This window comes from Pontibacter oryzae (assembly GCF_003576375.1).
Lineage (GTDB): Bacteria > Bacteroidota > Bacteroidia > Cytophagales > Hymenobacteraceae > Pontibacter > Pontibacter oryzae.
On sequence record NZ_QWGE01000002.1, the window covers coordinates 230,687 to 288,357 of the forward strand.

General features: G+C 46.5%; 46 protein-coding genes and 2 tRNA genes (2 of these 48 running past the window's edge). 21 read left to right on the forward strand and 27 right to left on the reverse strand.

Annotation, left to right across the window (positions count from 1 at the left end):
- The 3 genes from hisA to hisIE form a co-directional block, all read left to right on the forward strand.
- Positions 1–296 carry the final stretch of a 1-(5-phosphoribosyl)-5-[(5-phosphoribosylamino)methylideneamino]imidazole-4-carboxamide isomerase gene (gene hisA / locus D1627_RS05855; RefSeq protein WP_119431307.1) on the forward strand. 427 nt of this gene lie to the left of the window's left edge, so only the last 296 of its 723 coding nucleotides appear in the window; the start codon falls outside the window, past its left edge; the stop codon is at positions 294–296.
- Positions 290–1,048, forward strand: a complete 759-nt coding sequence (hisF, locus tag D1627_RS05860; RefSeq protein ID WP_119431308.1) for an imidazole glycerol phosphate synthase subunit HisF — start codon at positions 290–292, stop codon at positions 1,046–1,048. The genes hisA and hisF overlap by 7 nt, the downstream gene beginning before the upstream one ends.
- A gap of 75 nt (positions 1,049–1,123) precedes the next feature.
- Positions 1,124–1,735, forward strand: coding sequence for a bifunctional phosphoribosyl-AMP cyclohydrolase/phosphoribosyl-ATP diphosphatase HisIE (gene hisIE / locus D1627_RS05865; protein ID WP_119431309.1), 612 nt, complete (start codon positions 1,124–1,126; stop codon positions 1,733–1,735).
- 56 nt (positions 1,736–1,791) lie between these two features.
- Here the strand turns inward: hisIE and D1627_RS05870 are convergent, their stop codons facing one another.
- On the reverse strand, positions 1,792–2,664 hold the full coding sequence (locus tag D1627_RS05870) for an alpha/beta fold hydrolase (RefSeq protein WP_119431823.1): 873 nt from the start codon (positions 2,662–2,664) through the stop codon (positions 1,792–1,794).
- A gap of 304 nt (positions 2,665–2,968) precedes the next feature.
- Here D1627_RS05870 and D1627_RS05875 point away from each other — a divergent pair, with 304 nt between their 5' ends.
- Positions 2,969–4,642, forward strand: a complete 1,674-nt coding sequence (locus D1627_RS05875) for an AsmA family protein (protein WP_119431310.1) — start codon at positions 2,969–2,971, stop codon at positions 4,640–4,642.
- A 29-nt stretch (positions 4,643–4,671) separates the two neighbouring features.
- On the opposite strand, the gene alr is transcribed toward D1627_RS05875, so the two are convergent.
- The 6 genes from alr to D1627_RS05905 all read right to left on the reverse strand — a co-directional run bounded on the left by alr (position 4,672) and on the right by D1627_RS05905 (position 16,145).
- The gene (gene alr / locus D1627_RS05880; protein WP_119431311.1) at positions 4,672–5,823 is read right to left on the reverse strand and encodes an alanine racemase; all 1,152 of its coding nucleotides are present in this window, start codon (positions 5,821–5,823) and stop codon (positions 4,672–4,674) included.
- Positions 5,824–5,832: 9 nt separating this feature from the next.
- Complete coding sequence (locus D1627_RS05885) at positions 5,833–6,996, reverse strand: amidohydrolase (protein ID WP_119431312.1); 1,164 nt, start codon at positions 6,994–6,996, stop codon at positions 5,833–5,835.
- Between the two features lie 144 nt (positions 6,997–7,140).
- Positions 7,141–8,439 carry a hypothetical protein gene (locus tag D1627_RS05890; RefSeq protein WP_119431313.1) on the reverse strand — a complete coding sequence of 433 codons (1,299 nt, stop codon included), beginning with the start codon at positions 8,437–8,439 and terminating at the stop codon, positions 7,141–7,143.
- Positions 8,440–8,644: 205 nt separating this feature from the next.
- Positions 8,645–13,312, reverse strand: a complete 4,668-nt coding sequence (locus tag D1627_RS05895; protein WP_119431314.1) for a PAS domain-containing hybrid sensor histidine kinase/response regulator — start codon at positions 13,310–13,312, stop codon at positions 8,645–8,647.
- 217 nt (positions 13,313–13,529) lie between these two features.
- Complete coding sequence (locus D1627_RS05900; protein WP_119431315.1) at positions 13,530–14,885, reverse strand: sigma-54-dependent transcriptional regulator; 1,356 nt, start codon at positions 14,883–14,885, stop codon at positions 13,530–13,532.
- A gap of 426 nt (positions 14,886–15,311) precedes the next feature.
- Complete coding sequence (locus tag D1627_RS05905) at positions 15,312–16,145, reverse strand: DUF1206 domain-containing protein (protein WP_119431316.1); 834 nt, start codon at positions 16,143–16,145, stop codon at positions 15,312–15,314.
- A 292-nt stretch (positions 16,146–16,437) separates the two neighbouring features.
- Between D1627_RS05905 and D1627_RS05910 the strand changes: the two genes are divergently transcribed.
- On the forward strand, positions 16,438–17,028 hold the full coding sequence (locus tag D1627_RS05910; protein ID WP_158607149.1) for a DUF4136 domain-containing protein: 591 nt from the start codon (positions 16,438–16,440) through the stop codon (positions 17,026–17,028).
- A gap of 10 nt (positions 17,029–17,038) precedes the next feature.
- On the opposite strand, the gene D1627_RS05915 is transcribed toward D1627_RS05910, so the two are convergent.
- From D1627_RS05915 to D1627_RS05925, 3 genes are all read right to left on the reverse strand, one after another.
- The gene (locus D1627_RS05915) at positions 17,039–19,039 is read right to left on the reverse strand and encodes a cation:proton antiporter domain-containing protein (protein ID WP_119431318.1); all 2,001 of its coding nucleotides are present in this window, start codon (positions 19,037–19,039) and stop codon (positions 17,039–17,041) included.
- 71 nt (positions 19,040–19,110) lie between these two features.
- Complete coding sequence (locus D1627_RS05920) at positions 19,111–19,764, reverse strand: HD domain-containing protein (protein WP_119431319.1); 654 nt, start codon at positions 19,762–19,764, stop codon at positions 19,111–19,113.
- 69 nt (positions 19,765–19,833) lie between these two features.
- The gene (locus tag D1627_RS05925) at positions 19,834–20,310 is read right to left on the reverse strand and encodes a hypothetical protein (RefSeq protein ID WP_119431824.1); all 477 of its coding nucleotides are present in this window, start codon (positions 20,308–20,310) and stop codon (positions 19,834–19,836) included.
- A 175-nt stretch (positions 20,311–20,485) separates the two neighbouring features.
- Here D1627_RS05925 and D1627_RS05930 point away from each other — a divergent pair, with 175 nt between their 5' ends.
- The 5 genes from D1627_RS05930 (at position 20,486) to gmd (ending at position 26,763) form a co-directional block, all read left to right on the forward strand.
- Complete coding sequence (locus tag D1627_RS05930; protein ID WP_119431320.1) at positions 20,486–21,319, forward strand: DUF481 domain-containing protein; 834 nt, start codon at positions 20,486–20,488, stop codon at positions 21,317–21,319.
- A gap of 133 nt (positions 21,320–21,452) precedes the next feature.
- Positions 21,453–22,232, forward strand: a complete 780-nt coding sequence (locus D1627_RS05935) for a polysaccharide biosynthesis/export family protein (RefSeq protein WP_119431321.1) — start codon at positions 21,453–21,455, stop codon at positions 22,230–22,232.
- Positions 22,233–22,382: 150 nt separating this feature from the next.
- Positions 22,383–24,617 carry a GumC family protein gene (locus tag D1627_RS05940; protein WP_158607150.1) on the forward strand — a complete coding sequence of 745 codons (2,235 nt, stop codon included), beginning with the start codon at positions 22,383–22,385 and terminating at the stop codon, positions 24,615–24,617.
- A 45-nt stretch (positions 24,618–24,662) separates the two neighbouring features.
- Positions 24,663–25,598 carry a GDP-L-fucose synthase gene (gene fcl / locus D1627_RS05945; RefSeq protein ID WP_119431323.1) on the forward strand — a complete coding sequence of 312 codons (936 nt, stop codon included), beginning with the start codon at positions 24,663–24,665 and terminating at the stop codon, positions 25,596–25,598.
- A 52-nt stretch (positions 25,599–25,650) separates the two neighbouring features.
- Positions 25,651–26,763, forward strand: coding sequence for a GDP-mannose 4,6-dehydratase (gene gmd, locus D1627_RS05950; protein WP_119431324.1), 1,113 nt, complete (start codon positions 25,651–25,653; stop codon positions 26,761–26,763).
- Between the two features lie 127 nt (positions 26,764–26,890).
- On the opposite strand, the gene D1627_RS05955 is transcribed toward gmd, so the two are convergent.
- A tRNA-Asp gene (locus D1627_RS05955) sits at positions 26,891–26,964 on the reverse strand.
- Positions 26,965–27,022: 58 nt separating this feature from the next.
- Positions 27,023–27,096 (reverse strand) — tRNA-Asp (locus D1627_RS05960).
- Between the two features lie 226 nt (positions 27,097–27,322).
- Between D1627_RS05960 and D1627_RS05965 the strand changes: the two genes are divergently transcribed.
- The 5 genes from D1627_RS05965 to D1627_RS05985 all read left to right on the forward strand — a co-directional run bounded on the left by D1627_RS05965 (position 27,323) and on the right by D1627_RS05985 (position 31,389).
- Positions 27,323–28,273, forward strand: coding sequence for an acetyl-CoA carboxylase carboxyltransferase subunit alpha (locus tag D1627_RS05965; protein ID WP_119431325.1), 951 nt, complete (start codon positions 27,323–27,325; stop codon positions 28,271–28,273).
- Positions 28,274–28,405: 132 nt separating this feature from the next.
- Complete coding sequence (locus tag D1627_RS05970; RefSeq protein ID WP_119431326.1) at positions 28,406–29,248, forward strand: MBL fold metallo-hydrolase; 843 nt, start codon at positions 28,406–28,408, stop codon at positions 29,246–29,248.
- 1 nt (position 29,249) lies between these two features.
- Positions 29,250–30,020 carry a patatin-like phospholipase family protein gene (locus D1627_RS18640; RefSeq protein ID WP_119431327.1) on the forward strand — a complete coding sequence of 257 codons (771 nt, stop codon included), beginning with the start codon at positions 29,250–29,252 and terminating at the stop codon, positions 30,018–30,020.
- 179 nt (positions 30,021–30,199) lie between these two features.
- Positions 30,200–30,739: an autotransporter outer membrane beta-barrel domain-containing protein gene (locus D1627_RS05980; protein ID WP_158607151.1), complete on the forward strand. Its 540-nt coding sequence runs from the start codon at positions 30,200–30,202 to the stop codon at positions 30,737–30,739.
- A gap of 98 nt (positions 30,740–30,837) precedes the next feature.
- Positions 30,838–31,389 (forward strand): 1-acyl-sn-glycerol-3-phosphate acyltransferase, encoded by a 552-nt coding sequence (locus D1627_RS05985; RefSeq protein ID WP_119431825.1) that lies wholly within the window; start codon positions 30,838–30,840, stop codon positions 31,387–31,389.
- 77 nt (positions 31,390–31,466) lie between these two features.
- Here D1627_RS05985 and smc read toward each other — a convergent pair whose 3' ends face one another.
- A complete protein-coding gene (gene smc, locus D1627_RS05990) occupies positions 31,467–35,003 on the reverse strand; it encodes a chromosome segregation protein SMC (protein ID WP_119431329.1) in 3,537 nt (1,178 codons plus the stop codon).
- A gap of 141 nt (positions 35,004–35,144) precedes the next feature.
- Here smc and D1627_RS05995 point away from each other — a divergent pair, with 141 nt between their 5' ends.
- Positions 35,145–35,651 carry a hypothetical protein gene (locus tag D1627_RS05995; RefSeq protein WP_119431330.1) on the forward strand — a complete coding sequence of 169 codons (507 nt, stop codon included), beginning with the start codon at positions 35,145–35,147 and terminating at the stop codon, positions 35,649–35,651.
- A 7-nt stretch (positions 35,652–35,658) separates the two neighbouring features.
- Here the strand turns inward: D1627_RS05995 and D1627_RS06000 are convergent, their stop codons facing one another.
- From D1627_RS06000 to pckA, 3 genes are all read right to left on the reverse strand, one after another.
- Complete coding sequence (locus D1627_RS06000; RefSeq protein WP_119431331.1) at positions 35,659–36,321, reverse strand: DUF4159 domain-containing protein; 663 nt, start codon at positions 36,319–36,321, stop codon at positions 35,659–35,661.
- Positions 36,322–36,331: 10 nt separating this feature from the next.
- Positions 36,332–37,048, reverse strand: a complete 717-nt coding sequence (locus tag D1627_RS06005; protein ID WP_119431332.1) for a 16S rRNA (uracil(1498)-N(3))-methyltransferase — start codon at positions 37,046–37,048, stop codon at positions 36,332–36,334.
- Between the two features lie 143 nt (positions 37,049–37,191).
- Positions 37,192–38,808: a phosphoenolpyruvate carboxykinase (ATP) gene (pckA, locus tag D1627_RS06010; RefSeq protein WP_119431333.1), complete on the reverse strand. Its 1,617-nt coding sequence runs from the start codon at positions 38,806–38,808 to the stop codon at positions 37,192–37,194.
- 709 nt (positions 38,809–39,517) lie between these two features.
- Between pckA and D1627_RS06015 the strand changes: the two genes are divergently transcribed.
- Positions 39,518–40,963 (forward strand): peptide MFS transporter, encoded by a 1,446-nt coding sequence (locus D1627_RS06015; protein WP_119431334.1) that lies wholly within the window; start codon positions 39,518–39,520, stop codon positions 40,961–40,963.
- A 164-nt stretch (positions 40,964–41,127) separates the two neighbouring features.
- A complete protein-coding gene (locus tag D1627_RS06020; RefSeq protein WP_119431335.1) occupies positions 41,128–41,736 on the forward strand; it encodes a hypothetical protein in 609 nt (202 codons plus the stop codon).
- Between the two features lie 89 nt (positions 41,737–41,825).
- On the opposite strand, the gene groL is transcribed toward D1627_RS06020, so the two are convergent.
- From groL to D1627_RS06075, 11 genes are all read right to left on the reverse strand, one after another.
- Positions 41,826–43,463, reverse strand: coding sequence for a chaperonin GroEL (gene groL / locus D1627_RS06025; RefSeq protein ID WP_119431336.1), 1,638 nt, complete (start codon positions 43,461–43,463; stop codon positions 41,826–41,828).
- 39 nt (positions 43,464–43,502) lie between these two features.
- The gene (gene groES / locus D1627_RS06030; protein ID WP_199688389.1) at positions 43,503–43,793 is read right to left on the reverse strand and encodes a co-chaperone GroES; all 291 of its coding nucleotides are present in this window, start codon (positions 43,791–43,793) and stop codon (positions 43,503–43,505) included.
- Positions 43,794–44,045: 252 nt separating this feature from the next.
- Positions 44,046–44,429: a preprotein translocase subunit SecG gene (gene secG / locus D1627_RS06035; RefSeq protein ID WP_119431337.1), complete on the reverse strand. Its 384-nt coding sequence runs from the start codon at positions 44,427–44,429 to the stop codon at positions 44,046–44,048.
- Between the two features lies 1 nt (position 44,430).
- A complete protein-coding gene (locus D1627_RS06040; RefSeq protein WP_119431338.1) occupies positions 44,431–45,939 on the reverse strand; it encodes a tetratricopeptide repeat protein in 1,509 nt (502 codons plus the stop codon).
- A 30-nt stretch (positions 45,940–45,969) separates the two neighbouring features.
- Positions 45,970–46,500, reverse strand: a complete 531-nt coding sequence (lptE, locus tag D1627_RS06045) for an LPS assembly lipoprotein LptE (RefSeq protein ID WP_119431339.1) — start codon at positions 46,498–46,500, stop codon at positions 45,970–45,972.
- Entirely contained in the window at positions 46,484–47,764 is a 1,281-nt protein-coding gene (locus D1627_RS06050; protein WP_119431340.1) for a sigma-54 interaction domain-containing protein, read from the reverse strand. The genes lptE and D1627_RS06050 overlap by 17 nt, the downstream gene beginning before the upstream one ends.
- Before the next feature lie 74 nt (positions 47,765–47,838).
- The gene (gene miaB, locus D1627_RS06055) at positions 47,839–49,269 is read right to left on the reverse strand and encodes a tRNA (N6-isopentenyl adenosine(37)-C2)-methylthiotransferase MiaB (protein ID WP_119431341.1); all 1,431 of its coding nucleotides are present in this window, start codon (positions 49,267–49,269) and stop codon (positions 47,839–47,841) included.
- Positions 49,270–49,465: 196 nt separating this feature from the next.
- Positions 49,466–50,758: an anthranilate synthase component I family protein gene (locus D1627_RS06060; RefSeq protein ID WP_199688390.1), complete on the reverse strand. Its 1,293-nt coding sequence runs from the start codon at positions 50,756–50,758 to the stop codon at positions 49,466–49,468.
- Positions 50,759–50,765: 7 nt separating this feature from the next.
- Positions 50,766–52,235 carry a tetratricopeptide repeat protein gene (locus D1627_RS06065; RefSeq protein WP_119431342.1) on the reverse strand — a complete coding sequence of 490 codons (1,470 nt, stop codon included), beginning with the start codon at positions 52,233–52,235 and terminating at the stop codon, positions 50,766–50,768.
- A gap of 52 nt (positions 52,236–52,287) precedes the next feature.
- Positions 52,288–53,019, reverse strand: a complete 732-nt coding sequence (locus D1627_RS06070) for a zinc ribbon domain-containing protein (protein ID WP_119431343.1) — start codon at positions 53,017–53,019, stop codon at positions 52,288–52,290.
- Positions 53,020–53,022: 3 nt separating this feature from the next.
- On the reverse strand, positions 53,023–54,123 hold the full coding sequence (locus tag D1627_RS06075) for a Nif3-like dinuclear metal center hexameric protein (protein WP_119431344.1): 1,101 nt from the start codon (positions 54,121–54,123) through the stop codon (positions 53,023–53,025).
- Between the two features lie 71 nt (positions 54,124–54,194).
- Here D1627_RS06075 and lpxK point away from each other — a divergent pair, with 71 nt between their 5' ends.
- The 3 genes from lpxK to miaE all read left to right on the forward strand — a co-directional run.
- Entirely contained in the window at positions 54,195–55,247 is a 1,053-nt protein-coding gene (gene lpxK / locus D1627_RS06080; protein ID WP_119431345.1) for a tetraacyldisaccharide 4'-kinase, read from the forward strand.
- A gap of 38 nt (positions 55,248–55,285) precedes the next feature.
- Positions 55,286–57,232, forward strand: coding sequence for a putative porin (locus D1627_RS06085; RefSeq protein WP_147383227.1), 1,947 nt, complete (start codon positions 55,286–55,288; stop codon positions 57,230–57,232).
- A gap of 116 nt (positions 57,233–57,348) precedes the next feature.
- Positions 57,349–57,671: the 5' portion of a tRNA-(ms[2]io[6]A)-hydroxylase gene (gene miaE / locus D1627_RS06090; protein WP_119431347.1), read on the forward strand. It continues 286 nt past the right edge of the window; only the first 323 of its 609 coding nucleotides appear in the window; the start codon lies at positions 57,349–57,351; its stop codon lies off the right edge, out of view.

A 57,671-nucleotide genomic window follows, 5' to 3' on the forward strand; every position in this document is an offset into this window, starting at 1 on the left:
CCGAGGAAAGCAAGTATCCATTGCAGGATTTCATCTCAGGGTACGTGCAAACCGGTGCCAAACTTTTCATTTGTACCGATGTAAGCAAAGATGGCAAACTGCAAGGCCCATCGCTTAATACTTACCGCCACCTTAAGCTTACACAGCCTGAGGCCGGTATAATTGCCAGCGGCGGCGTAACGACAATAGCTGACTTGAAAGAACTCCAGGAAATCGGTGTGAAGGGGGCAATTATAGGTAAGGCAATTTACGAAGGCACCATCCAACTAAAAGATTTAGAACGATTTGTATGCTAACTAAACGCATTATCCCCTGCCTGGATATTAAAAATGGCCGTACGGTAAAAGGGGTGCAGTTCGAGAACATCCGCGATGCCGGCGACCCTGTGGAACTGGCAAAATGGTACGCCGCCGAGGGGGCCGACGAGTTGGTGTTCCTGGACATCACGGCCACCAACGAAGGCCGCAAAACCTTCGCAGAGCTTGTGCGCGACATTGCCAGGCACATTGATATTCCGTTTACAGTTGGTGGCGGTATAAGCTCCGTAGCTGATGTAGAGGTTCTGCTGCATGCCGGAGCCGACAAAGTTTCCGTTAACTCATCAGCCATTAAAAACCCCGACCTGGTTTCAGAGCTGGCACGCCATTTCGGTAGCCAGTGCGTTACGGTGGCCATCGATACAAAGTATACCCCTGAGGCTGGCTGGAAGGTTTATACCCGTGCTGGAACCGTTGAAACAGAGCATGCCACTGTGGATTGGGCCAAGCAAGTTACTGCGCTTGGGGCCGGCGAAATTCTACTGACTAGTATGAACAACGATGGCACAAAAGCCGGCTTTGCTTTAGATATTACCGGCCAGGTTGCCAAAGCCGTGACTGTTCCGGTTATTGCTTCTGGCGGTGCCGGAAGCATGGAGCACTTTTTAGATGCATTTACTAAAGCACACGCCGACGCAGCTCTGGCAGCCAGCCTTTTTCACTTCCGTGAGCTGGGCGTGCCTGCGCTAAAGACATACCTGAAAGAGCAGGGTATAGACGTACGCCTTTAACATTTAAGAATTGAAGCGTAGCTTTCAGGAGCAGGCACTTGAAATTCTTCATTCGCAATTTTAAATTTATACACAGTGGAACTAGATTTTGATAAGGAAGGCGGCTTAGTGCCAGCCGTGATACAGGATAACTTGACCGGCCAGGTACTGATGCTGGGTTACATGAACCAGGAAGCGCTGGACAAAACCCGTGAGCAAGGCTTGGTTACGTTCTTTTCCCGCTCAAAAAACCGCCTCTGGACCAAAGGCGAAACTTCCGGCAATACGTTGGAGGTTATCAGCATTACCCGAGATTGCGATGCAGATTCTTTGCTCATAAAAGTCAAGCCTAACGGGCCTACCTGCCATACTGGCTCAACCAGCTGCTTTGGCGAGGAAGAGGCTGCCAACCGTGCCGCAGCCATCCGGTTTATTGCTCAGCTCGAAGAGGTAATTCAGGCGCGTAAAACCACTCCAGTGGAAGGGTCCTATACTAATTTCCTATATGAAAAAGGTGTGAATAAAATCGCCCAGAAAGTAGGAGAGGAGGCTGTAGAAACGGTAATAGACGCCGTAGCAGGAAAGCTAGACACCATGAAGGGTGAAGCGGCAGATCTATTGTATCACTTGTTGGTTCTCTTATCTGCTACTGGCCTGGAACTAAAAGATGTGGTTGCAGTCCTTAAGGAGCGGCATCAGAAAAAATAAGTAGCCGGTTAAAAAGTTATGTTAAGCAGTGGCGGGTTTATACTTGCCGCTGCTTTTTATGTGTGGGCTTGCATAAACGTATGTATAGCCTCTGAAACCTCGCCTCCTTTTTCTTCCTGCAAAAAATGCCCTGCGTTTATATGACGGATTTCTGCATCAGGATAAACAGCTTGCCATGTGTCTAAAAAGTTAGTAGGTAGTAGCTTATCCTTGTCGCCCCAAAGTATAAGTTTAGGTATTTTGCTGAGTTTTCCACGTTGTTTCCATAGTTCAGCAAAGTAAGGGTTTGCCTCGTGGAGCGCCTTTGCAAAATGCCAGGTGCCCAGCCGTTGCTTTGCAGATGTGAGGGGTTTCTGGTAGTGCTGGCGAATATCCTTAGTAAGGTGCTTCCGCTGTGAATACCCCATCGGTAGAAGCATACGGGCAGAAAAACCTAACTGTAAGTATAAAAACCTGCCAATAGGGCCGCTCATAAACTTACTAACTTTCATCATATTTGCTTCTTTCTCCAGGCTCCACATCCAGGTATTCAAAATCACCACGCGCTTCACGTTTTCGGGGTGCTTTAAGGCATAGCGTAACCCAATTGGCCCACCAAAATCGTGAACCACCAAGGTAATATTCTTCAATTCCATGCTTGTGATGAGCTCTTCGAGGTTATCCGCATGTGCTTCGGGTGAATAGCTGAATTCGGATACAGGCTTATCTGATAGCCCAAAGCCCAGATGGTCGGGGGCAATGCAGCGATAGTTCCTTCGAAGAGACTTTAATTGCTGCCTCCACAAAAAAGACCAGGTAGGGGTGCCATGTACAAATACAATCGCCTCGCCTTCGCCTTCATCCACATAGTGCATGTTGCCATATTGCAGTCGCAACCAGCGGTGTTGAAAAGGGTAAAGTATAGTGTCAAGCCATTGTGGAGTTTTCATGGGCATGCAGTTATTACATTTTATATTTCACAGATAGCAAAGTAACTTCCTCATTTTGAGTTAATCTCCTTTAAACTTCTACGTAATAGCAGTTAATAATTACTTTTAAAATAAAATATAACGTCGTTACGCTAAAGAAAGCAAGTTGTTGATGCACAGAGGTATATACAGATAACGGAACGCTTGTTTATCAGTATAGTTAGGTATATCTGGTTGTGCTATAGCACGCAGTCGTGATACTGGCCTGTAGGTTCATCAATTTAAGACGTGTCACGTATGTAGGATCAAACAATATACTGTATTTGTGTCTCAGAATAATAAGTCGTCAAAAAAAGCGAAGCACTGGCTGCAAATAAGTGCATGGGTATTTGGAATATCAGTGTTTCTTTTTGTAGGGCTGCTAGGCTTTACAAATTGGATCCAGAACAAGGTGGAGCGCATGGTGGCACAGCAATCCGATGGCGTGTATGACTTAAAACTTTATGGGCTTGAGATCTCACCTTTTATCGGAAGCATGTCAGTGGATAGTATCTCGTTGGTGCCGGACTACGAGCGTTGGGAGATGCTTCAAAAGCAGGGAAATGAGACGGCACGTATGCTACTGGATTTGCAAACCGGAGAAGTAGCAGTTAGGGGCCTTGATATGATCAGCGTGCTATTCGGCAAGAAAGTAGATCTTGACGCACTAATCCTTGAAAAACCGAAGCTATTGATGACGGTTATGCGGCGAGATACCACGGCACAGCATAAGCCCATGCACGAGAGAGCGTCCGATATGCTTAAAAACCTGCACATTGGTAAAATTGATCTGAACAAGGCCCAACTGCGCTACCGTGAACAACCTAAAAGCGATGCTTACATCTTTTCTGTTGCCGAGCTGATGCTATCAGTTGATGACTTTAAATTAGACAGCCAGTCTTTCCACGCACAAGATCGGGCTTACTACGCGAGGCGGATGAAGCTAAAAACAGGAAAAGCGAGTTATCTTTTACCGGATGGGCTATACAAGGCCAGTGCAGACTCGATAATGATAGACACAAAGCAGCAAATATTGCTGGCTAAGCAGGTTGCCCTAACACCTATAGCTACTATTGCACAGATGGCAAAGGCGAAAGGTAAAGCCACTACCCGGACTACGCTTAACATACCACTAATTAGGTTCGATGGCCTAAGCTATACGGCTCACTCTCAGAACAACAACTTCATTGCCCAAAAACTACTCTTACAGGATTTAACAATGGAGGCATTTAAAGACAAACAACATTACAAGGACAAAGGAACCAAACAGCTAATTCATGAAATGGCACAAAGCGTGAAAACGCCTTTCCGTGTTGAGAAATTGGAATTAAAAAACGGGTATATACGCTATTCAGAGTTGGTGCCCAAAGCCATAGAACGAGGGCATATCACATTTAACTTTTTACAGGTATCAGGCTCAAATATCTCTAACATGCCTAAGTACATGACTCTGAAGACGCCTGCTGTTATACATGCATCTACCAAAGTAATGGGCAAAGCACCTTTGCAGTTTACCCTACGGATGCCGCTGCTAAGCAATAATGGCTACCACCGTATAGAAGGCCACATTGGCGAAACCGATCCGGCTATACTTAATCCTATCTTGTCGCCAACTGCGTTTGTGCGCATTGAGAGTGGGCATATAAGCAGAGGTGATTTCGACATTAAACTGACCAAGGATAACGCTACAGGTGAAATGAAAATCATTTACAGCAACCTCGACGTTGAGCTACTCAATAAAGGGAGCGGCGGAAAACAAGGTTTGGGCAAAGAAATTATCTCCGAAATAGCCGATTGGGTTGCTATTAAAGACAGTAACCCCAAAGATGGCAAAGACCCGCGCATTGGTGATATCACAGTTAACCGAAACACACAAACATCGGCTTTCAGCTATTGGAAGGACTGCCTGGCAAGTGGTTTTTTGTCGAGCATGGGGCTAAAGCAAGTAGCTAAAAAATAGAGTATTTATACTTTAACTTGCCTAATGCATCAATCTATAACATAGCGAGGTATATTTGCAGGTAACCTGGTGAGTAACTCGTAGTTAAGCTGTGTGCTTAGCTCTCCGAACGATGCGACAGTTATACTTTCGTTGCCTTGGCTACCTAGTAACACCACCTCATCGTTCTTTTGCACGTCCTGTAGCTCGGTGATATCAACCATCATCACGTTCATGTTTACGGTGCCTACCACGGCAGCGCGGGTTCCTTTTATTAGAACGTGGCCCTGGTTGCTGAGGGCACGGCTATAACCCCATGCATAACCCACTGGCACAATGGCCAGTTGCATATCCCGAGGTGCCTGAAAGGATGTGCCATAGCCAATAAACTCCCCCTGCGGCACAGATTTAATGCTCATCACTCGGCTTTTCCAAGTTATAAGTCGGCGTAGCGGGTCCTTTTTTATGGTATGCTGGCTCACATAATGGCTGTATGTTTCGGGGCTTGGCCAAAAACCATATTGCATAATGCCGATGCGCACCATGTCCATGTGCGTTTCGGGGTAGGTTATCATGGCGGCTGAACAAGCTGTATGGACCTGTTTTGGGCTTAAGCCACTGGTTCTGATGTAGGAAAGCTGATTTTTGAAAAGCTCATGTTGCGCCAACACGCGGTCATGGTTTTGCAGGCTTTCGGCTCCAGCGTAATGGGTGCATACTCCCTGAAGCTCAACTTGGGCTTTACACTTCTCTAACGATGCGAGGGCGTGCTCTAGGCTTGGTCTGTCAAATCCTGTTCGGTTCATGCCTGTTTCTAACTCCAGATGTAATTTTGCCTTTTTGCCCAGTTTTTCAGAAATGGTAGCCGCCTCTAACAAGCGGTCCAGTTCGAAAACGAAAAACTCAATATCGTGCGCAATGGCCCACTCCAGCTCCTCATTATCAAGGTAGCCCATAATCAGGATGGTTGCTGGTTTTGTAAGCGTTTGTAGCAGCCGGTGCGCCTCATCGGCACTGAAAACTGAAAAATGAGAGATGCCGCATTCCTGCGCGATTGGTACAAACTGCTCAATGCCATGGCCATAGGCATTGCCTTTTACTACAGAAGACAACTGTACGCCCGAGCCGATTTCCTGCCGCAGAAATGCAATGTTGTTTTGAAGTGCTGATTTACTAATCTCTATATAAGAGCTATGAAACATAGGGTGTTATTAGTTAATTATTTCTTGTATGATGGCGTAAAATAACCTTGCGCCGGTAGGTATCAGGTCATCAGGGAAGTCATAGTCGGAGTGGTGCAGTTGCGGCTGGTCGGTGCCGGATCCTAAACCAAAGAAGGCACCTTTATACTTTGCAGTGAAATGCCCGAAATCCTCAGACCACCTGAAAGGATGTACGGCCTCCGTTACTTGGAGTTGAAGCGCCCTCGCCGCTTGGCGCACAAGCTGTACTTCCTGTTGATGATTTATAGTGGCCGGAAACTCCTCTGCAAACCGGATGCTATGCTGTAAGCCATACGTAGCGGCTATTTGCTGAACAGCCGCTGCCGCAAGGATTTTAAGCGTTTGTAAATCCTGGGGCCGGTAGGAGCGGAGGGTAGCCATGACCGTTGCAAAACCAGGGTTTGTGCCGAAGGCTATCTCTCCTAAACGTGCGTGGATGACTGTTAAAAGCGTTAGGTCCTGAAAGGTTTGTTTTTGGGCTACGATGTTGTTGAAAGCAAGTACTATTTCGGCCATAGCTTGCCCAGGGCTGACGCCATTTTCCGGCTCTGCAGCATGCGAAGGTTTTCCTGTAAGCTCCACAACCATACCGGTGGAGGCTGCGGCAAACACATTATCCCTAACAATAACCTGGTGCTTTGGCCAGCCTGGCAAGTTATGCAACCCGAAAACATAGTCGGGTTTGATGTTCGCTTGAAATACCTTATCCTGAAGTATGGCCCAGGCACCTGCACCGGTTTCTTCAGCGGGCTGGAAAAGCAAAACTACCTTTCCCTGTGCAGGTCTGCCCTGATGTAGCAGAGCTCCGAGACCTGCAAGGATAGCCATGTGTCCATCATGCCCGCATTTATGCCCTATCCCGGCACGAACTGAAGTATAAGGTAGGCTCAGGTTTGTAGCAGCAATTGGCAGGGCATCTAACTCAGCCCGGAATATAATGGTAGGGCCATCTTTTGAAGCGTTGCCGTGGAAAACTAATGCCAAGCCATTTCCTCCCAGCCCGGTATATACCTCATCGGGATTATACTGAGTGATAAAGCCTTGGATTCGATCCGACGTTTCAGACTCAGAACCAGAAAGCTCCGGGTGCTGGTGTAAATTTTGCCGTAAAGTGATGAGGTTTGATAAGTCTGGAAATTCTTGATGCTGCATGGTTATGGTATTGGTTATACTTCATTCAGGCAATATCAAGTTACGGAAATAGCGGCAGAGCTGCTATTATTGGGCTTAAAGAAAAGACCTTGCAGCGGGCATAGCCACGAGCAAGGTCTTAAGTATAAAAACAGGAAAGGTTGATTATCTTACTACCAATTTTTCGCGGTAAGTTATATTGTTGTGTGTAAGTAGCACAATATAAACACCCTCTTGCAGCTCGCCGGCTGCTAATATTTGAGTGCCTGGGGTTGCCTGAGAGAGTTCAACAGATTTGTTCCTAACAATGCTTCCTCCAAAGCTCATGATCGTAATGTTTGCTTGGCCGTTGTTAGCCACTCCCTTCAATTCAAATTTAACCTCCTGGTTTTGTACCAGTGTAGGGTAAACTGACATTTTAGCGCCAGATGTAGCGATATTTGATGAAGCGGGTATTTCAGCCACGTTAGAAATCAGTTTGCTGCCGTCTTTATTAAACTGCGTTATGCGGTAGTATACTTTGCCAACCTTCGCGGTCTTGTCTGTGTACATATAAACCAGCTTATTATCTTCAAGGCTAGTGTTGAGTTGTGTAGCGCTTAAAGCCTCATATAATGTGCCGTCCTGGCTGCGTTCAACGCTAAAAGCTAGCTTTTGCGCCTCAGCCTCCGTTGTCCAGGATAGGTTGATTTGACCTTTGTCGGCCACTGCTGTTAATTTCAGGAAATGAACCGCTGGCAGCAATACCTGGTTTTCAGTTATCGAGGTGGCTGTGAAGTTATCAAAAACAGCAGTGCTTGGCTTAGCTTCACAGGTGTCGTGCACATCGTTTGGAGCAACGTATAAGTTATGACCCAAAACCGCATCGCCCGCATTCGCCCAACTTAATGGAATGCTTTTGCTCTCACGGTAAGCCACAAGTTCAGTGCCCATGTATACTTCCATTTCGCCGGTTATAGGCAAGTAGCGAAAGCTGTAAAACGATAACTCATCGGTGGTTGGTACAGTGGCAATATCTTTTAGCATAACCACTTCGCCATTGGCTAGCGTGTAGCGGAGCTGTAATTTGTAATCCTGAATAAATAGGCTAAATACTGGTGGTTGCGTGGCATCCTGATGAAGACGCGCAAAAAGGCTTCCGTTGCCATTAGTGTTATGCGCGTTAAACTCAAAGCTAACTTCCAATCCATCCACGTTAAAATCGCTGCCATCCATTACGAAGCTAACAGGGGCAGGAGCCGGGGCTGCATTGTGATCTTGCGCAATACCCAAACCGTTAGAGGCTGCAACACCACCCGACACAATTCCGGCATGAGCACCTAATGCTTTCGCTGACTTACCATACTTCGCCGCAGTGGCAGGCTGGTTCCTGTCATCCCAATTAAACTCACTTATCAGCGACTGCGCAGCCAGTGAGTAAACGGTGAATAGAGATACAGCAAGTGTAAAGAAAGACTTTTTCATATATAGCGCATTAGCGTTAAACACTAATGCTTCTTTAATGGCTAATGCTGTGCCATAAATTATTTTTTTTAAGATGGTCTGTTTTTAGCCAATAAGCATAGATATAGCTATATGATAGTAATGTAATGTTCCAGATTAGGGAAATCAAAAACGCCAGTTTTCCATTTTATGGAAAACTGGCGCCAGGGTGCTGATTATACTTTTTTTAGTTTATATCTGCCTTTAACTGGGCTATAACCTGATCCATGACTTCTGATAAGTATGAAATTTTATTCCTTACCTCCTCCAGGTTTTCTTGAGATTTAGCATTGCTCTCTATCTGGCGGATAATATCCTTCAAGCGCTCTATACGCATGGTGTCGATAGTAGACTTAAGCTTGTGCGCGGCTGCGCTAACACCCGTCCAATCCGCTTGTTGATATTTGTCCTGCATATCTGTGACTGTGGCAGGCACAGTATCCACAAAAAGCTGTTTTGTGCGTTTTAAGAATGCTTCGTTGCCTCTCGACATTTTCTGAAGCATCGTTAAATCATAAAGCGGTTCATTGAAGATCTGTTGCATGGCGTTATTTTCTGCTAATTCTCTGTTTGCTGTTAATGGCTGCCGTTTATGGGGCAGATTTAAGGCTATTTTCATGAACAGTTTCTCTTCCTCAAACGGCTTCGATATGTAGTCGTTCATACCGGCGGCTAGGTACTTTTCAGCATCGCCTTTCAGTGCATTGGCTGTGAGGGCTATGATGGGCACGCTGGCTTTGGCGGCATCCGGAAAACTACGGATGAACCGAGTGGCATCGATGCCGCTTAGTTCGGGCATCTGTATATCCATCAGCACTACATCATATAGTTTTTGCTCGGCCAACTCCACGGCTTCACGACCATTATGCGCAATATCAACTTTGGCACCCCAACCTTCTAAAATCGATTGAGCGAGGAAGATGTTCACTTCGTTATCCTCCGCCAAGAGAACATCAATCGTGCCAAGGCTACTAAAGTCTGTTTGCTCCACCTGCATTTCAGGCTGCTGCACTTTCGCTTTTAGGTAGGTGAGCACGAAGTGGAACGTACTTCCTTTATTTTCGGTGCTGTTAACCCAAATGCGGCCATCTTGCATCTCCACCAGGTTCTTAGATATATTAAGGCCAAGCCCAGTGCCTCCGTATTTTCTTGTTGTGCTAGAGTAAGCTTGCGTAAACCCTTCAAAAATGTATTCTATTTTATTTTGCGGAATGCCAATGCCTGTATCCGACACGCTAAACTGCACGGTAAGCAATTCTTCAGTTTCTTCCAGCACCTTGCTGCTCATCACAATATTACCTTCCTCTGTAAACTTGATCGCGTTGTTTAAGAGGTTGAGTAATACCTGGTTCAGACGGTATGGGTCTCCGATTACCATCGGGTGGTTAAACTTCGGTGACTGTAGGAAATAAGCTAACTCTTTTTCCTCGGCTTTATAAATCAGCGTCTGGAAAGCGGCTTGTATTGCCTCGGGCAGGTTAAACGGTATTTCCTCGAGGTCTAATTTGCCCGCTTCGATCTTAGCTATATCCAGAATGTCGTTGATTACAACAAGCAGATTATCTGCGGATTGCCTAATTATTTTAAGGTAGTTAAGTTGGACCTCGTTAAGGTCTGTTTTACGCAGTAAGCCAGCCATTCCCAGGATGCCGTTCATTGGGGTGCGGATCTCGTGGCTCATGTTAGCCAGGAAATTCTCTTTTACCCGTGCCGACTCTTCGGCAGCATCTTTTGCTTTCTTCAGTTGCTGCTCGGTGCGCATACGGTCTGTAATATCCTGGGCAATGCCAATGATATAAGGATCCATGTTAGGCTCTTCAACCTTGTAGTTCTGATAGTAAAGGTAGCGCTCCTCCTGTTCTTTGTTAAGTATGGTCAGGACGCCATCTACCACGCTCTTATCATCAAACTGCTGCAAGTATAAATAGAAACCTGCTCGGTCGTCTTTTGGGAAGAAATCAAAGAGGCTGTGCCCAATCATTTCCTCATTAGTGTACCCCAGCATGTTGAGCAAATATGGGTTGGCCGACTGGATAACACCGTTCAGGTCATGAGTGCAAATATATGCTTGGCTGTAGTTAATAAGGTCGCGGTATTTTTTCTCGCTGCTCTGAAGCGCCTCGTCGGATTTTCTACGTTCGGTTATATCGCGGGTGGCTGCCTGGATTTTAGTGACCTCGTTGTTAGTGTCGAAGATAGGGCGTATGCTTGTTTCAACCCAAAGCAGAGAACCATTGGACCGAAGCATCCGGTGTTGCAGGGTAGTATTGCGCCGTGTTTCTAAGGCAACAAGATAACCATGTTGATATACAGTATTAAAATCATCAGGATGGATTATGATGCGAGGGCTCATCTGTAAAACCTCGGCCTGGGTATACCCCAACATTTCTTCCACTGCTTTTGAGATGTAGATATAGCTGCCATCGATGTTATGCAGGCTCACCATGTCCTTCGAGTTCTCAGAGAGCAGGCGGTGCAGTTCTTCACTGTTTTGCAGCCTTTTATTGGCAAGGCGCTGCTCTGTAACATTCGTGGAAATGCCTAACACGCGCACCTGCCCGTTGCTGGTGACTATAGGTTTCTTGGTAGTGTTAAACCAGAGTACCTCACCGGTTTTAGTGGTGTGGCGCTCCTGTAGTTTTATCTCGCGGTTTTCCTCAATTACTTGCCTGTCAATTTCTAAATAGAATTCAGCTTCGCTAGGGTTCTGGTGGATGTCTAGGCCGCTGCTACCAATCAACTGATCGAGTGTTACTTCAAAAAGCTTACAATACTCTTGGTTAGCCAGTACAAACTTTCCCTCACTATCTTTTACATAGATTAGGCTCGGGCTGGCATCCAGCACTTGCCTGATGAATTCGTTCTTTTCCTCAACTTCCAGGGCAGCGTTTTTCTCTTCAGTTACGTCACGGATAATGGCAAGCACCTCATTATCACTGTATTTAAGGATTCGTCCTTCATAATAGCGAAGGCCATCAGGCAGTTGCAAGTCGTAGCCGATTTTTTCGTAAAAGCCACTTTCTAGCACACGCTCGATCAACGACATTATTTTACTGGCAAGCTCCCTTGGCAGGAGGTTGAATATATTATTGCCTATAACGCTCTCCTTTGGAACAAGCAAGTGCTTCTGCTCCACATTCTTCATGTAGTGGTAATCGCCGTTTTGGCCGATGATGAACATGAGATCAGGTATGGCTGCAAGAATGGATCTATTCTTTGCCTCGCTGGCTATAATTTCATCTTGTGCCTTTCTTAGGTCGGTTATATCAAGGCCGTGCGCAATTACTAGTCCTACTTCGCCATCTGTGTTTAGAACCGGGTTAAGCCTGCGGATATGGTGAGTATAGTCGCCATCTTTCTTAAGTAGCCGTTCTTCAAACTCGACGCGCTTTTTATGGTCTAGTACAAGTTGTAGATGCTTGCTGCGCAGTTCCATGCGCTTAAGCGGTACACCACGTTCGCGGCTATAGTCTTCATTGGTTTTTCCAATAATCCATTTGCGAAGCTGCGGGTCCTGTACGGCAGCAGGGTTTAGAAATAGGTATTGCAACTGTCTGTTAAAGACAGCAACATCAGAGGGAATGTGGTTCAGGATGGATTCATAAAATTCCTTCTGGCGCAATAGTTCAAGGCTTTGCTCACGCATACCTGTAACATCCTCGGCGGACCCAATAATTTGCTTGACCTGTCCGTTATCCTTGCGTTTAAAGATGCTTTCCCTGCAATAAAGTATTTTGGTGCTGCCGTCCTTTGCCTGTACTTTGCGTTCTGTTTCCTCGATGGCCCCATCCTTGGCCTCAATCATTTTAGAAACGTGCTCTTTGAAATTTAATAGCTGCTCTTCGTCTACCAAGGTTGTTAACATACTTGGAGACATGTTTTCTAAGTCGTTCTCATGATAGCCCAACACCTTTCGCACCTGGCCGTTCATGTACACGCATTTTTCTTCGTCTAGGTCGTAGATATAGACGATGTTAGGGATGGTGCGCGTAATGTTGCGGACAAAGTTTTTGCTCTCCTGCAGTGCCTCCTCCGCTTTCCGGCGCTCTGTAATATCAGACATATACAGGTTAAAGTAACCTTTGTCTGGCATTGGTATGATGAGTATATAGTAGTAGCGCTTTGCAATATAAGACTCGAAGGTAGTAGGGGTAGAGTTCTCCTTTATTTTAAGGTGGCTAATTTGGCTTAGCAACAGTCTCTTAAGCGGTTCAACACGGCTTTGTGTTATTTGTTGCATAAACTCGTATCCGGCTTTATTGCCGAATATCAAGTCTCCGTTGAAACTCAAGCGCAGCACCGGGTTCGGATATTCCTCCTGCAGTTCGGATTGTAACTCAATCTTGCGCAGATGTTGGCGCTTTTGGGTCACGTTGCGGTAGAACCACAGTGTGCCGCAAAGGTCTCCATCTGTTTGCAAGTGCAAGTGCTCACGCTCAACGATACACCCATTCTGCAAGGTGCCCTCATCTCCAGCAGATCCACCTTGCGCAACAACTTGGTGATGTGGGGCAAACCCGGCAAGCTCGGTAGCTTGCTCAAGCTCGCTGAGCGGCTTACCGAGGTAAAATTCTATTGGTTGCGGAAGAGAGAATAGCTTATGAAACGCAAGGTTCAAAGCAGTTATGCGCCCGGTATCATCAGTGGCAAGCGCAGCATGATGGACGTTCTTCAACAGCCAACCATGCATGTGCGGGCATGGGTTTGGCTCTGTAGGCTGCCTACCTGAAAATTGCTGACGTAAAGAATCAAGTTCACGCTCGAGCGCTGCCAAGCGATCTTCAGCGGATTGCCTGGCCTGGCGCTCGCGCTCTAAGTTTAGGCGCAGCTCTTCTTCATTGGGGACTACAGTCATATAATGTATGTTGTGCCTAAACTAAAAAGCATAATAAATGGTGCTATGTGCAGGCACATCAGTAATTTATATTTATTGAACTAAAAATGCGGATGTGGATTTAAAGGATATATCATTACCTGAAATCACAGGCGCTTAAGTCTAACTTGTTAAGATACATATTAAACGCTCACTTGCAAAATGAGCGTTCTTGTGGCTGTGTTAAGATGAGGTGAGGCTACCCTATGGTAAGTTCCTTATTCTGGATCATGCGGTAAATAGTAGACTTGCCTATATCTAGTTTATCAGCAACCAGCAATACGTTATTGTCATACTTAGTGAGGAAGCGCTGAATAATTTCAGTGGTGTACTCGCGTAAGCTGCGTTCTTGGGCTAAGAAGTCCTTGTCGCTGTTATTGGCAGTCAGGTTAATATCACTCGGCTTAATTTCATCATCGTCAGCCATTACTACGGCCAATTCTACCACGGCACGGAGCTCACGCACGTTACCAGGATAAGAGTGCGATAACAGCTTCTCTTGTGCCTCCGAAGAAAGGGTTTTCTTACCCATGCCGTTCTCTTTAGCGAAGGCCTCCATAAAGTACTTTGCAAGTACAAGTATATCTGAGCCGCGGTCGCGGAGAGGAGGAAGCTCGATAGGCAAACCGAGTAGGCGGTAATAAAGGTCTTCCCTAAAATTGCCCTTTTTTACTTCTTCAGCTAAGTTTTTGTGCGTAGCTACAATAATACGGGTATCAATAGGCACTACGCTGTTGCCCCCTACACGGGTAATCTCTTTCTCCTGCAGCACGCGAAGCAACTTAGCTTGCAAGCTGATGTCCAACTCACCTATTTCATCCAGAAAGATGGTTCCCTTATGTGCCTCTTCAAACCTACCCAGCCTTCTAGCCACTGCACCTGTAAAAGCTCCCTTCTCATGTCCAAAAAGTTCGCTTTCGATAAGCTCTCGAGGAATTGCAGCAACGTTAACGGCTACATAAGGCATCTTGTTTTTAGGGCCATTATAATGTATGGCCTTGGCCACAAGTTCTTTACCCGTGCCCGTCTCGCCGTTAACAGAGACAGTAATGTTAGTTTTCGCAGCTTTATCCATCATGCTGAATACCCGTTTCATGGCATCGCTGTTTCCTATGATGAAATTGCTAAAATCATACTTCTGGACAATCTGTTCTCGCAACTGGTTAATTTCTTCCCGCAACGAGACGTTCTCCCTGATTTTGTTAATCGTGTTCCAAAGGCGCTCTGGAGTATCTTCATCCTTTACGATATAATCGTAAGCGCCTTTTTTAAGCAAGTCTACCGCAGTAGCAACATCTTCCTGCCCGGAGATGATTACAACATGCGTGTCCGGGTTATGCTCCTTTATTTTTTTGAGCACCTCATCTCCGTTTTTATCGGGAAGAGAGTAATCAAGCGTAACCACATTGGGCCGCTGATACATGTTCGTAAGGCAGTCTTTGGCCGAGTGAAACTTCTTTAACTCGTAATCTGGATTTAGCGAAAGGTGGTATTCTAGTAACTCACTATACCATATATCATCATCCAGAATAAATATTTTAAAAGGAGTATTCATCGGTGTGTTTGTTTATAGCCCTATAAGATTGAAGTGTGTATAAAAAAAGCAAGTTTAAATTATCCAAAAAGTATAAACTTTTAATCCTTTTGAAGGCTCAGCAAAAGTAGCTCTAAGTAACTTAATTTAATTGATTTTAGAGCTAGAATTTTTGGAATTCTTTATTTGGGAACAGGTTGGCTGTATGTATAATACAAATTAATGGTTTAAGAAGTGCCCTTAAAATTTAGGTATGAGAGAAAAGCTGATTGCTGTTTATAAACTCTGTGTCAAAGGCGATTTCTGCTGGGTAAGTGGCAAGGGAAATGGGATAAGTTCAAGTTGGATGCTTGTGGTAACTTAGCCGTGAGGAGGTATGCTGCGAAATGAAAAAGGCTTGCCGTTACATAGTGAACGGCAAGCCTTTGAGATCTTAGAAGGTAATGATTATGATGTATATATTGGTTGGTATTTTGCGCGCATAAACATAAATACCCCGTAGCAAATTAAGCCTAACGCGAGAGCTCCAAGTATAAAAGAACCATATGCTGCGTTTTCAATAAACTGAAACGCGTCGCTGCTACCGCCTGCTTGCTGTGGGTTAGAATTTAGGGCTGCTTTTAAAAACATGTATCCTATTACCAGCCATACTACGCCGCGGGCCATATAGCCAACTTTTCCAGCACGAATCATCTGGTGCTCCACCTCATGCTTCAAACCAGAGCTACGTACTTTTTTCTTGTATTTCTCGGAATAGCCGTAATAGATTTGGTAAATACCTACTAACATAGTGCCGGCAGCTAGTATGCCTACCAGCCATTGTCCGAAGGGTTGCTGCAATAGCTTGCTAACCAAGGTTTCGCGGGAGTCGCCGCTTCCGCCGCCGCCATTGCCGAGTACTAAGCGGGCTGCTAAAAACGCAAGCGCTCCATATACCAACCCGCTAAAAGCGTATCGAAGCCGTTTGCCGATCCCTTCTGCGTCAGATCCTTTGCTTTCCGTGTCGTTTGCCGCCTGAATAAAGCGCCAGATAGCGTAGCTAAGCAAGCCAAGCGCCACAATTGCAAGGAGTATGTTGCCAGCGGGTAAATCCTGTATGGTTTTAAGTATGCCAGCTTTTCCTGCATTCTCCGTGGATTGGCCTTGTAGCTCAAACGCTGCCATAAAAGCTATAATGCCTACCAAACAGTATACAACACCTTTGGCCGAAAGGCCAAATTTTGCGAACTTCTTAACCCAGGCTGGTGGTGGGCTTGGAATTTGAGTCGAAATATCAGTCATAGATTATGTAGTGCTTAAAATAGTGTAAGTTCTTCTCATACACGAAAATCTATATTGAGAAGTTGCTTACGTTAAAGCGCCTCTTTTTTTCTAGGGGGCTTTGGGCCTAGTTAAGTACTTAGTTGCAAAGCAAGTATGGTTTTGCAAAATAGACCCATAACCACTATAGGTTACGGCACTGTTTGATCCTATGGCTGTTTATATGCTATTCCTTATATTTACAGACTTTTGTACAAGGTTCCGCATACTCGGCAGATCCAAAATCCGTACAGCCTTAAAATTGATTTACGCTATGAAAAAAGTACTGCAACCGGTTTTTGTCCTCTGTTTACTGTGTGGTTTGCTGGGGCTGCAGGGGTGTGTAACTACATCAGCCTCATTAGGTGCTAACGCCATTAAAGCTCCTTATGCCACAAATCTGCGCAACTATAAAACTTACGCATGGTTTCAAAACGAGCCACCTGCCGAAGCCTCATACTTGCCTGGCTATAGGCCAAGTTTAAATTCCCACATACGCCAGGCGGTAGAGCAGGAGCTAGAAAAACGCGGCTACACCAAGACAAGCAGCAAACCGGACATCCTTGTAGCCTATGATGTGAGCGTGTCGGTGCCGCTAGAGCAGGACCGAGCTGAAAACTTCGCGAAGGGCTTTGGCTATAGCTACGCCTACATGAGCGGCTACCGCTATGATTATGGGTATTCGGACATGCCGGGCTATCGCAAAGTGGACCTTTTTAAACAGGGTACTTTAATTATTGATATTATCAACCCGAAATCTAACTTGTTACTCTGGCGCGGCTGGGCAGAGGGCGCCGTAGGTAATTTTAAGGCTGGCTACAACCAGGTTGAAAGGCAAGTAAGTGAGGTAATGCAAAAGCTGTAAAACGCCTTTTTTATTCAGTCGCTTTCAGGTAATGATTAAAGCGCATCACATCGCCGGGTTTGCCCACCACGAAAAGTAAATCGCCCTGCTGTATGCGTGTATGAGCGTTAATATCTAGAATGGTTTTTTCCTTGCGCTTAATGGCTACAATCGTTATCTGGAACCTGTTGCGGATGTCAGATTCAAGTAAAGATTTGTCAATTACTTCAGGGTCTGACGTGAACACGCGCAGGCTGGCAACTTCAATATCTGGCAAATCTAAGGCAAGTTTACTCACCTCGCTGGTTCTGTTTGTGCTAAGGCTGCGCAGCATTTCGTAATTATCCGACCGAATCACTTGTGTGAAGTTATCGATCTCGTTTCGGGGCATAAGGTACTTGTTGAGCACACGCGTGAAAATCTCGATGCTGGTTTCAAATTCTTCCGGAATTACCTCGTCGGCACCCAAGCGATAGTTTTCCTCCATCTCCTGCACAAAGCGGGTGCGCACAATAATGTGCACTTTGTCGGAGATTTCTCGAATGGAAGCAATGGTTCTTTTCGTTGCCTCCGGGTCAGAGATTGCAATAACCACCACGCGTGCCTTATGTATGTTGATATGCGCCAGAATCATCGGGTGCACGGCATCGCCATACACTATTGGCTCACCTTGCTTGCGCTCATACTTTACTGTAACGGCGTTGAGCTCTACTATAACATAAGGGATTTTGGCATGTCGCGCAGCTTTCGCCACGTTACGGCCGTTAATACCGAAGCCTATAATAATGATGTGGTCATTTAGGTCTGGCAGGTCGCCGTGGAGCTCTTCGGGATGATGGTTGAAAGGCATGGGTTCTTGCGAAGAAGCAAAAGGGGCAGCAATTTTTTCGGCAAGTTGCCTGTAGTACCCAATCACAAAAGGCGTAACAGCCATGGTTAACAACGACACAGAGAGGAAATACTGATATGTTTCCTGCGAGAGCAAGCCGCTGTCGATGCCCGCTTTAGAAAGTATAAAGGCAAACTCACCCACCTGAAACAGCGATAAGCCCACCAATAGAGAGATGCGTAACGGGTACTGCAGCATGCGCGCTGCCACCGTGGCAACCAACCCTTTCAGAATAAAGGCTAAAACTGAAAAGAAAAGTATGACCGGCAAGTGTTGCAGCAAAAAACTGAAATCCAGGAGCATCCCGATAGATACAAAGAAGAAACTGGTAAAAATCTCCCGAAAGGGCAAAATATTACTGGTGGCCTGGTGGCTGTACTCTGATTCTGAAATAATGAGGCCGGCCATAAACGCGCCTAGTGCCAACGAAAGCCCTAGGCTGGAGGTGAGCCAGGCAACTGCAAAGCAAATAACGACCACGCTAAGTATAAACAGCTCCTTACTTTTGGTCTTGGCAACAAGGTAGAGGAGGTTCGGGACCAAGTAGCGGGCACTAATCAACACGAAAACAATCACAAAAGCCCCTTTCAGTGCCATTAAAAATAGTTCTGTGGCGATATCTTCGGAGCCGCCTGCCATCAATGGCGCCACAAGCATCATAGGCACCACTATAATATCCTGGAAGATTAGTATGCCGAGCACTACCCGGCCGTGCGGGCTATTGATTTCGCCACGGTCTTGCAGTAGCTTGAGCACAATAGCTGTGCTGCTCAGGGCAATTAGGAAGCCCATGAAAACTGCTTGGTTCCACGCAAAATCTAACAGCATCATCACCAGCGTGACCAAGCCGATTGTGGCGAGCACCTGGGTAGTGCCGCCTAACAACACCGTGCGCTTGATTAAGGCAAGTTGCTTTAGCGAGAACTCCATGCCAATAATGAACAGCAGCAGGATTACGCCAATTTCGGCTAGTATCTCAATGTCGTGAGTGGCATTGATAAGGCTTAAGCCATGTGGCCCGGCAATTACACCAGTGGCCAAAAAGCCAAGTATGGTAGGAAGTTTAAAGCGCTGGAACAGTAGAATAACGACCACTGCCAGGCCAAGTATAATTACAACGTCTGAGAGTAAAGGTATCTCCATGTAGTATGATCAATTAGTCTAAGGTATTCTTAGCTAAGCGTGTTTGCGTAACCTGTCGTTAAAGCGGGTTTTTACCGGTTGCCGTTCCACTCTGCGTAAAACTGCTCCAAAAATGCTTCCATATAGGCATGGCGTTGCTGGGCGAGTTGTCTGGCAGTCTCCGTATGCATACGGTCTTTTAGCAGCAAAAGCTTCTCGTAAAAGTGATTGATAGTAGGGGCGGTGCTGTTTTTATAAGCCTCAAAGGAGTCGTGCATAACCGGCGCTATGGCAGGGTCGTAGATCTCCCGGTTCTTATGTCCGCCATAGGCAAATGTTCGCGCTATTCCGATTGCCCCTATGGCGTCCAGCCTGTCTGCATCCTGAACAATCCGGCCCTCGAGCGTATGCATAGAAGATGATGTGCCAGCCCCTTTGTAAGATAAGTCCTGTATGATCTGGCAGATATGTTCAATAAGGTCGCCTTCCAGATCATACTTTTGAAGCCATTCCCTTGCCATTCGAGGCCCAACAGATTCATCACCGTTATGGAACTTATGGTCGCCGATATCGTGAAGCAGGGCGGCAAGTTCTACCACAAAGAGGTTAGCTTGCTCGCCGGCAGCAATATTTTTTGCGTTATTCCAAACCCGGAAAATATGCCACCAGTCATGGCCTGACCCTTCGCCGGTTAACAATTGCTGTACATATGCTGCCGTTTCCGCAAGAATATCTTCCTTTTGCATTGCTTTAGATTTATACTTCCAAAGCTAAAGAAAAATTACCGCTAAAATCCAGCGTATCTATTTTTAAAGCTAACTAGATAGTATAAGAACGGCATGCTGATGGGGTATTTCCTGCTTAGGAAGATTATCGATGAGATCCTTTTCCAGCGTTTTGGCCCACGTATTTAGGTAAAGCACAACATCGTCGCGGTTATTGTGCTGCAGGTAGCGCTTCTCTTGCGGTAACAGTTGGCAAACGCTTGGGTCGCTCAGGGTTTCGAGGTAGGCAAGTTCCTGCCTTGTTATGCCCATGTCCAGCATCTGGTCTATAACTTCATCCAGGGGCAGACCGCTTTGAGGGCAATAGTCGCGGAGCTGCTCGCGCCAATCGCCATAACGCCACATGGCTGCCCCGTGTATTTTGCTCTTGCTATATTTTGTAATGGTTTGGGCCAGGTGCCCGCAGTTGCAACTGCCCATGTGTCCCCACTGGTAGTTTGCCCCTTTGCCGAGGCGAGCGGCTGTTTCGCGCAGCGCCCTTATAAGCTCCACATTAGAATTTGCCATAATCAAGATAGGTTTCTGAAACACTCCGGAGCAGCCTGATTCTAAATACCTCAAAAACAGTTTAAAGGCTGTTGCAGCTTTAATCAGATTTGCTCCTTTATTTTATAAGCGTTAGAATTGGCGTATTGTTCAGGCTATTGCCTCCTGTTTTAGATTATTTCATACTTTTTAAATAATGCACCATTTACAGAATCGCTTAACTTTTATACTTGTACTCGTTAGTTTATACATTGCTCCGCTCGGAGTTAATGGCCAGATACTGAATGTGGAGCGCGCGCGCCTGCAACCAGACTCAGCGAATTACTTTACTGGTAAAGCCGGACTTAACTTCTCGATGTTTAACCGAAATGCGGGTAAAAGCAACCCTAACAATTATCTGCAGCTAACGTTTAACGGCGACCTGGCTTATGTTTCGGAGCTGCACAGCTACATGTTGCTCAATTATTATAACTACCTGTTGGTTAACTATGATTCTAAAGAGCAGCGCAACACTGTGGCTAGCACAGGATACGCGCACTTTAGGGTAAACTTTATGCGGAAGCAGCGCCTGTCGTATGAGTTGTTTACACAGCTGCAAGCCGATAAAGCGCGCGGCCTCGACCTGAGAACACTGGCCGGAGGCGGTATCCGGTATCGCTTACTGAAAGCAGAGTCAAGCGGAGTGTACCTGGGCACCGGCCTAATGCATGAGCATGAGGAATGGGAAAATATGGAAGAGGATGATCAGTTAATGGTATCCGACCTTATAAAGTCTACTAACTACTTAAGTGCAAAGGCAAAGTTGAACGACAATGCGAGCACCGAAGGAATTGTATACTACCAGACTGGCTATGCCGATTCTATAGACAAGTGGCGTAACCGGGTGAGTGGCGATGTGTCGTTAATCGTGAAGCTGGGTAACCGACTTTCGTTCCGCACAAACTTTAACTGCACTTACGAGGATGAGCCTATAGTGCCCATCACGAACTTTGTCTATGCCATAACTAATGGTATTCAGGTGCAGTTTTAATGCACTCGCTTAAATATAATTAGGTGTAAAGCTGCTGATTCAAGCAATATTTTCATAATTTCACCATTTGAAATGAAGAAACCGGTTAGGTCTTAGCCGTAAAACCTGGATTAAAGAGTAGGAAATAATTAGAATGCGCAACACCCTTATCGCCTGGTGGTTTATGCTTGGGTTGGTTATTTTTGCCTCCTGCGTGCCACAAAAAAAGCTGACATTGCTACAGGAAAACCTAGAAGTTAAAAACCAGGGAGAAGCAGATAAGCTTCTTAAAACCTTCGACCTGAACAAACCTGTTTACACACTCAAGCCGGGAGATGTATTGTCGCTGAAAGTACAGACCACTACACCAACAGAATACAACTTTCTGAATACACCTGCTGTAGTTTCCGGTTCTGATGACCCCGTGCTTAGCGGATACACAATTGATACAGACGGATTTATACTTGTGCCTGTTGTAGGCAAAATACAATTGGTAGGGCTGGCTATGCCGGAAGCCCGTGCAAAAGTTACCGATGCCCTGAAGCCATTTCTCGCTGACCCAACGGTTAATCTTCGGCTTTTAACGTTTCGCTACACTATTATTGGGGAAGTGGGTGCCCAGGGGCAGTTTACTACCTATCAGGATAATATCAACGTGATTGAGGCCATTGCTTCGGCGGGCGGCTTCTCTGACTATGCTAACCGCGGCAAGATCAGGTTGGTTCGCTACGAGGATGGGCAGGCAAAGCTGTACAACTTCAGCTTGCTTAATGATAACACTTTGGCCATGAAAAACTTTTACCTGCAGCCAGATGACATGATTGTTGTTGACCCGCTCCCAGCTAAGTTCTTCCGCGAGAACGTATTGGGTACCTTCTCTCTCGGCTTTGGTATACTTGCATCCATCGTCCTTCTTGTAACTAGAATTCAATAGCCTTTTACATTGGAATCAACATATAATTCTGAAGAAAACAGCTTTATCGACTTTAAAGCTGTCCTGCATTCGGCCCTAGCTAAGTGGTATCTATTTGTGCTGAGCGTATTGGTTATGCTTACGGCTGCCTACCTAGTTAATAGGTATACTGTGCCCAAGTATGAAATCACCTCATCGGTTATGGTATCTGGTAATGCTGCACAAGGTACCTCTGCGGCCGCGCTGCTTTATGGCACAGAACTTTATAAAGGCGCGCAGGGGCTTACCAACGAGTCTATACTTTTGAAGACAAAAACGTTGGCCCGCAAAACCTTAGATAAGCTTGATTTCAGTGTTAGTTATTTTATACAGGGAAATGTGCTGCTGCTGGAGGCTTACGAAGATGATGCTCCGATTCATGTAACTTTTGATACAACAGCCACTACTGTCCCTTATGGTGTAACGTTCAAGATCTTGCTGCAAGGTGAAAACCAGTATGAGCTTACTACAGAAAATGGAGCCTGGGCCTCAAACATGGCCGGGAAGACATTTGAGTTCGGGAAATCATACTTAGTTAACGGCTTTGCCTTTACAATTGATCTGTTGAAGCCACAGCCCTTTGAAGGTAACGAAGTGCTTTTTGTCCTTAATGAGCCGGATGCCCTCGCCAAGAGGTATGCCTCTAACTTGTCTGTGTCCCCGTATGGCGGCGATGCCTCAGCACTGGTTCTGACGCTAACAGGTAGCACGCCTAAGAAAGACATCGATTACCTGAACGCGCATATGGTAACCTATATGCAGAACAACTTGGATATTAAAAACGCTGACGCCGTAAGCACGCTTAGCTTTATAGACCTGCAATTGCAGCAAATCAGCGACTCGTTATACTTTATAGAATCCCGGCTGGAGGACTTTAAAAAGCGCAATGCCGCCATGGACTTAAGTGCTCAGGGCGCTAAGGTGGCAGGTGAGCTTCAGGCACTGGAAGAGCAGAAAGCTACTTTGCTAATGAACTCCCGTTACTACGATTACCTGTCGAGCTATCTATCCAAGGAAAACTCAAGCGAACAGATTCAGGCGCCGGCAACACTGGGTATCTCAGATCCGGTGCTTAATGCGCTGGTAACCCAGTTGGTCACGTTACAAACCGAACTTAGCGTAGCCTCTAACAACCAGGGGCAGGCAAACCCAGGCATCAGGCTCAAGCGCCAGCAGTTAACAGAGGTGCGTGCCTCCCTGCTTGAGAACCTGAGCAGCCTCGAGGATGCTAACCAAATTGCGCTTAGAAACCTGAACCAACGTATCCAGACCGCTGCCTCAGCCTTGCAGCAGCTACCCTCTTCGGAACGCCAACTAATCAACATCCAGCGTCTTTACAGCCTGAGCGAGAACCTATATGTATTCCTGATGGAAAAAAGGGCAGAGGCAGGCATTGCTAAAGCCGCAAATACATCAGACGTAACCATACTTAAGGAAGGGTCAATTAATAAGCAAATTGCGCCACAGCCGTTGCAGAACTATGGCATTGCGTTTATTGTTGGTTTTGGTTTGCCACTGGCCTTCGTATTCATGAAGGAGCTTATGAACAATAAGATTCACACGGTAGAAGATATAGCTAAATATACCGCATTGCCTTTGCTTGGCCTTGTAGGACATAATAAGAAAGATGATAACCTGCTTGCCAACCTGAGCCCTAAATCAGCTTTGGCCGAGGCGTTCCGCACCGTGCGCTCCAACCTTCGCTACATGACTAGCGTGGGCGACGGGCAACAGGAAGGCGGAAAGATTATTGTAATTACCTCATCAATAAGCGGGGAGGGGAAAACCTTTTCTGCAAAGAACCTAGCCTACATCATTTCCATCTCCGGCGAGCGCACGTTATTGGTGAATGCGGACATGCGCAAGCCAAACAACAATACAGACCTGGGCGTGAACAGCAGCAATGGTTTGAGTAACTTCCTGGCCGGGCATACTACGCTAGAGGAGGTTATCCATACTACTATCCAGGATAACCTGCACGTGCTACCTTCCGGTGATATCCCGCCAAACCCGTCGGAACTGCTGTTAAGCAGCCGTATGTCAGCCATGATCGAAGAACTGAAGCAGCGCTACGATTACATAATAATGGATACGCCGCCAGTAGGTATACTTTCGGATGGTTTAGAGTTGATGCAGATTTCAGACGCCAATGTGTTTATGGTGCGCCAGGATTATACGATCAAGGATTTCCTCAAAAACGTCCAACTTCAGCACGAGTCTGGTAAGATCAGAAATACGGCTATTCTTTTCAACGACGTGGATTACAACAAGCTGAACTATGGTTATGGCTATGGTTACGGCTATGGGTATGGCTATTATGCTGAAGACAATGAAACAAAGTCTTTGTGGAAACGAATAAGGACTTAAATGTATAGCTTTATTGCTTTCAGCAGCTGACCTTCAAATTAATTTATGCTTAAAAATTCAAAAGTATATGTAGCCGGCCATAGAGGAATGGTCGGTTCAGCCATCGTGCGAAAACTTAAGGCCGAAGGCTTTTCTGAGATCATCACCCGCACATCCAAAGAGCTTGACCTGCGCAGCCAGGCAGCTGTAGAACAGTTTTTTACAGAAGAGAAACCTGAGTATGTTTTTCTGGCAGCCGCCAAAGTAGGAGGAATTCAGGCCAATAACACTTACCGAGCCGACTTTCTGTATGACAACCTGATGATTGAGGCGAACATTATTCACGCTGCCTATATAACTGGCGTGGAGAAACTGATGTTCCTGGGCTCATCCTGCATTTACCCAAAACTCGCCCCGCAACCACTCCGCGAAGACTACCTACTAACCGGCGAACTGGAGCCCACCAACGAGCCGTATGCCATTGCCAAAATTGCCGGCATTAAGCTTTGCGAGGCCTACCGCGACCAGTATGGCTGCAACTTTATCAGCGTGATGCCTACCAACCTGTATGGCTACAACGATAATTACGACCTGAACAACTCGCACGTGCTGCCTGCCCTTATCCGCAAGTTTCATGAGGCCAAGGAGGCCGGAGCGACCACGGTAACCGTTTGGGGTACCGGAAGCCCGATGCGCGAGTTTCTTTTTGCCGATGACCTGGCAGAGGCTTGTTTCTTCCTGATGCAGAATTACGACGGAAAAGAACTGGTGAATATTGGAACCGGTGAAGACGTTTCTATAAAAGACTTGGCGTTACTGGTTAAAGAAGTAGTGGGATTTGAGGGAAGCCTGGAGTTTGATACCTCTAAACCAGATGGCACACCACGTAAATTGATGGATGTATCTAAACTGCATTCGCTTGGTTTTAAGCACTCCACGGAACTGCGCGAAGGAATTGCGCTTGCTTATGCTGATTTTAGAAACAAATTAGTGGAAGTATAGTATATATACTCACTTTCTAATTTATCTATATTTATAATAACCCTTTACCTTTATGAAAACCGCCCTTATTACAGGGGTAACCGGTCAGGACGGAGCGTACCTGGCAGAGTTGCTTCTAAGCAAAGGATATAAAGTGCACGGCATCAAGCGCCGTAGCTCTCTTTTCAATACAGAACGAATCGACCACCTATATCAGGACCCGCACGAGCAGAATATCAATTTTAAGCTGCACTACGGCGACCTGACAGATTCGACGAACCTTATCCGCATCATCCAGGAAACGCAGCCTGACGAAATCTATAACCTGGCCGCAATGAGCCACGTGAAGGTTAGCTTTGACACCCCGGAATATACCGCCAACGCCGATGGCTTGGGCACGCTGCGCATTCTGGAGGCCATTCGCATACTTGGCCTGACCGAGAAAACTAAAGTATACCAAGCGTCCACCTCAGAGCTTTATGGTTTAGTGCAGGCGGTTCCTCAGACCGAGACCACGCCGTTCTACCCACGCTCTCCGTATGCTGTGGCCAAGTTGTATGCCTACTGGATTACGGTGAACTACCGCGAGGCCTATGGCATGTATGCCTGCAACGGTATTTTGTTCAACCACGAGTCTCCGCTACGTGGCGAAACATTCGTGACACGCAAAATTACGCGTGCGGCAACACGTATTGCCATGGGCTTGCAGGATAAGCTATACTTGGGTAACATGGATGCCAAGCGCGACTGGGGCCATGCCAAAGACTACGTAGAGGCCATGTGGCGTATTCTGCAGCAAGACCAGCCAGAAGACTACGTTATTGCTACAGGTATAACCACAACGGTACGTGACTTCGTGAAAATGGCCTTTGCTGAAGTTGGCATTGCGATTGAGTTTAAAGGAGAAGGCATAGATGAAAAAGGCTATGTGGCCCAATGCACCAACCCGGAATACCAATTGGAGCTTGGCCGTGAAGTGGTGTGCGTGGACCCTAACTATTTCCGCCCAACAGAGGTTGAGTTGCTGATCGGTGATGCGACCAAGGCTAAAACCAAGCTGCAGTGGGAGCCAAAGTATGATTTGCCAGCACTGGTGAAAGATATGATGCAGTCTGATATCGAGTTATTCAAGCGCGATAGCTACTTGCTGGAAGGCGGACATAGAATCCTAAACTACCACGAGTAGAATATACACTAGAGTTATAAAAAGAGGGGCCTGCTGACTTGTTCAGCAGGCCGCTCTTTTTTTATACTTGAAAAAGTATGGACATAAAAAAAGGAGCTTGAGAGTTAACTCAAGCTCCTTTAAGGAGCGGTCTGGACGGGACTCGAACCCGCGACCTCCGCCGTGACAGGGCGGCATTCTAACCAACTGAACTACCAGACCAATACCTTTGATGTTGCAGAGCCTTTTGCTTTGCTTTTTTAAACCGCAGTTTTATCTGCGGTCTGGACGGGACTCGAACCCGCGACCTCCGCCGTGACAGGGCGGCATTCTAACCAACTGAACTACCAGACCATTTGTCTTGTTTCCCTTAACTTTCTCCGTTAAAGTGATGCAAAGGTATGTGCTAGAATTTTATGGTGCAAGCCCTCTTCATCTTTTTAACGCTATATTTCTTTGATTTTTTCTTAATCGCTTCATTACCAACAGAATTATTTTTTTGGTGCCGGATAAATTTCTTCTGTTGTTACGTGCATAACTGGAAAAGCTTAAATTTGTATTCCAAACAAGCGAGAAAACTATGCTTTTAGATTTCGAACAGCCCATTGCTGCCCTCGAAGGCAAGCTTCAAGAAATGAAGAAACTGGCAGATGATAGCCAGGTAGACGTAACGGAGGCAGTAAAGGCCCTGGAAGAGAAGATCAAGAACCTGAAGAAGGAAACGTACGCCAACCTGACCCGCTGGCAGCGCGTGCAACTGTCGCGCCACCCAGAACGGCCTTATACGTTGGATTACATACACGGCATCACGGATAAGTTCGTGGAGCTGCACGGCGACCGCACAGTGAAAGACGATAAAGCCATGGTTGGCGGCTTCGGTGAGCTTGACGGCCGCAGCGTAATGTTTATCGGCCAGCAGAAGGGGCGCAACACCAAGCAGCGCCAGATGCGCAACTTTGGTATGGCTAACCCGGAAGGCTACCGCAAGGCGCTTCGCCTGATGAAGATGGCTGAGAAATTCAACAAGCCTATCGTAACGCTCATCGATACGCCGGGTGCATTCCCGGGCTTAGAGGCCGAGGAGCGTGGCCAGGGCGAGGCTATTGCACGTAACCTGAAGGAGATGTTCATGCTGAAGGTTCCTGTGATCTGTATCATCATCGGAGAGGGCGCCTCAGGCGGCGCACTGGGTATAGCCATCGGCGACCGCGTGATGATGCTGGAGAACACCTGGTATTCCGTAATTTCTCCTGAGTCTTGCTCATCCATACTTTGGCGCAGCTGGAACTACAAGGAACAGGCGGCTGAGGCGCTTAAACTTACGGCTACTGATATGCTGCAGAATAAGCTGATCGACGGCATCATTAAAGAGCCACTGGGCGGCGCGCACTTGGATCCGGATAAAATGATGCGTACGCTTAAAAAGGAGCTGGGTAAGCTGCTGGACGAGCTTGAAAGCATGAGTGCCGAAGAGCGCATCGACCAGCGTATCGACAAGTTTTCTAACATGGGCGTTGTGCTGGAAGCATAACATAACCTACCAATTATAAAGTATGAAATGAATTAGCAGCAGGAGCAATGGCTTTTGTAGCTAATTCATTTTTGTTTCCAGCCCCGAATGCCTTACTTTTAAGTAAATTACCATACTATAAAGCACAGCACTATGAAACTCCATGTTATCGATACAGGTTTTTTTAAGTTAGACGGAGGCGCCATGTTTGGCGTGGTTCCTAAAGCGCTTTGGCAGCGTACTAACCCTGCCGATGAGAATAACCTGTGCACATGGGCCATGCGCTGTATGCTTATCGAGGATGGAAACCGGCTGATACTGATTGATAACGGGATTGGAGACAAGCAGGACGCCAAGTTCTTTAGCCATTATTACCTGCACGGCGATGCCTCGCTGCAAAGCTCGCTGAAGCAAGCTGGTTTTGCCCCAGAGGATATCACCGATATGTTCCTGACCCACCTGCACTTCGACCATTGCGGCGGCGGTGTAAAGTATAAAAATAGCGCGGGCGCATTAGAGCTTGTATTTCCTAACGCTACATACTGGTCTAATGCCGACCACTGGGAGTGGGCCACCAAGCCAAATGCACGCGAAAAAGCTTCTTTTCTAAAAGAAAACATACTTCCAATGCAGGAAAGCGGCCAACTTAAGTTTGTAGACCCCACACAACCTTCACCATTTCCGCAGTTTGATATTTTTTATGCTGATGGGCACACCGATAAAATGATGGTGCCGATCATACCTTACAAGGGCAGGAAACTGGCATACATGGCTGACTTGCTTCCCTCTGTAGGGCACATACCGCTGCCTTACGTTATGGGCTACGATACGCGCCCGCTGCTGACTCTGGATGAGAAAGCACAATTCCTGAACCGTGCTGCCGACGAAGAACTAGTCCTTTTCTTTGAGCACGACGCCGTAAATCAATGCTGCACCGTTCAGCACACCGAGAAAGGTGTTCGTTTGAAGGATACGTTCAGCCTGTCAGAGCTATAGTATGCGGGTTGGGTTAGTTTTATCCGGCGGTGGTGCCAGAGGAATCGCGCACTTAGGTGTACTTAAAGCACTGGATGAGCAGGGCATCAAGATAAGTATGATTTCCGGGGTGAGCTCAGGTGCAATAGCAGGTGTGCTGTATGGCTTTGGATACTCACCGGATGAGATACTAAGAATGCTGAAGGAGCTGAGCGTGTTTCATGTAGTAAGGCCTGCTTTTGGTAAAATAGGCCTGTTGCACTTGGAAGAAGTTGAAAAACTGTATTGCAAGTATTTAGGGGCAAACCCACGATTCGAAGATCTAAAAATACCTGTAGTTGTGAGTGCCACCGAGATGAATGAGGGCGTAACAACTTATTTCTCGGAAGGCGAGCTAATTAAGCCGCTATTAGCTTCATCTGCCGTACCTATACTTTACCAGCCTATTCAATACCAAGGCAAAACGCTCAGCGACGGCGGCCTGATCAATAACTTGCCGGTAGAGCCCTTGCACAATAACTGTGATGTGAAAATTGCAGTGCATGTTAACCCCATAAACCACCAGGCCAGTGTTACTACGTTGCGCAGTATGATCGAGCGCACTGTGTTGCTGGCCATTAACAACAATGTAAAGCTACGCTTCCAGCAATGCGACCTGTTGCTAGAGCCACAAGACCTGCGGTACTATCGCCTTACCAATTTCAGAAAAGCAGACGAGATATTTAACATAGGGTATAAATATGGTATGCACATGGAGCGTCATATCAAACTCCTTGTGAATAAGAGTTTTTGATTTCATGCTTAAATCTTGATAAAAGTTGTTATTTTATAATTAACTGTTCTTTTATTTCGTACAAGTATGGAAAAGTAATATTTTTAGTGCGAAGAATACTTTTATTAAATATCGTTTTTATACTTCACTGCTTACCGCTTTATGCTCAAGAAAACCGAAGTTTTCTGATTCAAGCCAAAGTGAAGCATGGCTCTATACTTATAGGCGGCAACTTAGATGCAGCAATCTATAAAACTACTAAAGAGCTTAACCAACCCATTGCGCCAGAAGAAGGAACTAACATTGTTGCTAACCTCAACTTCAAGAGTGGTTATTTTATACAACACGATTTTGCAGTAGGCTTGGCACTTGCCCTGAACCATGAAAGTTATAGCGTTACAGTAGATAACGAAAAGGAGCGGTTCAGAAGGACATTCCTCTTGGGTGGGCCTTTTACGCGTTATTACCTCGATAACGGATTTTTTGGAGAGCTTGCTTTAAAGGGCGGCTTGCTGAATTTTTCGTCAGGTGATAAAACAAATTTGTTTGAAGGCTCTATAGGAGTAGGGTATGCCTTCTTTATCAACGAAAAAATAGCCTTTGAGCCCATGCTTTCCTTTCGCTATTACCGGGAGTGGGATAGCAGCGGAGCCAATGTAACGCTGGGGCCGCTGGTAGGGCTGGGTATTCAGGCATATCTTCTGCGCAGAACATCACATATCATTAAAGAGGCCTTGTAAAACAACGGGGAAGTACGTAACTATACGTTTTAATTCGGCAACCTAACATAAGCTAAATCCGGTTTATGTTTTTGCAGGCATCAATCCAAAAAAAATCAATGATTGCAGAGTTTATTTCTAAGCTTTTCTTTAAGGCTACCGGCTGGAAGCTTAATGGCACCCTAACAGCGGATAACCGCAGATGCGTGATGGTAGCAGCGCCACATACCAGCAACTGGGATTTTGTATATGCGCGTGCGGCATTCTACCTCATGGGCGCTCCCATACGCTATACGATTAAGAAGGAATTTATGCATTTCCCATTTGGGGGGCTACTGCGGGCTATGGGCGCTTTACCCATCGACCGATCCAAGAATACCCGCATGGTTGATGCCATGATCAGAATATTTGAGACCACCCCCGGCGACATGTGTGTAATGGTGACCCCGGAAGGCACCCGCAAGTACCAGCCGCGCTGGCGCAGAGGATTTTATTATGTAGCCTTGGGTGCGAATGTGCCTATAGTATTAGGATACCTGGATTACGCTAAAAAAGAAGCAGGCATAGGGCCTACTATTTATCCGAGTGGAGATATTGAGGCGGACATGGAAAAGATCATGGCTTTTTACCGAACCAAAACTGCCAAGTATCCAGAAAACGGCGTACGCTAAAACTAAATAAATACTTGTATAAACAGAAGCGGCCTTAGGTTATCCTAAGGCCGCTTCTGTTTATACAAGTATGATAACTAGGCTATCTGGCGCAAATCCACCGGAATCACTCGTGAGATACCGGCTTCAATCATGGTAATGCCATACATAACGTCCGTAGAAGACATGGTGCGCTTGTTGTGCGTCACGACGATGAACTGCGAATCGTTAGAGAACTTACGAATGATGTTGTTGAACTTGTCGATGTTGGCATCATCCAGCGGGGCATCAACCTCATCGAAGATACAAAACGGTGCCGGCTTAAGCAGGTAAATAGCGAAGAGCAGGGAAATAGCCGTCAATGTTTTTTCGCCGCCTGAAAGCTGGTTGATCGTGAGCGGACGCTTGCCTTTTGGTTGCGCCATAATCTCAATCTTAGAGTCTAACGGGTTCTTCGGGTCAGACATCACTAAGTCGCAATTATCCTCGTCGGTGAACAGGCTACGAAATACAAGCTTAAAGTTGTCCTTAATCTGGTTGAAAGAGTTCATGAACTTCTCCTTTGCAACCGTGTCAATCTCATTAATTGTGTCGATCAGGGAGTTTTTGGCATTAACCAAGTCATTGCGCTGTTCAGTTATAAACTTGTCGCGTTCTTCGATCTCAGCGTAAGCTTCTGCTGCCATGGCATTAACCGGGCCCATCTTATCTAGTTGTGTCTTAACCGTGTTAATGTGCTCGCTCAGTTCTTCGTTTGATAAAGGTATAAGCAGCTCTTCCTCTGGTACCGGGCTGGCAAAATCATCATCCGAAATGTTGAACTCTGCGGCCAGGCGTTCTTTTACGGCAACCAGTTTCAACTGGGTATCCGTTTTGGCTTGCTGCATGCGCATCAAAAGCTCATCGGAGTTCTGGCGCTTGCGTTGCATCTCACGGATAATCTGCTCTTTATTGTCTAGCTCGCCGCGGAGCGTAAAGTATTCCTTCTCTATCTCCTCTAATGCATGGGCATACTCTCGGCGCGCCTCATTCATACTTTCAACCACTTCCTGGTTATCCTCTACGAACGTGTCTGCCTCGGCTACCTCTTGCTCAGATTTATGCATCTCCTGCTTCAGGCCCTCAATGCGCTCCTGGTTGGTTTCAACTGACTTTTGCTTGTAGCTTATTTCCTGCTGCAGGCTGGCAAAACGGTTCTTAAGTTGGTGGTACTGGATATTATGCTGATTGTACCTGCCCGAAATTACAGCGATTTGTTCTTGCTGATGCTCAAGGTTGGAAGTATAAACCGCTATCTCTTCCTCCAAGCGTTGCAGTTCTTTCATATCTGTCTCAGCCTGCGGCGATACCTCCATACTTTGCTCACGCAGTTCTGTCAGGCGCTCGTGCAGTTCGTCGCGTTTCTGGTCGAAGTTGCGGATGTTTTGCTGGTGCTGCTCGTGTTTGATGCGCACGGTTAGCAGGTCCTGCTGCAGTTTGCTAACTTCTTTCTCCAGGCCTTTGATCGTTTCTTTCTCCGATTCGTTGCGGTGGTTCTGCAGGATCTGGTTTTGCGTGTTGATGCGGCTTTGCATCAGTTCTACTTGCTCCTGAAGAGCTTCAACTTCCTCGGCAAGTTTCTCCAGGTTTTGTTTTCGGCCAAGGCGGTTTCCGTCGAACACGCCAACCGAGCCACCCGAAAGGCTTAATGGTTTACGAATGGCGCTGCCATCCTTAAGTATGATTGTTTTGTACTCGCTGCTGTAAAGCTCTTCCTCCGAGTCGTCGGTGATGTACACGTTGCGTAGCATGTACTTCATCAGGCTGCTATACTTTTTCTCTGCCGAAACTACTTCATAGGCTGCCTGTAGGTTGCCCTCGCTATACGTGGCAGTCGGTTCCAGCTCTTCAATCTCTGAAAGCACAATAAAGTTTGCACGCCCTTTATTTTCGTCTTTCAGCAAGCTTATTGCTTCTACGGCATCCTGTAACTCATCCACTACAAAGTAGTTCATGTACTGCTCCAGATAGCTTTCGATAAGTGGCTTGTAATCAGGCTTGCAAGCAAGTATGTCTGATAGGAGAGGGGCAGGCTTGCTCCAACTGTCGGATTTGCTTAGGAACTTGATCGCTTCCGGGAAGCCTTCCATATTCTCGACCAGCGATTTGGTGAGAGTATACTGGTTCTGCTTGGCATCAAGGGTTCTGTTTAGCTCCACAAGCTGCCCTTTTAGCTCTTCTATGGCACTTTCAGTGGATTCTATACTTTCCTGAAGGGTTTCTTCCTTTGCCTGTAGTCGGACAAGCTCAGAAGTACGTTCTTCAAGGTTTTGCTGAGCTTCCTGCAGCTGCTCCTGCAGTAAAATTCCATCTTCGTCGGCATTTAGCTGCTGTTGTTGCAAACGCTCCAACTCCTGGTTTATGTTCTGAATCTGAACCTGACTGATCTCCAGGGATTTATTCAGCTGATATACTTCATTTTGCTTGGCTTTCTGCTGCTGTACCAGTTCCTGGTACGTGTCCTGCAGCGTTTCCTTTTGCTCATTGGCCTCCTGCAGTTGCTCCTTCATTTCGGAAACCTGCTCTTCGGCTTCCGCAAAGGTATCCTGCACTGTCATCAGCTCATCACGCAGCTCAAGTATACTTTCCTGGGTATGCTCCACGTTGGCTGTATCCTGACTGATTTGCTGGCGCAGTTGCTGCATGCGCTCTTTCAGGTAGGTGCTGCGCTCTGATTTGAGTTTGATATCGTTCTCCAGCTGGCGCAGTTTTGCAGTTTGCACCTGCATGGTCCGTTGCATTTCAGAAAGGCGCTCCTGTGTTTGGTTCAGTTCTTCCTTTTGGTCAGCGATAGCTTCCTCGGAAGTACTTACAGACTCAATGTATTGCTCCTTTAGGCTGTTTTCCTGCTGTACATCCTGCTCTAGGCGCTCCAATGTTTGCTGAAACTGCGAAATGTTGCGACGGGCAAATTCCAGGCTGTGCTTCTTGTAATCGTCTTTGAGGTTGAAATACTTTACAGCTTGCTTGGCCTGGCGCTCCAGCGTTTTCATGTTCTTGCCAATCTCGTGCAGTACGTCTTCTACACGCTCCAGGTCAGCATCGGTTTCCTCCAGCTTTTTTAAGGTCTGTTTTTTTCTAACCCTGAACTTAGAAATACCGGCAGCCTCCTCAAAGAGTAAACGGCGCGAGTTTTCCTTGTCGTTCAGGATCTCGTCTACCATTTTCAGCTCGATGATGGCATAGCTGTCAGAGCCGATACCAGTATCCAGGAAAAGCTCATTAATATCTTTAAGGCGGCAGGTCACACCATTTAGCATATACTCACTGTCGCCGTTGCGGTAGTATTTACGCGTTACGGTTACCTGCGAGTACTCTGTTGGAAGTATGCCTTTGTTATTGTCGAAGGTGATGGATACTTCGGCCATTTGTACCGGCCGCCGGGTTTTGGAACCGTTAAAAATAACGTTTTCCATCTTGTCAGAGCGCAGGTTTCTGGTTTTCTGCTCCCCCAACACCCAACGTATGGCATCTACAATGTTAGACTTACCACAGCCGTTAGGCCCAACAATACCTGTAATTCCGTTATCGAAGTTTATCACGACACGGTCGCCAAAACTCTTAAACCCTTTAATCTCTAATTTTGAAACTTGCATGCGTATGCCAAGAAATACTTTATTCTAATCTCAAAAATAAGATGTTTTTTCGATCATACAGCGCTTGCACGGGTATAATTAAATGCTATGAGGGAGAATTCGGCACTAAATTTTTACTATATTTGGTAAGACCTTGATACTATGGACGATTACAAAATAATTATTTATATACTGGCTGCGGCTGCTTATTTTTTGATAACTCAGTGGCGTAAAGCTTTTAAGAGCGATACTGATACCGATGAGCGGCCTCCTAGAGAACAGCAGACGTATCGGGAGCAACCGCCTCGCCCCGTAACTTCTTTTGAAGATATATTGCGCGAAATGCAACCCAAGGCTAAAAGAGCTACACAGGAAGCCAGAGAGCGTGTGCAGGAAGCTGTAACTCAAACGATACCTACGGTAGCAGCTACAACTACGCAGAGCAAGTATAAATCTTATGAAGGGCCAGCACCTAAAGTTCTCTCGTGGGAGAAACCGGCTGAAGCCCTAGAAGCTGCTAAACGCTCTAGGCTGCATCGCGAGAAAAGCTTTGATGCCTATGAGAGAAAACGGCGCGTTAGCAGTAAGTACGCTGAAATACTTAAGAACCCTACTACAGCGCGCGATGCTGTAATTTTATCAGAGATATTCAACCGAAAGTATAAGTAAGACTCTTTTATTCCTGGGTAAGGGCAAAAGTTACAATATTAGCACCCATACGCAGGGCTTGTTGCCTTATTGGCTCTGGGTCGTTGTATATTTCCTGATCTTCCCAACCATTTCCTAAATCGGTTTCGAAAGTATAATAGCATACTAGGCGGCCTTTATAGATCAATCCGAAACCTTGCGCCGGCTTGTTATCATGCTCATGCACCTTGGGTAAGCCGCGCGCAAACGTATATTTTTGCCGGTAAATCGGGTGGTCAAAAGGTAGCTCAACAAATTCAAGCTCTGGAAACACTTTTTTCATTTCCTTCCGGATGAATTTATCAAGGCCATAGTTATCATCGATATGCAGAAAACCGCCGCTTATCAAGTAATTACGCAGATTTTGGGCTTCTGCATCTGAAAAAACGATGTTACCGTGGCCCGTCATGTGTACAAAAGGGTAACTAAACAACTCCGGGCTTCCGACCTCAACCACAGCTTCCTGAGGAGCGATATTCATGTTCAGGTTCTGATTGCAGAATTGAATGAGGTTAGGCAACGCAGTTTTGTTAGCATACCAGTCTCCGCCACCGTTATACTTTAGCTTAGCTATTTTAAAGCCGAAGGTCTGTGGATAAGCTGTGGTTGCTAGTATACATAGGAAAAAGATGGGCAGAAGCAAGCGTTTCATAAGCAGCGTTTTATAGTGGCGCGTAGATATCGTTGAGTACGTGCAAGGTATGGCATGCAACAAGGGCAGCCGTTTCGGTGCGCAACCTGCTCTGGCCCAGTGTAACCGGCTTGATACCTGCTTCATAAGCAGCGGCAATTTCGGTTGTAGAGAAATCTCCTTCCGGTCCGATCATAACACAGTGCGGTTTCCCGTAACTAAAGTGCTCTTTAATACTTTTAGTTGCATCATTTTCAAGGTGAGCGATAAACGTATGCTGCGGAAGGCTTTTTTTTATGAACCGATGAAATGGTGTCATGTCGTGCAAAAGTGGTAAATACCCTTTTTGAGACTGCTTCATGGCGCTAACGGCAATTTTCTCGAGGCGGTCAAGGCGCAGGTTCTTACGTTCAGAGTGTTCGCAAAGCAAAAATGTGATTTCGCTAACGCCAATCTCTACGGCTTTCTCTACAAACCATTCCATACGATCCATGTTTTTAGTTGGCGCCACCGCAATATGCGACACATAGGGAAGCTTGCCATATTCAATCTGTTTCTCAACTACTTGCAGCTGGCAGCGCTTGTGATGCGCATCTTGAATGATAGCCGTATATTTTCCGCCGTTACCGTCGACTAAGTACACTGTATCACCGTGATTTAAGCGCAATACGCGAGTACAGTGCTTAGATTCCTCCTCACTTAAAGTATAAATCTCAGTTTTAATATCCGGGGTGTAAAATAAGTGCACGTTAAAGTCTGGTTAAGGGTTTAAGAGCCGCTAGTGTGCTCATCTCAAATTATACGAAAGTACAGAATTTGTGCTTTTATAGAAATAAAAAAGCCACTCTACAGTACTGTAGAGTGGCTTTAAGCTTATAATAATTACCTGAGTTAATCTATAGTCACTTCAACTTGCGGGGCCCCAGCCATAATTTCATCGTTGGCGTCATCGGCATACTTTTGGAAGTTTCTCACAAACTTAGAGGCAAGCTCTGTTGCTTTCGTATCATACTCTTCTTTGTTATCCCACGTGTTGCGTGGGTTCAGAATTTCAGATGGAACCCCAGGGCAGCTATTTGGCATCTCTACACCAAAAATAGGATGTTTAGTAAACTCGACATTAGCAAGCTCCCCGTTTAGAGCGGCAGTAATCATGGCACGGGTAAATGGCAGCTTCATGCGGTGGCCTACACCGTACGGGCCTCCGGTCCAGCCTGTATTTACAAGCCACACGCTTACATCATTCTCTTTCATTTTCTGGCCTAACATTTCAGCATACTTGGTCGGGTGCAAAGGCAAGAATGCTGCGCCGAAACATGCTGAGAAAGTTGTCTGAGGCTCTGTGATGCCCACCTCAGTTCCAGCAACTTTAGCCGTGTAACCTGAGATGAAGTGATACATAGCTTGGCTGGAATTTAGCTTGGAAATTGGAGGTAGCACTCCAAAAGCATCCGCAGTAAGGAAAAATATGTTTTTTGGTATATCCGCTATGGATGGCTCAATAGCATTGTCAATATGATTGATAGGATAGGCTGTACGCGTGTTTTCAGTTACAGAGCTATTGGTATAGTCAACCTCTCTCGTGCCTGGAGCGAAGCGAGTGTTTTCTACGATAGCGCCAAACTTGATTGCGTCCCAAATTTGGGGTTCTTTCTCGTGCGTCAGATCAATAACTTTGGCATAGCAACCACCCTCAAAGTTAAATACGCTGTTCTTTGTCCAGCCATGCTCATCGTCACCGATAAGGCCACGGTTGGGGTCTGCAGAAAGCGTTGTTTTGCCTGTTCCTGAAAGCCCGAAGAAGATAGCGGTATCCCCGTCTTTGCCAACATTTGCTGAGCAGTGCATAGAAAGTGTGTTGCGCTCGTGAGGGAGCAGGTAATTTAATACCCCAAAAATACCCTTCTTCATCTCGCCGGCATACCCTGTGCCACCAATTAGAATCATATTCTTAGTGAAATTGATAATGGCAAAGTTCGATTGGCGGGTTCCATCTATGCTTGGGTCAGCTTCGAACTCTGGGGCGCATAAGATGGTGAACTCTGGTGTGTGATTCTTGAGTTCTTCAGGAGTCAAGCGCAAGAACATGTTGTTGCAGAAAAGGTTATGCCATGCTTGCGTGTTTACTATGCGTAGGTTGAGGCGGAACTCTGGGTCAGCGCCTGCATAAGCGTCGCGTACATATAGCTTTTTATCCTTTAGGAAGTTGACCATTTTCTCATGCAGCTGGTCAAACTTATCGGAGTCAAACGCGATGTTTATATCACCCCACCACACAGAGTTTTCTGTTTTGGCATCTTTTACAATAAAACGGTCTTTGGGTGAGCGGCCTGTAAACTTTCCAGTATCACACATCAGGGCGCCTGTACTTGTTAAAGTTCCTTCATTGTTCTTAATAGCTTCTTCCACAAGTTCGGCAGGGCTAAGGTTCCATAGTACCTCTTTTGCCTCAGATATGCCGATGCTTTCCAGCCCCACTGCATTAGTTTTATCTCCAGATACTTTCATTGAAATTTTTGGGTTTGATTGATATATATAGGTTATAACGGAACTATGATGCAAAAATAGAAAAAATAGTATATCGCTATCAGCTTAAGCGAATATTATGTAGATATATAAAATTTTGGTTAAAGGCCACTCATGTTTAAATTATATAATGCAGTTGTGATAGGGTGGTCGATTTAATATTATAAAATCATTTATAAGCAATCGTTATACAGCTTTCTGTTGTATTTTTACACGCTGTTATTAACATGTTTCTTTATGTTTTATTATGAAAAAAATATAAGTTAAAATAATAGGTGATTAATTACTTATTATTTTGCTCACACGCTATTATAGAGCCGCACAAATTGAGTTAAAACATGTTGTAACGCGCTTCTGCATTGATTTAGCTAAATCTTACACACTTACCGGATTCTACGGAATCCAGTTGCCTTGGTTCATGCTTTGCCAGCGAAATGCACACAGACTTATTGCGCTAGCAGCAGCTATTAAATAGCAGAATGATTGCTTCAACAAAAGGGGTGTTATTTATTACTACTTAGCCAATAATGGAACGCTTAACTCAGAGTAAGCATTAATAAATTACGTCTGAACTGTTTAAACCGCGATTTGGCAAGAACATAAGGCAGGTTAAAAAATTTGTTTTCCTCAGACCATAATCGTATTTTTAATTTTAAATGCGGAAACCGTTCATAGTAATTTAATCTAACTTATGTCAAAATCTCAGAATATTTCTGGAGGGAGGGCCCCTGGTTTCATTGATAACCAAGGTACATTATTTGGGCATCCCAAAGGGTTAATGGTACTGTTTTTCACAGAGATGTGGGAACGCTTCAGCTACTATGGTATGCGTGGCATCCTGGTGCTGTTTCTGGTGTCTAATACAAAAGGCGGCTATGGCTGGACCAGTGAAGAAGCCCTGAAGCTTTATGGTATCTATACGATGTTAGTATACCTAATGTCTATACCTGGTGGTATTCTGGCTGACAAAGTGCTTGGCCAAAAGAAAGCAGTTATTATTGGTGGTTTTACACTGGTGGCAGGCCACTTGCTTATGGCTTACCCTCCGGAGTGGGCTTTCTATACTGCACTTTGCTTAATTGTGGCAGGTACAGGCTTGCTAAAGCCAAATATCTCCACAATGGTTGGAGGGCTTTACCAAGAAGGCGATAGCCGCCGCGATTCTGGTTTTACCATCTTCTACATGGGTATTAACCTGGGCGCTTTACTCGCCTCCCTTATTGTTGGTTATGTTGGCGAAACTTATGGCTGGCACTATGGATTTAGCCTTGCCGGATTCGGTATGATATTAGGCCAGGTTGTGTTTATATGGGGCCGCAAGTACCTTCACGGGGTTGGTAACCTTACCAAAGACGAGCCTAGTGAAGATAAAATATTCACTAAAAATGAACAAGGCGCATCACATGGCGGCTTTTTGGGGTTCAACAGAAACGAGTGGGACAGAATTTTCGCTATCCTGATTTCATTTGTGATTGTGCTCGTGTTCTGGGCCTCTTTTGAGCAGGCAGGTGGCCTCATGAACCTCTACGCGCTTCAGTACACTGATCGCTTTGTGTTTGGATGGGAAGTGCCTACAGCTTGGTTACAAGGCTTAAACTCCTTCTTTATAATTACTACAGGTGGTATTGTGGCAGCGCTTTGGATTGCGCTTGCTAAGCGCGGTAAAAACCCGCCATCAATCTTTAAAATGGGCTTAGGCTCTGCCATACTTGGTGTAGGCTTTATCTTTATGGTGTTTGCTTCTATGCAGCGCAACTCTTCTGCCGATGGTTTGTCATCGTTGCATTGGCTAGTATTTGCATACTTATTCCATACTTTGGGTGAGCTTGCATTATCACCGGTGTCGCTTTCATTTATCACAAAGGTGGCCCCTAAGCGCATTGTGGCATCTATGATGGGTTTATATTTTGCCGTAACCGGTTTAGGTAACTATGTAGCTTCCTGGATTGGTATCTGGGCGGTACGTCTGGGTGAGTTGGAAATCTTCATGTATATCGCTGGTTTCACTATCTTCCTTGGCATTCTGCTTATGATACTTACTAAGCGCATAAACAAGCTAACGCATGGCATGGAAGACCAAAAGAATGGCGAAAAAGAGGCTCAGGCCGGACAACTGCTGGAAGCTGAGATGAGCTAGCCGATACTATCAAAAATATTCAAAAAGGCCTCGTGCGGAACTCCGTACGAGGCCTTTTTGTTTGAAAATCTTATATATTAGTACGCATGATTATTTGTTACAATAATTCCTGCTTTTAAATAATTCTATAAGATCAATTTTTAGCCAAATTATACTTTTAGCCAATGCTCTTTTATTTAAAAAAGCGCCTGAATGCGCTAGCAGTGCTGCTTTGTACTTTACTGGGCGCATGCAACACTATTGCCGAAATTACCCCCAAAGCAGCTGAACCTGGCATTGTTGATTTAGCAGTTGTGTATACTATTGCTAAGGGAGGACATTATTCAGATAAAAATACCTATAAGCAACTTAATGCCACAAGCCTTAAATTCCAGGTGCTTTTTGATAGTTCGGCTGTTTATACTTCTAAAAGCCCCAATAACCAGGGTGACATAAATAAGCTGTATGGTTTTTCGGATTGTGGGTCATTTCACCACGTAAACAGCGCAAGGTTTGGCTGGCGATGGTATAACAATCGCTTAGAATTATTGGGTTACACGTATGTAAACAAGCAGGTTAAGTATGAGTTGATAACCGAAGTAGCCATAGGTGAATCTATACTTTGTGAACTGAACGTGGAGGAGGAGCAGTATCGCTTCACTGTTGGAGAAAAGGAGGTAGTTTTGCCGAGAGCCTGTAGCGGCTCAGTCAATGGCTATCAGCTGTACCCATACTTTGGCGGCGACGAAACCGCCCCGCATGAAATAAAAATAAAGATTGCAGAAGTTGACTAACGCATGCAATAGTAGCAGCTTTTGGTTTTAAGATTAAAAGCAAAAACCCTGAGCCATTGCTAGCTCAGGGTTTTTGATAGGATTTGGTATTACATCATGCCGCCCATACCGCCCATTCCTGGAGGCATAGCTGGTGCACCACCTTTATCATCTTCCGGCTCCTCAGAAACCACACACTCAGTTGTCAGCAATAGGCCGGCAATAGAAGAGGCGTTCTCAAGGGCAAGACGCGTAACTTTAGTTGGGTCGATGATACCAGCTGCAAACATGTTTTCATACTTGTCATCGCGGGCATTGTAACCATAATCGGCCTTGCCTTCACGAACAGCCTGTACTACTACAGAACCTTCGCCACCAGCGTTAGAAACGATTGTTCTAAGCGGAGCTTCCAGTGCAGTTCTGATAATCTGAACACCAGTTTTCTGGTCAGGGTTATCTACATTCACGTTTTCAAGGGCATCCAGGGCACGGATTAGGGCTACGCCACCACCAGCTACGATGCCTTCTTCAACGGCAGCACGGGTTGCGTGCAGGGCATCATCCACGCGGTCTTTCTTCTCTTTCATCTCTACTTCCGTAGAAGCACCGATGTAAAGGATAGCAACACCACCTGAAAGCTTCGCTAAACGCTCCTGCAGTTTCTCCTTGTCATAGTCAGATGTAGTAGTCTCCATCTGCGCTTTGATCTGGTTAACACGCGCAACGATATCATCTTTTGTACCAGCACCGTTAACTACAGTAGTGTTGTCTTTGTCGATGATCACTTTCTCAGCCTGGCCAAGATATTCTAAAGTAGCGTTCTCCAGCTTGTAGCCGCGCTCTTCAGAGATCACCGTACCGCCTGTTAGGATTGCGATATCTTCCAGCATAGCTTTTCTTCTGTCGCCGAAGCCCGGAGCTTTAACAGCGGCAATCTTCAGTGAGCCACGCAGTTTGTTTACTACCAGTGTAGCCAGCGCCTCGCCGTCTACGTCCTCAGCCACAATGATCAAGCCTTTACCAGTCTGAACCACTTGCTCCAATACCGGAAGCAGTTCTTTCATCGTAGAAACTTTCTTGTCGTAGATCAGGATGTAAGGGTTGTCGAACTCAGCCTCCATTTTCTCTGGGTTAGTTACGAAGTATGGAGAAAGGTAACCACGGTCAAACTGCATACCTTCCACAGTCTTCACCTCAGTTTCAGTACCTTTTGCTTCCTCTACGGTAATTACACCATCCTTGCCAACTTTATCCATAGCATCGGCAATCATTTTACCGATTTCAGGATCGTTGTTGGCAGAGATTGTACCTACCTGAGAAATTTCAGAAGAGTTCTCAATTTTCTTAGACTGAGACTTAAGGTTGGCCACAACAGCTTCAACAGCCTTGTCGATACCGCGCTTCAGGTCCATTGGGTTTGCACCGGCAGCCACGTTCTTAATACCGGCAGTATAAATTGCCTGCGCAAGTACAGTGGCAGTAGTAGTACCGTCACCAGCCTGGTCAGCAGTCTTAGAAGCAACCTCTTTTACAAGCTGCGCACCCATGTTCTCGATGGCGTCTTTCAGGTCGATTTCCTTTGCTACTGAAACACCATCTTTGGTGATGGTTGGCGCACCGAATTTTTTATCGATGATTACATTACGGCCTTTCGGGCCAAGCGTAACCTTAACAGCATTTGCTAACTTATCAACGCCAGATTTGATTTTGTGGCGGGCTTCGCTATCGAATGTGATATTTTTTGCCATAATATTTTTTACAGATTAGGTTTACTGATCAGTTTTAGATTAAAGGATAGCCAGGATGTCAGACTCACGCATGATCAGGTAGTCATTGCCGTCAACCGAAATCTCAGTACCAGCATATTTGCCATACAACACAGTGTCTCCTACGCTTACCTGCGGCTTCATCAGGGCACCTTGCTCAGATACTTTTCCTTCGCCTACGGCTACGATTTCCCCACGCTGAGGCTTTTCTTTCGCAGTGTCAGGGATGATGATACCAGACTTTGTTTTTTCTTCTGCAGCAGCAGGAGCTACAATTACTCTGTCCGCTAATGGTTTAATGTTGATTGACATAGTTTTTGATTATTAGATTATGTTTTTTTAATCTTTAATGCACCGAACCTTTATCATTTCCTGTGCCAAGACGTGAAAGTTCCCAATTCAAGCCAAATTTTCAGTTTCTAACGCCATTAAGCCTGTCAAGTTTGGCAGACTGTGTCAGGGTGCGGAACTTTTTTAGCAAAACTGTCAGGTATGGCTGTCACCAATTAAAAATAAAAAAGCCGACCTGTAGGGGTCGGCTTTTTTAAAATATGTATTGTTTCGTTATTCTGCCTCAGCAGTATCAATCATTTCAGGGATGTCAGCTGCATCCGGAATAGTAGCTGTGCTATCTACAACACCTGGTAACGCGCCAGCAGGTGCCGCCGGAAGCTGCGATTGACGAGCACGCTCTTCATTCACGCTTCTTATAGCGCCTTCACCGTCATTGCCAATCATCTGTGTAGCCAGCGTAAGCACTACCAGCGTGATTGCAAATCCCCATGTTAGTTTCTCTAACAGGTCGCCTGTGCGCTTTACGCCCATTAATTGGCTGGTGCTACCGCCAAACTGGCTAGACAGGCCGCCTCCCTTAGGGTTCTGAGCAAGTACAACCAAAACGAGCAGTACGCAGACAAAAATAATGATACTGATAAGGGCGATATACATGTTAACTTAGGTTTTGTAATTTTTCGATCTGTTCGGCAAAGTAACTCTTTTTTTCCGGATATTTCAAAATGAGTTGCTCATATATTTTTATTGCTTTTTTCACTTTGCCTTGCTTTAAAAATATATTGGCCAGACTTTCAGAGGCTATGCCACGCTTAATCTTAGAGCTTTTAAGTGATAAATCCTCCTGAGGCTCAGGCTTCATCTTCACATTGTTCATGGCTTTGAGGCGCGGGTTAATCTTCAGGAACTGGTCGATGATGTTGAGCTGCTGATGCAAGGTAGGAGGGGTTGGCTCTTCTTGCGGCTCAAATTCATGTGTTTTACTGTATTCAAGAATCAGCTCGGGGTGGAAGCCCTGCGGCTTAATGCGCGTAATTTCTTCCTGTTCTTTTAGCTGTAGCGCTTCGCCCATGCGGCTTGATGCCATCCAGTAACCCAGGACATCCTGCTGGTACATCTGGTCTATTTCATCAAAGACATACTTTACTTCATCCTCCTGCGGCTCAACCTGTGGCTGTTGTTCCTGGGTTTCAGGCAGGTCATAGGTAAGTTCCGGTAGTTCGTCCTGGTTGGTGTCCAGGCTAAAGTATGCTTTGGCGGCAGCGGCTGTCTCAGCTGCGATAAGTTTTGCCAGGTCATCTTCTGATGGTTCTGGCGTTTCTTGGGCAAGCGGCTCCTCAGGTGCGGTAATGGTTACTTCTACATTTTCAGAGTTTTCCTGTAACTCTGGGATAAGCTCCTCCGTGATTTGTTCCGGGGCTTGGTAAGCCGTTTCGTCCGGTTTCTGCGCCAGAAGATCTGTAAACGAAGGGCTCAGGCTCTTGATAGTCAGGAGCAGGGCAAGCTCAGAGTCCAGTTTCTCCATGGGCTGCTCCAGTATGTCCGCAGCCGGTTCTTCTGATGCATGTAATTCTGTTGCAGGCTCTATTTCTTCTTCCTCAGCGGATATAGACTCGTGCTGTTCAAACTGAACCTCATCAGCAACATGCTCTGAAGAATAAGCGGACTCTTCTGCCTGGGCTGCTTCTTCAGTTTCTTCTCCCTGAACCGTTGCAAATTCTTCTTCTATAAATTGAACCTCCGTAGAAGGCTCTTTGGAGGTAATCGAGTTATCAGGAAGTATAACTTCATGTTCTGCAACTATAGTAGGTTCCTCCAGTTGATTTTGTTCTTGAAGGCTTACGCTATTGGGTTCTTCCTGCGGAGCGTCAGTCTGCGCTAGGGTAGCGACTTCAGGCGGTGCGGCTGGTTCCTCAAAAACCGGCTCTGCAACCGGCGAAGTATAAATGATGCGTTTAAGCAGCTGCCGGTTGGTGGCATAGGCCGATGCCCGGCGCAAACGCTGCGTAGAAAGCATGCTTCCTTTGTCGTAGGCCGACTTAGCCAGAAGCAGGTGCGCCGTCTGGCAATACGGAAACGTTGCCGCAACCTTCTCCAGTTCTTCCGTTTGCTGGTCGGAGATGGAGGTGGCTTGCTTAATGAGCTCTAGAAAAGCGGATTTATTCATGCTGGCTTAGCTACAAATTGTAAGTCGGCATTACCAATCTGCCACGGTCTTGTTAAACACATCCACAACCAATTGCTCAGAAAGTTGCTCGATCTGGGCGGTAGATAGCTGCGTGATGTCGACGTTCTGCGGAAAATCCTGTGAAATAGAGAAAGTCCTGTCGAAATCCTTTTCCGGTTGCTTAACATTGGTAAAGCGTATCTGCACCCCAAGCGTCAGGCGGTTCAGCGAGGCAATGTCCTGCTGGCCGTCGCGTTGTATCGCGGCTGGGGCATAGGTAAAGCTAACAATCTGGCCTTCCAATTGCAAATCTCCCTGGCTCTGAATAATAGTCAGGTTCGTGTTGCGGCGGTAATAATCCTTAAAGTTGTTGGTGATAACCTGTGTGAGATTAGACGGGCCCTCGCCGGTGCTATTCTCAATGTTCTGGATAGACAGCGTTTTGATGTCCGGTGATATCGTGGTGCCGGTAAAAGAGTAAATGCCGCAGCCGCTGCACGCCAAGAGCATCAACAGCACTAGCGGATAGCTGAACAGGCGCAGATTATTCTTCAATGTCATACTGCTTGAGTTTGCGGTAGAGGGTACGTTCTGAAATGCCCAGGTCCTGAGCGGCATACTTGCGTTTGTTGTTATGTTTCTTGAGCGCTTTCAGGATCAGCTCTTTTTCCTTATCCTCTAAAGATAGGCTTTCTTCCTCGGTTTCATGCGGGATGTCTTCCACTTTGTCATCCTCGTACTCCTGCGGTGCCGTGTGCTTGATCGGCAGGTAGTATGGTTCTTTCTGCACGGGCTCCTGCGGGTAGTTTCGGCTTGGGTACGCAGGCTGCTGCTCCATGTTCTCAAAGAGGTGGCTGTGCTCGCGCAGAAGCTCCTCGTCGTTTGGCTGATGGGCCAGCATGTCAAACACCAGTTTTTTCAGCTCAGACATATCGCGGCGCATATCAAAAAGCACTTTGTAAAGCAGGTCGCGCTCCGATATCTTGCCTTCGGTGCCGTTTTCGCGGGCCAACACGGCCGGCAGCTGCGAGGTTTGCTCGTAAGGCAGATAGCGTTTCAGGGTTTCCGCATTCACATCGCGGTCATACTCAAGCACCGATATTTGCTCCACAATGTTCTTGAGCTGGCGAATGTTGCCTGGCCAGCGGAAAGCCTCCAGCTCCTTCACGGCATCGGGCGTAAGGCTGATCGGCTGCATTTTATACTTGTCGGAGAAATCCGAGGCGAACTTTCTGAACAGTAGGTAAATGTCGTTCCCGCGCTCACGCAGCGGCGGCACGGAAATCGGAACGGTATTCAAGCGATAGTATAAGTCCTCACGGAACGTGCCTTTGTCCACGGCGTTGATCAGGTTTACGTTGGTGGCGGCAACCACACGTACATCGGTTTTCTGAACTTTAGAGGAGCCAACTTTAATAAACTCGCCATTCTCGAGCACGCGAAGCAAGCGCGCCTGCGTGCCCAAGGGCATTTCCCCGATCTCATCCAGAAAGATAGTGCCCCCGTCGGTTACCTCGAAATAGCCTTTACGAGCTTCCTGAGCGCCGGTAAAGGAGCCTTTCTCGTGGCCGAACAGTTCGGAGTCGATAGTGCCCTCTGGTATGGCGCCGCAGTTAATGGCAATGAACTGGCCATGCTTGCGTGGGCTAAGCTGATGTATGATCTTGGAGAATGACTCTTTACCACTGCCGCTCTCCCCAGTGATCATCACCGTCATATCCGTAGGGGCCACCTGTGCCGCTACCTGTATGGCGTGGTTCAGCAAAGGGGAGTTTCCGATGATGCCGAAGCGCTGTTTTATACTTTGTATATCAATATTGCGCATTATCCGATGTATAGATTTGGGGAAGCACTGGCTTGGGCATAAAATTTATACTTTGCCCAAGCCAGCGCAACGCATTAATCGACTGCTTCGCCGAAGAGTGTGCCTACACTGCAATCGTGTACAAAAACGTTCACGTAGTCGCCTTTCTTGTAGTGCTTTTTGTCGAAGATAACTACTTTGTTCTGGTCGTTGCGGCCGCTTAGCTGCTGGTCAGACTTTTTAGAGAAGTTCTCTACCAGCACGCGGTGCACTCTGCCTATATCGCGCTTGTTGCGGTTAAGCGAGGTTTCGCGCTGCTTCTCGATGATCTCGGCCAAACGGCGTTTTTTTACCTCCAGCGGAATGTCGTCCTCCAGCTTGCGTGCCGCTAAGGTGCCTGGGCGCTCAGAGTAGAAGAACATGTAAGAGTAATCGTATTGCACGTAATCCATCAAAGATAGCGTATCCTGGTGCTCTTCCTCAGTTTCGGTACAGAAGCCGGCAATCATATCCGAAGAAATACCGCATTCCTCGCCAAGTATCGCACGAATAGCATCCACACGGTTCAGGTACCACTCGCGGTCGTAGGTGCGGTTCATTAGCTCCAGTACACGCGAGTTACCGCTCTGTGCCGGCAAGTGTATGTATTTGCAGATGTTGTCATACTTCTTCATGGTGTATAACACTTCATCCGTGATATCCTTCGGGTGGGAGGTAGAAAAGCGTACGCGCAGCTCCGGGCTCAGTTGGGCCACTTTCTCCAGCAGCTGGGCAAAGTTGACGGTTTCAGCGCCATCCTCGGATGTCCACTTATAAGAGTCCACGTTCTGGCCAAGCAGGGTAACTTCCTTATAGCCATTATCGATCAACTGCTGCGCCTCACGCACGATAGAATAAGAATCACGGCTACGCTCACGGCCACGGGTAAACGGCACCACGCAGAAAGAGCACATGTTATCGCAACCACGCATGATTGAGATAAACGCGCTCACGCCATTGCTATTCAGTCGGATAGGGTTGATGTCAGCGTATGTTTCCTCGCGGGAGAGGAGCACGTTAACGGCTTTCTGGCCGCCATCCACTTCGTTTATCAGGTTAGGCAGGTCGCGGTAAGCATCCGGGCCAACCACCAGGTCAACTATCTTTTCTTCCTCTAACAATGATTTTTTTAGGCGCTCGGCCATGCAGCCCAGCACACCAACCATCATATCCGGCTTCTTCTTTTTGTAATAATTGATCTGGCCCAGGCGGTTGCGTACGGTTTGCTCGGCTTTCTCACGGATGGAGCACGTGTTCAAGAACACCAGGTCAGCGTCTTCGATGTTGGAGGTGGTGTCAAAGCCCTGCTCAAACATAATCGATGATACAATCTCGCTGTCTGAGAAATTCATCTGGCAGCCGTAACTCTCAATGTATAACCTGCGGGTTTTCCCAGTATTAGTGGTAACCGTAACCTTGGTGTCGCAGGCGGCGGCTTGCTCCGGTGTACGGCTGTCTATAAAATCTAAATCTACTATTGGATCCATGTTACCTCGTATTACAGCTGCAAATATACTATAATGTTCTTAAAAGTGTGACAGAATGGCAGGCATATTCAAGGATGAATTAGAAATTTGAAAAGTAAGCAAATAAAGTTTGGCTTATGCTACTCAGAAGTAGTATGTGCAGACTTGATAAATTTCAACACTTATCTGCGCATAATTTCTAATTGAAGGCGCAACTCTATACTTGCCCAAGCACCTTCAGCATCGCATGCGCTTTTAAAAGGCATTCCTCGTATTCACGGTCCGGGTCGGAGTCGTAAGTAATGGCGCTTCCCACCATAAAGTTTAAGTAGCCAGTAGAAGCGTTATACTGTAGACTTCGGATTACGACATTAAAATCGCAGTCGCCATTGCCCGTAAAGTGGCCAAATGCGCCAGAGTACAACCCACGCTTGGTGTCTTCCAGTTCTTCAATTAGTTGCATGGCGCTGATCTTGGGAGCGCCGGTCATGCTGCCCATCGGGAAGGCGCCTTTTAGCGCATCTACTATGGTATTCTCGGGTTTTAGCGTTCCCACGACCGTAGAAATCATTTGCGAAACCTGCCTGAAACCGTAAATTCCGAACATTTCCTCAACCTGTACGGTTCCGGTGGCGCAGGACCGACTTAGGTCATTGCGCACCAAATCCACGATCATCATGTTCTCGGCCAGCTCTTTCTCATCGTTTCTAAGCTGGTGCTGTAAGGCGCGGTCCTCTTCCGGTGTGCTGCCCGTGCGAATGGTGCCTTTTATGGGTTGGGAAATAAGGCGCTGTCCTTCCTTCTTTAGAAAACGCTCTGGAGAGGCGCACATCAGGTATTTATCCTGTAGCTTGAGGTAGCCAGAAAAAGGCGTTGGCGATGCCGCATTTAGTGCCATGTATAGAGGTAGCGGGTTGATGCGTGCCTCTTCACTGAAAAATTCCATGCAGTAGTTCAGTTCATACACATTGCCCTCCAGAATGTGTTTTTTAACCTGCTCCACTTGCCGCTTGTACTTCTCGCGAGGCACGCGCTGCTGCATAGTAATGCCAGCCGGAGGGGCTGTAGCGATGCATTCTGAAACGAGTATAGTGTTAACTATATGTTTTCTGTTATCCGTTGAAGTATAAATGGTTATAGTCTCCTTGTTAAAGTATAAGTATACTTCCGGGATGAAAAATGTTAACAATGGAAAGCCCAGATGATCAGGGTTATGGCTGCTCAGCTTTTCGGTTTGATTCTTTAAATCATAGCCCAGGTAACCGCACAAGAGCGGATGCTTTTGCGCTAATAGCTTTTCTAAATGGGTATATGTATCTGTAACCGGAAAAACTTCAGGAGTGCCACTGGATAAAGCCAGGATATGCTCAAAACCATGATGCGGGTATGGAATATCGTTCGGGTTATAGTAGGCTACTAGCGGGTGCTGATCGGCCCAGGCCAGCGCCTTCAATCTAAATTCTTCCAAACTAATCGGAAGATCCTTTTCTTGTATTTCCTCTGTAAACATACGGTACTTAGAAAGTTTGCAAAGCAAGTTTAGCCTTCGCGTCGATGCTGTTTTTGTAAGCATGCCCTTTGTAACTGCGTGCCTGGTTAAAGTATGACTTTGCAGGTTCAGGCTGCTTTAGTGCTAAGTAAATATAGCCAAGTTGCAATGCCGCATTGGGGGCAAAGTATAGCGTAGTGCCCTGGCACAGGTGTATGGTTTGTTTATAAAGGGGCAGCGCAATTTGCACGGAGTCTAGTGCATGGTAAATTCGGGCTTTGCGATAGTAATATTCAGCCTGTGTTGCCTTGGCTGCGGCGTTTGGCAGCTGATACTGATTCAGTTCCTTCAGGGCCTTTTGGTAATATCCGCCATCATAATAGAGGCGCGCGCGCATGAATGGCAACCCTTTAATTTGTTTTGATTTTTCAGCGTACTGTGCGGCATACTTGTCTTCCTCTGTTTCTTCGATTCCCACTTTGCTTATTTGCTGTAAATACCAAGATGCTTGAGGTTTATGGTTTCCGAGAACATAAGCTAAGTATAATTTGTAATTAGCTGACTTTAGATAATGATGCCCTTTATGTAGCTGTAAAAAAAGTTCGTTGGCTATCACTGACTTCGAGTAATCGCCTTTGTATAAGTATAGATCTGCGGCCATGTGGTGCAGGTATGGGAATGATACGTATGAGTTGCGTCTGGGTAAATGCTTGTATATTGCCAGCGCTTCCTCGCCGTGCTTACTTTTTTTGAGCAGGTGCATGGCCACGAACTGCATAAGCAAACTGTTTTTCTGGCTGCTGGCCATTTGCCTGATTTGCTCTAAGGCAATAGCTTCCTTTTCAGGGGCTACCATGTGCAGAAGAACTGTTTGCAGTAGGCGAGCTTCCAGGTGAAACGGATTTTCGGGATTTGTTGCTGCTTGTAGGTTTGCCATGCCCTGCTTTATACTCCCCTTTAAACCAACGATGTTTAAAAACCACTGGTATTGGTCTGGTACCGAGCCAATGAGCGCCTGCAGCACCCCAAGGTTTTTTCTGTTGGGGAGGAAATGGGGGTACGATTCTACGTTCTCCGCATATTGGGAAAATGCTTGACGGAAGTGCCACGCTGCGGATAATCTGCTGCCAAAAAGCAGGTTGCACATCGCCAGTTGCATTTCAACTTCAGCTGCTGCATAACTTTGCCAAGGGTCTTGTTGCGGAAGGTCTTTCAGTTTTTTTAGCCGGATTTCCTGTGCTCGAATCAGTAGCTCATACTTGCTTTGGTCTTGCTGCACGCATAGCTCCAGGAAATCGGCGTAGTTAGCCAGCAATAAGGTTGCAGCGGTGTTCTGCGTAGGTAGGTTTTGGGTCATTTGGCGCCCGCTTTTCAGTTGCAGGCTGAGCAGTTGTTGGTAAGCCGCCTGGTGCCTAGGTGTGTAGCCAGGGGAAGCTAGCAGCGCATGGCTGAAAAGCAAAAGGCCGAGCACCAAAAAAAAAGGATGGGGTTTAGCCATCCTTTTTAGGTTTGTATGCAAGCGATGTACGCTCAAGATTAACTAGATGCTACTAGAATACGCGCAGCTCCACACCAGCCAAAATACGGCCGCAGTGCTCGCAAACGATAATTTTCTTCTGAGCTGCAATATCAGCTTGGCGCTGAGGCGGCACAGTGTTGAAGCAACCACCACAGGCATCACGCTTAACAGACACAACAGCCAGGCCGTTGCGTACGTTTTTGCGGATTCGGGAGTAAGCGCTAAGCAGGCGTGGCTCAATGTTGCCGGCTGCCTTTTCGCGGTCATCCTCCAGTTTTCTCTCTTCTTCCTGGCTCTCAGCTACGATCTGCTCCAGCTCTTTTTGCTTATTCTCTAAGTCCTTGCGGCGCTCATCCAGGCGGTGCTTGGTGCCTTCGATCTCGGTTTTCTTCTGATCGATCTGGTAGTGCGCTTCTTTTATCTTCTTTTCAGAAATCTGGATTTCCAGCTTCTGAAGCTCGATTTCTTTGGTAATGGCATCGTACTCACGGTTGTTACGTACGTTCTGCTGTTGCTCCTCGTATTTGCGGATCAGGCTTTCTGAGTCTTTGATGGCCTGCTTGCGCTGTGCAATAGACTCGTTAAGACCGGCTACCTCATCGTCAAACTTACGAACCCTAACTTCATAGCCTTCAATTTCATCTTCCAGGTCCTGAACTTCTTCAGGAAGGTCACCTCTTACTCGTTTAATCTCATCAAGTTGCGAATCGATGCTTTGAAGCTTTGCAAGAGCTTCCAGTTTGCTGGCTACAGTACTTTCCATGTATTAAAAAGTGTATCTGACAGGGTTTGTGTTTACTTCTGATATTAAGACTGCAAAATTAGAAAAACTTTTTGAAATAGCGGCATAAAATATCTCCTTTGTAAATACCTCGCTCTCGTAGTGGCCAATGTCTGCTATCATCAGGCGCTGTTCTGCATCAAAGAATTCATGATACTTCACATCTCCTGTAACCAGCGCATCAGCGCCCTGGCGCAGGGCATCCTTGATAAGGAAGCTACCCGAACCGCCGCATACGGCTACCCGCTTTATTTTTTTTGCCCCGACGGAAGTAAAACGGAGGCCCTGCAGTTTCATTTTATCCTTCAGGTAAGCCAGAAACTCCTGCTCCGTTAGGGCTTCGGCCAGTTCGCCAATCACGCCAATGCCTACTTCCTGGTTCTGATTTTCGATATTGTATAAGTAATGCGCCACTTCCTCGTAAGGGTGCGCCTGCTTTAAGGCTTCCATTATTTTGCCTTGCAGATATGCTGGGAACAGAAGCTCCAGCCTGTTTTCCTGCACCTGCTCCGGTTTTCCCTGGCTACCAATAGCGGGTGTGGCCTGTGCTGAGGGCGTAAAGCGACCTGTGCCTGTCACGGTGAAGCTACAACCGCTATACTCGCCAATGTTTCCCGCTCCGGCCTGGTTCAGGGCGTCCAGTACTTTTTCGGTGTTTTCGACAGGTACAAACGTGACCAGCTGCATCAGGGTGGAAGGTTTATTCACCAAAATGCGTTGTTGCTGGAGGGCAAGTTTATCAGCGATCTTTGTGTTCACCCCATTTAAAACATTATCCAGGTTAGTATGGCTGGCGTAAATAGCGATGTTGTTTTGTATGGCTTTGATGATGGTGCGCTCAACGTAATTGCCCCCGGTCAGCTGCTTTAAGCCCTTGAAAATGACTGGGTGGTGCGCCACAACCAGGTTACAGCCCTTAGAAATCGCCTCGTCCAGCACAGCCTCTGTGCAGTCCAGTGTTACCAGCACACCGGTTACTTCTGCGTTGGCATCACCGGTCTGTAAGCCGGCATTATCGTAGCTCTCCTGGTAGCGCAGCGGAGCGAGTTGCTCCAGGAGCGTGGTAATTTCATGTATCTTTGCCATAGTTTTTCTATAAATGAATGATTAGCGTAGGCACGTTAAAATTAACGTAACTTTGCTTCCTTAACAAAACCATGCAAAAATATCTCTACTTTCTGCTGTGGCCCTTTGGGCAGCTTTATGGAGGCTTCATGCGGCTGCGAAACATAGGCTACAACCTTGGGGTTTTACAGTCGCGCTCGTTCGAAATGCCTGTGATAGCTGTAGGTAATTTAACGGTGGGCGGAACCGGCAAAACCCCGCACGTAGAGTACCTGCTCCGCCTGCTGAACAGTTACCGTGTGGCTACCTTAAGCCGCGGTTACAAACGAAAAAGCAGCGGATTTATACTTGCTGATGAACATACTTCAGCCGCAGAAATTGGGGACGAGCCTTATCAATACTATTCAGATTTTAAAGCAGTTAAGGTAGCGGTGTGTGAGGATCGCGTGAAGGGCGTTGAAGCCTTAAAGCGGGCCTTGCCGCAACTGGAGGTTATAGTGCTCGATGATGCCATGCAGCACCGAAGTATAGCCCCATCACTTAATATATTAATCACCGATTTTAACCGACCTTTTTATACGGACCATGTTCTCCCGGCTGGGCGCTTGCGGGAGAACAGAAGCGGCGCGCAGCGTGCCGATGCTGTGATTGTAAGTAAATGCCCGGCTACGCTTACTCCGCAAGAGCGGGATAGGTTAGCCCAAAAAATCGAGGCGTATACATCTCCTGGCGTTCCTGTCTTTTTTTCAACGTATAAGTATGGCTCCCTGGTAAGCATAGGCTGTGATGCACCAATAAACAACCAAGTTATACTATTAACCGGGATCGCCAATGCAAGGCCTTTGAAAGAATATCTGCTCAAAAACGGCTATACTATATTACAGCACCTCGCGTTTCCCGATCATCACCAGTATACTTCAAAAGATCTGGATCAGGTCTGGGGCATGCTTCAGAAACCGGCTTTTGCGGGTGCGAGTATAATCACAACACGTAAGGACGCCGTTAAGCTTTCAGATTCGGATTTGCAAAAATATACGGCCAAGTTACCTGTTTTCTACGTGCCTATAGAGGTAGAATTTCTGGATGAGCAAGAAGTTTTTGATCTTTTTGTGCTGCAGCACGTGCAACAGAAGGTACAGCTTTAGGCCTGCATTTTCCGGTAATATTTCGCTATTTTTGAAACGTGAAAAAAAGAACATTAGCTTTTATACTTGTTATGCTGTGTTTGCTGCTGGCAAACACAGCCGCCGTAGCCCAGATCATAGACGATACCACCAAGGTTATATACAGTCCTAAAACTGTATTACAGCTCTATGAACAGGATGTGCTAAATGGCCGCTATGAAGCGCAACCCATCGATACCTCGCTCAACAACATGCATAATGAGCGCTATTGGTTTAACGATACGCTATTTCACCAGCACCTTGGCAACATTGGCACGGCCTCAACGCCAATGATTTTCCAGATGCCAGACAAGATCGGGGTGAGGCTAGGTAAAAATATCTTTGATCGCTATGCTTACAACCCGTCGAGGTTAAATTATTTCGATACACGTTCGCCTTACACGCATCTTTACTACATTCAGGGTAGCCGTGGAGAGCAGGTTTTTGAGGCATTGCACACACGTAACATTAACCCACGCTGGAACTTCGGGGTAGCATACCAGATTTTGTCGGCGGACCAGCAGGTGGGGCCGGCCTCGCAGGGGCGCAGCAAAGGCTTTCTGGACAACCAGTCTGTAAAAGCCTTTACGCATTACCGCTCCGAAAACGAGAAGTATGATCTGTTCCTGAATTATACCTTCATGAAGGTGGAAGAGATTGAAACCGGCGGCATCGACACGACGGCAAGTATAACTGAAGCCCTTGATCGGTTTGAGGAAGCACCCGTGTACCTTGACCAGGCTCAGAACGAGGAATCCCGTAATAACCTTCACCTGATGCAGATTTACAGGCTGGCAAAAGAGAACCTCAAGGTATACCATGTTCTCGACTATTACCGCCAGCGCAACGAGTATAATGACGATGACATTCCAGATGCACTTATTGGCGCCAACGTTAGTGGCCAACTGTTTTTGGGTAATTCATACTTATACCCACAGTTTATTTATAGCAGCTCTCGCACCAACGACGCTACAGAGTATAAAGAGTTAGAAAACACGTTCGGACTGACTGGTAGTAACAAGCTCTCATCTTATAAAGCCTATGTAAAGCTGCGTAATGCAGGCATCCAGTACGAAGTAATCAACCCAATCCTGGGCCTGCCGGACTCTGTGCTACAAGCAGGCGAAGTGTTTGAGACCATTGGTAGAAGCGGTAACTTTAATCAAGTATTTATAGGCGGCGATATCCGTCTTTTTTACAAGGAGCTTGCTGAAATAACAGGTAACGCAGAATACCAGCTGGCAGGAGACTACCGCATAAAAGGTATGGCCAGGCTGGGCGGCGCATACGGTTCCCTGGAGCGGGTTTTGTATTCTCCCTCACAGGTGCAGAATTTTATGGTAAGCAACCACTACTCCTGGGATAATGATTTTGCCAACATCGTGATTGACCGCATTGGGGCGGGGATTCATCAAAAAATTGGCAAGCGCCAGTACGTGAAGCTGGACGGTAATTATACTAACATTAAGCGACTAGTATTCTACAACTCCGAGGCAGTGCCTGAGCAGGTAGATGGCAACCAGCGCTTCTGGAGCGGAACCTTATCGCATAATATTTTCTTCGGGCCAGTGCATTTAAACAATGTGGTAGCCTACCACAACACCGATGAGGCCGATAAGATCCGTATGCCAGACTGGGTCTGGGAGTCGAAAGCATACATTGAGGGGCCACTGTTTAAGCGGGCCCTCTACTTGCAATTGGGCGTGCAGAGTACATATGCCAGTGCCTACAATGCTTACCAGTTTATGCCCGTAACGCAGCAGTTTTTTGTACAGGATAACTTCTCTGTTCAGGGATACCCGGTAGTGGATGTATTTGTGAATGGCGATATCAAAACGGTGAATTTCTTTTTGAAGATGAGCCACATAAATGCCGAGCTATCAGAGCCGGTCTACTTCCTAACGCCGCTCTACCCAGGCATGCGCCGCAGCTTTGTGTTCGGGCTCAACTGGCGCTTCTTTGATTAAAAAAACGCCGTCGCTGCTTGATCTTAGAGCAGCTCATAAACTATACTTACAAGAAATAATAAACAGGGCAGCTTGTAGATTACAAGCTGCTCTGTTGCACCTACCAAATCATACTTATGGCTACCACGCAACCTACCAAAACCATACTTCGGCTGGAACTTCCCACAGACCCACGGTGGGTAAATATCGCAGAGAAGAATATTGAGGAGATACTCGTTGACCACGCTTACTGCGAGCAGAAGGCGGCAACCTCTGGCATCTCACTGATTGTGAAGTACCCGGATAAAGAGCGTCTGGTTGAGGAAATGACAGAGTTGGTGGCCGAGGAGTGGAGCCACTTTGAGCGCGTGATGGAGCAACTTAAGAAGCGCGGCTTTGGCCTGGGCCGTAACCGCCCGGATGAGTATGTGGTAGAACTGACGAAGCATATCCGTAAGGG

Excerpts from the sequence above, each read along its gene's own strand:
- hisF (WP_119431308.1), top strand. The coding sequence starts at position 290 with ATGCTAACTAAACGCATTATCCCCTGCCTGGATATTAAAAATGGCCGT.
- D1627_RS05870 (WP_119431823.1), bottom strand. The coding sequence starts at position 2,664 with ATGAAAACTCCACAATGGCTTGACACTATACTTTACCCTTTTCAACAC.
- alr (WP_119431311.1), bottom strand. The coding sequence starts at position 5,823 with ATGTTTCATAGCTCTTATATAGAGATTAGTAAATCAGCACTTCAAAAC.
- D1627_RS05885 (WP_119431312.1), bottom strand. The coding sequence starts at position 6,996 with ATGCAGCATCAAGAATTTCCAGACTTATCAAACCTCATCACTTTACGG.
- D1627_RS05890 (WP_119431313.1), bottom strand. The coding sequence starts at position 8,439 with ATGAAAAAGTCTTTCTTTACACTTGCTGTATCTCTATTCACCGTTTAC.
- D1627_RS05895 (WP_119431314.1), bottom strand. The coding sequence starts at position 13,312 with ATGACTGTAGTCCCCAATGAAGAAGAGCTGCGCCTAAACTTAGAGCGC.
- D1627_RS05900 (WP_119431315.1), bottom strand. The coding sequence starts at position 14,885 with ATGAATACTCCTTTTAAAATATTTATTCTGGATGATGATATATGGTAT.
- D1627_RS05905 (WP_119431316.1), bottom strand. The coding sequence starts at position 16,145 with ATGACTGATATTTCGACTCAAATTCCAAGCCCACCACCAGCCTGGGTT.
- D1627_RS05910 (WP_158607149.1), top strand. The coding sequence starts at position 16,438 with ATGAAAAAAGTACTGCAACCGGTTTTTGTCCTCTGTTTACTGTGTGGT.
- D1627_RS05915 (WP_119431318.1), bottom strand. The coding sequence starts at position 19,039 with ATGGAGATACCTTTACTCTCAGACGTTGTAATTATACTTGGCCTGGCA.
- D1627_RS05920 (WP_119431319.1), bottom strand. The coding sequence starts at position 19,764 with ATGCAAAAGGAAGATATTCTTGCGGAAACGGCAGCATATGTACAGCAA.
- D1627_RS05925 (WP_119431824.1), bottom strand. The coding sequence starts at position 20,310 with ATGGCAAATTCTAATGTGGAGCTTATAAGGGCGCTGCGCGAAACAGCC.
- D1627_RS05930 (WP_119431320.1), top strand. The coding sequence starts at position 20,486 with ATGCACCATTTACAGAATCGCTTAACTTTTATACTTGTACTCGTTAGT.
- D1627_RS05935 (WP_119431321.1), top strand. The coding sequence starts at position 21,453 with ATGCGCAACACCCTTATCGCCTGGTGGTTTATGCTTGGGTTGGTTATT.
- fcl (WP_119431323.1), top strand. The coding sequence starts at position 24,663 with ATGCTTAAAAATTCAAAAGTATATGTAGCCGGCCATAGAGGAATGGTC.
- gmd (WP_119431324.1), top strand. The coding sequence starts at position 25,651 with ATGAAAACCGCCCTTATTACAGGGGTAACCGGTCAGGACGGAGCGTAC.
- D1627_RS05965 (WP_119431325.1), top strand. The coding sequence starts at position 27,323 with ATGCTTTTAGATTTCGAACAGCCCATTGCTGCCCTCGAAGGCAAGCTT.
- D1627_RS05970 (WP_119431326.1), top strand. The coding sequence starts at position 28,406 with ATGAAACTCCATGTTATCGATACAGGTTTTTTTAAGTTAGACGGAGGC.
- D1627_RS18640 (WP_119431327.1), top strand. The coding sequence starts at position 29,250 with ATGCGGGTTGGGTTAGTTTTATCCGGCGGTGGTGCCAGAGGAATCGCG.
- D1627_RS05985 (WP_119431825.1), top strand. The coding sequence starts at position 30,838 with ATGATTGCAGAGTTTATTTCTAAGCTTTTCTTTAAGGCTACCGGCTGG.
- smc (WP_119431329.1), bottom strand. The coding sequence starts at position 35,003 with ATGCAAGTTTCAAAATTAGAGATTAAAGGGTTTAAGAGTTTTGGCGAC.
- D1627_RS05995 (WP_119431330.1), top strand. The coding sequence starts at position 35,145 with ATGGACGATTACAAAATAATTATTTATATACTGGCTGCGGCTGCTTAT.
- D1627_RS06000 (WP_119431331.1), bottom strand. The coding sequence starts at position 36,321 with ATGAAACGCTTGCTTCTGCCCATCTTTTTCCTATGTATACTAGCAACC.
- pckA (WP_119431333.1), bottom strand. The coding sequence starts at position 38,808 with ATGAAAGTATCTGGAGATAAAACTAATGCAGTGGGGCTGGAAAGCATC.
- D1627_RS06015 (WP_119431334.1), top strand. The coding sequence starts at position 39,518 with ATGTCAAAATCTCAGAATATTTCTGGAGGGAGGGCCCCTGGTTTCATT.
- D1627_RS06020 (WP_119431335.1), top strand. The coding sequence starts at position 41,128 with ATGCTCTTTTATTTAAAAAAGCGCCTGAATGCGCTAGCAGTGCTGCTT.
- groL (WP_119431336.1), bottom strand. The coding sequence starts at position 43,463 with ATGGCAAAAAATATCACATTCGATAGCGAAGCCCGCCACAAAATCAAA.
- groES (WP_199688389.1), bottom strand. The coding sequence starts at position 43,793 with ATGTCAATCAACATTAAACCATTAGCGGACAGAGTAATTGTAGCTCCT.
- secG (WP_119431337.1), bottom strand. The coding sequence starts at position 44,429 with ATGTATATCGCCCTTATCAGTATCATTATTTTTGTCTGCGTACTGCTC.
- D1627_RS06040 (WP_119431338.1), bottom strand. The coding sequence starts at position 45,939 with ATGAATAAATCCGCTTTTCTAGAGCTCATTAAGCAAGCCACCTCCATC.
- lptE (WP_119431339.1), bottom strand. The coding sequence starts at position 46,500 with ATGACATTGAAGAATAATCTGCGCCTGTTCAGCTATCCGCTAGTGCTG.
- D1627_RS06050 (WP_119431340.1), bottom strand. The coding sequence starts at position 47,764 with ATGCGCAATATTGATATACAAAGTATAAAACAGCGCTTCGGCATCATC.
- miaB (WP_119431341.1), bottom strand. The coding sequence starts at position 49,269 with ATGGATCCAATAGTAGATTTAGATTTTATAGACAGCCGTACACCGGAG.
- D1627_RS06060 (WP_199688390.1), bottom strand. The coding sequence starts at position 50,758 with ATGTTTACAGAGGAAATACAAGAAAAGGATCTTCCGATTAGTTTGGAA.
- D1627_RS06065 (WP_119431342.1), bottom strand. The coding sequence starts at position 52,235 with ATGGCTAAACCCCATCCTTTTTTTTTGGTGCTCGGCCTTTTGCTTTTC.
- D1627_RS06070 (WP_119431343.1), bottom strand. The coding sequence starts at position 53,019 with ATGGAAAGTACTGTAGCCAGCAAACTGGAAGCTCTTGCAAAGCTTCAA.
- D1627_RS06075 (WP_119431344.1), bottom strand. The coding sequence starts at position 54,123 with ATGGCAAAGATACATGAAATTACCACGCTCCTGGAGCAACTCGCTCCG.
- lpxK (WP_119431345.1), top strand. The coding sequence starts at position 54,195 with ATGCAAAAATATCTCTACTTTCTGCTGTGGCCCTTTGGGCAGCTTTAT.